General features: G+C 68.3%; 36 protein-coding genes and 1 tRNA gene. 13 read left to right on the forward strand and 24 right to left on the reverse strand.

Annotation, left to right across the window (positions count from 1 at the left end):
- Nucleotides 1-438: 438 nt before the first annotated feature.
- Together NTY77_02620 and NTY77_02625 are read left to right on the forward strand one after the other, a co-directional pair.
- Nucleotides 439-1917 carry a trypsin-like peptidase domain-containing protein gene (locus tag NTY77_02620; GenBank protein ID MCX5794376.1) on the forward strand — a complete coding sequence of 493 codons (1479 nt, stop codon included), beginning with the start codon at nt 439-441 and terminating at the stop codon, nt 1915-1917.
- A 7-nt stretch (nt 1918-1924) separates the two neighbouring features.
- The gene (locus NTY77_02625) at nt 1925-2314 is read left to right on the forward strand and encodes a phosphoribosylaminoimidazole carboxylase (protein MCX5794377.1); all 390 of its coding nucleotides are present in this window, start codon (nt 1925-1927) and stop codon (nt 2312-2314) included.
- Between the two features lie 10 nt (nt 2315-2324).
- Here NTY77_02625 and NTY77_02630 read toward each other — a convergent pair whose 3' ends face one another.
- Nucleotides 2325-4610 carry a hypothetical protein gene (locus NTY77_02630; GenBank protein ID MCX5794378.1) on the reverse strand — a complete coding sequence of 762 codons (2286 nt, stop codon included), beginning with the start codon at nt 4608-4610 and terminating at the stop codon, nt 2325-2327.
- A gap of 196 nt (nt 4611-4806) precedes the next feature.
- Here NTY77_02630 and NTY77_02635 point away from each other — a divergent pair, with 196 nt between their 5' ends.
- Both NTY77_02635 and NTY77_02640 read left to right on the forward strand, forming a co-directional pair.
- Complete coding sequence (locus NTY77_02635; protein MCX5794379.1) at nt 4807-6129, forward strand: hypothetical protein; 1323 nt, start codon at nt 4807-4809, stop codon at nt 6127-6129.
- A gap of 124 nt (nt 6130-6253) precedes the next feature.
- Nucleotides 6254-6943: a hypothetical protein gene (locus NTY77_02640; GenBank protein ID MCX5794380.1), complete on the forward strand. Its 690-nt coding sequence runs from the start codon at nt 6254-6256 to the stop codon at nt 6941-6943.
- A gap of 64 nt (nt 6944-7007) precedes the next feature.
- On the opposite strand, the gene NTY77_02645 is transcribed toward NTY77_02640, so the two are convergent.
- Together NTY77_02645 and NTY77_02650 are read right to left on the reverse strand one after the other, a co-directional pair.
- On the reverse strand, nt 7008-7562 hold the full coding sequence (locus NTY77_02645) for a hypothetical protein (GenBank protein MCX5794381.1): 555 nt from the start codon (nt 7560-7562) through the stop codon (nt 7008-7010).
- A 48-nt stretch (nt 7563-7610) separates the two neighbouring features.
- The gene (locus NTY77_02650) at nt 7611-8660 is read right to left on the reverse strand and encodes a dipeptide epimerase (protein MCX5794382.1); all 1050 of its coding nucleotides are present in this window, start codon (nt 8658-8660) and stop codon (nt 7611-7613) included.
- Nucleotides 8661-8717: 57 nt separating this feature from the next.
- On the opposite strand from NTY77_02650, the gene NTY77_02655 reads away from it, so the two are divergent.
- Nucleotides 8718-9809: a hypothetical protein gene (locus tag NTY77_02655; protein ID MCX5794383.1), complete on the forward strand. Its 1092-nt coding sequence runs from the start codon at nt 8718-8720 to the stop codon at nt 9807-9809.
- A gap of 3 nt (nt 9810-9812) precedes the next feature.
- Here the strand turns inward: NTY77_02655 and NTY77_02660 are convergent, their stop codons facing one another.
- The 3 genes from NTY77_02660 to NTY77_02670 all read right to left on the reverse strand — a co-directional run bounded on the left by NTY77_02660 (nt 9813) and on the right by NTY77_02670 (nt 12373).
- The gene (locus NTY77_02660) at nt 9813-10388 is read right to left on the reverse strand and encodes an HD domain-containing protein (GenBank protein MCX5794384.1); all 576 of its coding nucleotides are present in this window, start codon (nt 10386-10388) and stop codon (nt 9813-9815) included.
- Nucleotides 10389-10463: 75 nt separating this feature from the next.
- Entirely contained in the window at nt 10464-11522 is a 1059-nt protein-coding gene (locus NTY77_02665; protein MCX5794385.1) for a serine protease, read from the reverse strand.
- A 62-nt stretch (nt 11523-11584) separates the two neighbouring features.
- A complete protein-coding gene (locus NTY77_02670; GenBank protein MCX5794386.1) occupies nt 11585-12373 on the reverse strand; it encodes a histidinol-phosphatase HisJ family protein in 789 nt (262 codons plus the stop codon).
- Between the two features lie 146 nt (nt 12374-12519).
- Here NTY77_02670 and NTY77_02675 point away from each other — a divergent pair, with 146 nt between their 5' ends.
- Together NTY77_02675 and NTY77_02680 are read left to right on the forward strand one after the other, a co-directional pair.
- On the forward strand, nt 12520-12729 hold the full coding sequence (locus tag NTY77_02675) for a twin-arginine translocase TatA/TatE family subunit (GenBank protein MCX5794387.1): 210 nt from the start codon (nt 12520-12522) through the stop codon (nt 12727-12729).
- Nucleotides 12730-12838: 109 nt separating this feature from the next.
- Nucleotides 12839-13237 carry a response regulator gene (locus tag NTY77_02680; GenBank protein MCX5794388.1) on the forward strand — a complete coding sequence of 133 codons (399 nt, stop codon included), beginning with the start codon at nt 12839-12841 and terminating at the stop codon, nt 13235-13237.
- Nucleotides 13238-13373: 136 nt separating this feature from the next.
- Here NTY77_02680 and NTY77_02685 read toward each other — a convergent pair.
- The 7 genes from NTY77_02685 to NTY77_02715 all read right to left on the reverse strand — a co-directional run bounded on the left by NTY77_02685 (nt 13374) and on the right by NTY77_02715 (nt 21339).
- Nucleotides 13374-13445: transfer RNA gene (locus NTY77_02685), tRNA-Arg, on the reverse strand.
- A 101-nt stretch (nt 13446-13546) separates the two neighbouring features.
- Nucleotides 13547-14815, reverse strand: a complete 1269-nt coding sequence (locus NTY77_02690; GenBank protein MCX5794389.1) for a glycosyltransferase — start codon at nt 14813-14815, stop codon at nt 13547-13549.
- Nucleotides 14812-18789 (reverse strand): polysaccharide deacetylase family protein, encoded by a 3978-nt coding sequence (locus NTY77_02695; GenBank protein ID MCX5794390.1) that lies wholly within the window; start codon nt 18787-18789, stop codon nt 14812-14814. Before NTY77_02695 ends, NTY77_02690 begins: the two co-directional genes overlap by 4 nt.
- The gene (gene wecB, locus NTY77_02700; GenBank protein MCX5794391.1) at nt 18782-19885 is read right to left on the reverse strand and encodes a UDP-N-acetylglucosamine 2-epimerase (non-hydrolyzing); all 1104 of its coding nucleotides are present in this window, start codon (nt 19883-19885) and stop codon (nt 18782-18784) included. The genes NTY77_02695 and wecB overlap by 8 nt, the downstream gene beginning before the upstream one ends.
- A 155-nt stretch (nt 19886-20040) precedes the next feature.
- Entirely contained in the window at nt 20041-20418 is a 378-nt protein-coding gene (locus NTY77_02705; protein MCX5794392.1) for a hypothetical protein, read from the reverse strand.
- Nucleotides 20400-20609 (reverse strand): hypothetical protein, encoded by a 210-nt coding sequence (locus tag NTY77_02710; protein ID MCX5794393.1) that lies wholly within the window; start codon nt 20607-20609, stop codon nt 20400-20402. The genes NTY77_02705 and NTY77_02710 overlap by 19 nt, the downstream gene beginning before the upstream one ends.
- Nucleotides 20610-20841: 232 nt before the next feature.
- A complete protein-coding gene (locus tag NTY77_02715; GenBank protein ID MCX5794394.1) occupies nt 20842-21339 on the reverse strand; it encodes a hypothetical protein in 498 nt (165 codons plus the stop codon).
- 176 nt (nt 21340-21515) lie between these two features.
- Between NTY77_02715 and NTY77_02720 the strand changes: the two genes are divergently transcribed.
- Together NTY77_02720 and NTY77_02725 are read left to right on the forward strand one after the other, a co-directional pair.
- Nucleotides 21516-23048 carry an aromatic amino acid ammonia-lyase gene (locus NTY77_02720; protein ID MCX5794395.1) on the forward strand — a complete coding sequence of 511 codons (1533 nt, stop codon included), beginning with the start codon at nt 21516-21518 and terminating at the stop codon, nt 23046-23048.
- A 114-nt stretch (nt 23049-23162) separates the two neighbouring features.
- Nucleotides 23163-23903, forward strand: coding sequence for a hypothetical protein (locus NTY77_02725; protein MCX5794396.1), 741 nt, complete (start codon nt 23163-23165; stop codon nt 23901-23903).
- Nucleotides 23904-23906: 3 nt separating this feature from the next.
- On the opposite strand, the gene NTY77_02730 is transcribed toward NTY77_02725, so the two are convergent.
- Nucleotides 23907-25271, reverse strand: a complete 1365-nt coding sequence (locus tag NTY77_02730) for a serine hydrolase (GenBank protein MCX5794397.1) — start codon at nt 25269-25271, stop codon at nt 23907-23909.
- A 19-nt stretch (nt 25272-25290) separates the two neighbouring features.
- Nucleotides 25291-26817, reverse strand: coding sequence for a DUF3014 domain-containing protein (locus NTY77_02735; protein ID MCX5794398.1), 1527 nt, complete (start codon nt 26815-26817; stop codon nt 25291-25293).
- On the opposite strand from NTY77_02735, the gene NTY77_02740 reads away from it, so the two are divergent.
- Nucleotides 26810-26992: a M28 family peptidase gene (locus NTY77_02740; GenBank protein MCX5794399.1), complete on the forward strand. Its 183-nt coding sequence runs from the start codon at nt 26810-26812 to the stop codon at nt 26990-26992. The two genes, NTY77_02735 and NTY77_02740, sit on opposite strands and share 8 nt — an antisense overlap.
- Before the next feature lie 9 nt (nt 26993-27001).
- Here NTY77_02740 and NTY77_02745 read toward each other — a convergent pair whose 3' ends face one another.
- Genes NTY77_02745 through NTY77_02760 form a run of 4 tightly spaced genes read right to left on the reverse strand, consistent with a single transcriptional unit; the run spans nt 27002 to nt 32738 of the window.
- On the reverse strand, nt 27002-29029 hold the full coding sequence (locus NTY77_02745; protein MCX5794400.1) for a hypothetical protein: 2028 nt from the start codon (nt 29027-29029) through the stop codon (nt 27002-27004).
- Nucleotides 29026-30003 (reverse strand): hypothetical protein, encoded by a 978-nt coding sequence (locus NTY77_02750; GenBank protein ID MCX5794401.1) that lies wholly within the window; start codon nt 30001-30003, stop codon nt 29026-29028. The genes NTY77_02745 and NTY77_02750 overlap by 4 nt, the downstream gene beginning before the upstream one ends.
- Nucleotides 30000-31808 (reverse strand): carbamoyltransferase, encoded by a 1809-nt coding sequence (locus NTY77_02755; GenBank protein MCX5794402.1) that lies wholly within the window; start codon nt 31806-31808, stop codon nt 30000-30002. Before NTY77_02755 ends, NTY77_02750 begins: the two co-directional genes overlap by 4 nt.
- A 48-nt stretch (nt 31809-31856) precedes the next feature.
- Nucleotides 31857-32738, reverse strand: a complete 882-nt coding sequence (locus NTY77_02760; protein ID MCX5794403.1) for an NmrA/HSCARG family protein — start codon at nt 32736-32738, stop codon at nt 31857-31859.
- Nucleotides 32739-32898: 160 nt separating this feature from the next.
- Between NTY77_02760 and NTY77_02765 the strand changes: the two genes are divergently transcribed.
- From NTY77_02765 to NTY77_02775, 3 genes are read left to right on the forward strand one after another with little or no spacing between them, the layout of a single operon-like run.
- The gene (locus tag NTY77_02765) at nt 32899-34113 is read left to right on the forward strand and encodes an OprD family outer membrane porin (GenBank protein ID MCX5794404.1); all 1215 of its coding nucleotides are present in this window, start codon (nt 32899-32901) and stop codon (nt 34111-34113) included.
- Between the two features lie 41 nt (nt 34114-34154).
- Nucleotides 34155-35492, forward strand: coding sequence for a hypothetical protein (locus tag NTY77_02770; protein MCX5794405.1), 1338 nt, complete (start codon nt 34155-34157; stop codon nt 35490-35492).
- Between the two features lie 16 nt (nt 35493-35508).
- Nucleotides 35509-37959, forward strand: coding sequence for a hypothetical protein (locus NTY77_02775; protein ID MCX5794406.1), 2451 nt, complete (start codon nt 35509-35511; stop codon nt 37957-37959).
- A gap of 17 nt (nt 37960-37976) precedes the next feature.
- On the opposite strand, the gene NTY77_02780 is transcribed toward NTY77_02775, so the two are convergent.
- The 5 genes from NTY77_02780 to NTY77_02800 are packed head-to-tail and all read right to left on the reverse strand — an operon-like array spanning nt 37977 to nt 42508.
- Complete coding sequence (locus NTY77_02780; protein ID MCX5794407.1) at nt 37977-38324, reverse strand: 4a-hydroxytetrahydrobiopterin dehydratase; 348 nt, start codon at nt 38322-38324, stop codon at nt 37977-37979.
- Nucleotides 38325-38377: 53 nt separating this feature from the next.
- Entirely contained in the window at nt 38378-39394 is a 1017-nt protein-coding gene (gene cydB, locus NTY77_02785; protein MCX5794408.1) for a cytochrome d ubiquinol oxidase subunit II, read from the reverse strand.
- Nucleotides 39394-40812: a cytochrome ubiquinol oxidase subunit I gene (locus tag NTY77_02790; protein MCX5794409.1), complete on the reverse strand. Its 1419-nt coding sequence runs from the start codon at nt 40810-40812 to the stop codon at nt 39394-39396. Before NTY77_02790 ends, cydB begins: the two co-directional genes overlap by 1 nt.
- Before the next feature lie 6 nt (nt 40813-40818).
- Nucleotides 40819-41265, reverse strand: coding sequence for a DUF2721 domain-containing protein (locus tag NTY77_02795; GenBank protein MCX5794410.1), 447 nt, complete (start codon nt 41263-41265; stop codon nt 40819-40821).
- A 16-nt stretch (nt 41266-41281) separates the two neighbouring features.
- Nucleotides 41282-42508, reverse strand: a complete 1227-nt coding sequence (locus NTY77_02800; GenBank protein ID MCX5794411.1) for an outer membrane protein transport protein — start codon at nt 42506-42508, stop codon at nt 41282-41284.
- Nucleotides 42509-42803 lie beyond the last annotated feature (295 nt).

Here is a 42803-nt window from a genome sequence, read left to right on the forward strand (position 1 = left end):
GATGATGATGGAGTCCTTGGAGAAGATCCCGGGCGTGGTCTTCGAGATCGTCAAGTACGACTCCGACCCCAAGGTGCTCAAGCCCTTCGGCCGCAAGCTCACCCCGGACATGAAGGCCGGGGTGCTGGCCGCCATCCGCGACGGCTCGGGCTCGACCCAGGCTTACGAGGCGCTCAAGGAGGCCATCGAGCGCGTGCGCCTGGGCCGGGGCGACAAGATGATCATCATGGTCAACGACGGGGACCCGGACTACAACTTCGACCGCGACGCCTACCGCAAGATGATCGCCGAGTCCAAGGACGTGGAGATCCACGGCATCGGCCTGGGGCCGCAGGCCCAGCCCGCCGGGCCGCGGCTGGTGGCTCAAGGACGCGGCCGATTTCGCCAAGAACCTGCGCAACATCGTGCGCAAGAAGCTGATGGGCGGCCGCGGCTAGGATGGACGCGAGGCCGGACCGCATCCTCCGCTTCGCCGCCAGCGCCCTTCTTCCCCTCGTCTTGTCGGCGAGCCCGGCTCGCGCCAAGGTCGACCAGGAGCTGGTCAAGACGCTCAAGACGGCCGTGGTCAACATCTACACGAACACGCCGACGGCGCTCGCCGGAGACACGCCCGGGAGTTGGGGCGGGACGGGCTTCATCGTCGACGCCCAAAAGGGCTGGATCGTCACGAACCGGCACGTCAGCAGCCGCAGCCCGGCGCACTACAAAGTGACTTTCTACAACGGCGAGACGTCCGACAAGGTCAACCTCCTCTACTACGACGCCTGGCAGGACTTGGCCGTCCTGGAGGTGGACACGACGACCCTGCACTCCCCCCTGAAGGCCGTGCCCTTGAGCACGGCTGAGTCCATCAAGGAGGCCGACGAGGTCTTCCTCATCGGCAACAACGAGGGAGAGAACTACACCGTGCTCTACGGCGAGATCATCAACACCGAGCTCAATCCCGCGTTGTCGGACGACCCGGCGGGCGATTCGCATCGCCACACCAGCTCGTTCGAGGTGGTCTACGGCCAGAGGGGCGGCTCCAGCGGCAGCCCCGTCTTCGACACTCGCGGCCGGGTCGTCGGCGTGCAGTATTGCGGCACCGACGTGACGGGAAAGACGCTGCGCATCGACTACGTCAAGGACGCCCTGGACTGCCTGCGGGCCGGCCGCGGCTCGTGCCGCGGCGAGATCGGCGTCGTGCTCGATCTCATGAAGATCTCCGACGCCAAGAACTACCTGCATATCCCCGAGTCCGAGGCCGCGCGGCTGCTGGGCATCGTGGACCGAGGCCAGAAGATCAAGGACGTCGTATACGTGAGGAAGTCCATCCCGCAGTCGCCGGCGGACGAGAAGCTCGAGCCCGGCGACGTGATCCTGAGGGTCTCCGGCAAGACGATCGGGAACAACCTTTACGCGTTCGACAAGGAGATCGACCGCCTCATCGGAAGGTCCGCGTCCATCGAGATCATGCGCAACGGGCGGCCGCTGACGGTGACGGTGCCCGTCGAAGATGCGGAGAAGCAGAAGGTCTCGCGCTTCGTCACCTTCGCCGGCGGGATCTTCCACGACGCGACCAATGAGATCCGGCGCCGCTTCGCGGTCTACGGGGCCGGCGTCATGCTCAATCAGGTGGACGTCGGATCGAGTCTCGAAGTGGGCGGCCGCTACGACAAATATCCGCAATGGCGCCAGATCTTGATCCAACGGGTCAACGGCGTCGCGACTCCCGACCTCGAGACCTTCGCCAACGAAGCCCGGAGATTCGCCGACGGCGATCGGGTCTACATCACCGCCAAGGACTTCGTGAGCATCGATTCCACGCCCCGCGCGTTGCTCGTCGACCTGAACTTGAAGTATTTCCCGCTCAAGCAATTCCGCTACGATCCGCAGAAGCGGAGCTGGGAAGCGGAAAGCCCCGCCGGACTTCATTAGGTCCAGGATGGCCGCGGACTCGGAGCCGCCGGACAAGCCCGCCGAGATCGTCAGCGGACCTCCCCCCTCGGCCCGTCCGGTCCAGGACCGCAAGCGGACCTTCTTCCATCCCTTGAGCGGGCTGGCGATCCTGGGCGTGGACTGGCTCGCCTTCGGCATAGACCTGCCCACGGAGTTCCTGTTCACCCCGCTCGTGAGCCTGATCGCGTTCGGCGTCACCTTCTGGGCCGTGGCCAGGATACAGTCGCGCGACGGAGACGACCTCAAGCGCGCCTATTTCAAGGCTTTCCTGGGCGCGGTCGCGGCCGGCGTGCCGCTGCCGGTCACCGGCACCATCGTGGGCGCCGCCATCCTTCTCCTGTCGGGGCTGCCCACCGGCTCCATCCGGCGGCGATGATCCCGGCGGCTTAAGGCTGCGGCGGGTCCTTCTTGAGGGCGCTTTCGGGCAGGCCGGGCATGGACTTGGGCGCGCGCCAGAACAAAGCCGCGCCCGCCGCATAGGCGAGGCCGATGGGCAGGAGCAGGGCCGGGAAGGCCGGGTTGAGCAGGCCCGCGGCCAGGGCCAGGGCCCCATAGCCGAAGGAATTGAAGGTGTTGAAGAAGGAGCTGCTGGTGCCGAAGACCTTGCCCAGGTCGCTCTTGCGGCTGTTGGTCTGCAGGTAGTTGCTGAAGGAGACCATGGCCGGGCCGGTGAACATGCCGTAGACCAGCATGGTCAAGAACAGGGCCGTCTGCACGCTTATGAAGGGGATGAGGCCCGGCAAAGACCAGACCAGGTAGGGCAGCCAGATCGCGGCCAGGCCCACGCCCAGGAATTTGATCCAGCCCCGCGAGGAAAGATGCCCGACCGCCCACATGGCGCCCGCGGCGACGGCCGCGGCGGCCAGCGCGGCGAGGATGCTGCCCGGGACCAGGCTCGCGCCCACCCAGGCCGCCCCTAGGCCCAGAACCACGCCCTGCACCAGGCGCTGGCCCGGGACCTTCTTCTGCGTGAACGGGATCTTGATGTCAGGGAGGCTTACCTGGGAGGAGTTGGAGATGAGGTTGCCGAAGAAGATCGCGCCCGTCAACTGGCCCAGGAGCAGGGCCTTGCCCGAGGCGCCCATGAGGACGGTGGCCATGAGCGGCAAAGCGAAGTTCTGCAGAGGATAGGTCAGCACGGCCTGGACCGCCCCGAAGACGATGGTCCTGAACTGGCGACGCTCGTAGAGCTTGGCCTCGGCCTTGAGCGCCGCGACCTCGGCCGGGTCGCCTCCGGCTTTCTCCAGTTCGGCCAGCCGCGCCGCGATGGCGTCCTCGCGGGGCGCCCGCTCGCGCTGGAGCCCGGCGCGCAGGTCGCGCACGGTCTTGGAGCGCAGCACCCAATAGAACAGGGCGCCGGCTATGGGCAGCGGCGAGCGCAGGAAGAAATAGGAGCCGACGCTCGCGGCCACGAGCAGGGCCTCCTTCCAGTACTGCCTGAAGAATCCCTGCGCCGCGTCTCGGAGCTTGACGGCAGGCCCGGGGCTTCTGGCCTCGGGCTTGTCGTTGGGCATGGTGAACCACAGGATGGGCACGATGACGAGCCCGTGCACCAAAGCCGAGATCAGGAATGCGGCGATGGGGTTGCCCTTGTCGATGAATGAGCCCACGCCGATGATGAGTCCCAGCAGGACCTGCAGGCCCACGTATTGGACCTGGGACAGGGCCGTGACCGAGGCCTGGTGCTTGCCCGCCAGCCGCCGGATGTAGGCGTTCTCCGTGGTCATGGTGGAGGACAGGATCCAGCCGTTGGCCACGGAGGAGGCGAGCAAGGTCCAGAAATTGAGGATGCCGAAGTAGGAGAAGGCGGGCAAAGCCAAAGTCAGGACCGCGCGGATGGCCACGTTGATGACCATGGAGTTGCGCGCGGAGAGCTTGTCGGCCAGGCTGCCGTTGAGCGGGCCCGTGGCGATGGCGGCCAGAGGCCCCAAGGCCATGAGCGTGCCGTAGAGGGCCCAGCCCACCGCGGGGGCGGCCACGAAGGGATAGGCGATGGAGGTCAGGATGAAGGCGGATATCGAAAGGGTGCGCGTGAGGAAGAGCGCGATGACGGCCTTCTTGTTGAAGTCCGGGGCCTGCGCGGCCGGGACCGAAGAAGGGGCCTGCTTGTCCGCCCGGCAGGGAGCCAGGCTGCCAGCGGAGGTCCGGGTCTCGGCCGGGGCGTAGAGAGTTGAGCTCTCCGCGCCGCGGAGGAGACTGCCGGTGAAGATCCGGCCGAGCACGGACTGCTTTTGGGCCGGGGCCTCGGCGCGCGCCAGAGACTCGACGCCGGTCTGGAGGCCCTGCAACGGGCTCGCCTGGGTCTCAACGGCCGGAGCCGGAGCGCTCTGCTGGCCCGGAGCCGCGGAAATGGGAAGGCTCCCGGCCGGGACCACGGGCGCTGCCTGGAGCGGAGCCGCGATGGAGACGGCCACGAGGGAGGGCACGGGCGCCTGAGGCAGAGCCGAAATTGAGAGACCGGAGGCCTTGAGGTCGAGGCGCAGGCCGGATGACGAACCGAGGCCCAGGCCGAGGCCGGCCGTCGCGACGGCGCTGACCCCCGAGACAACGGGAGCGTTGCGGACCGCGGCCGAAGCCTCGACGAAAGCGGCCCAAGCTTGCGGCCCAGGGGAAAGCAGGAGTATGGAGGCGCAGAGCGCGCCGGCCAGCAGGCGGGTGAGGGCTTTCCTCATTATCACGATGAGTATACCCGGGACGGAGCGGCAGGTCCTGGGCCTTACGGCGTCGGCGAGGCGGGCAATGGTCCTAGGCTGCTTTGGGACGGACGAGGTCCGAGTCCTAGAAGGGCCTAGGCCATAAGCCGACCTCGAATGGGGCGCTTAGGCCCAACCCTGACGAAGACGCTTGCGCCATAATATCACCGGCATAATGCGTTCGGGAAAGAAGACTCTCTTCCTGCTCCTGCTCGCGCTCCTTTGGGCGCCGTCCCGCGCCCGGGCGCAGCAGGCGCGCCTGCCCGCGGCCGCGCGCAGCGTCGCCATCGGCCTGCCGCCGGCTCTGGGCTTCTCCGCCGTCTCCCCCGGCGCCGCTCCTCTCGGCAGCCTTGCCGGCTATGAGGTCCTGCTGCAGCGCCAGCGGGCCGGCGAGGCTCTGGACCTCTCCAAGGTGACCCGGCCCGGCATCGCTTTCGTCAGCGGAGACCGGCTGAGCGTAGCCCAGGGCTCGGGCCGGTTCGAGGCTTTGCGGGCCGGCGAGCGCATGGACCTCTTCGTGCCTCAGGACCAGAAGCTTCCCGAGGGCGTGGCCGTGGTGGCGCGCGACATCCCGGCCCAGCTGGTGCTCAAGGCCAACCTGCTCTCCTCCCGCGGCGAAGCGGGCAGCAATCCGGAGCTGGTCGGGTTCCTGACCGAGGGGAGGACCTTCATGCGCGTGCTGGCCCCGCGCGAACTCGTCGAGGCCCCCCTCTCCCGGGCCGCCCATGAGGTCGAGGATCTGCGCGCGTTCCTGAAGGCCGGAGAGCGCGCCTGGGGCGCGGGCGCCAAGAGCGGCCTCGACGCTTACCTGGAGAGCCCCGCCTTCCGGGACCTGTCCGTCAATGAGCAGCGGCAAGCCCTGCTCCGTCTCTCCGCTCTGGTGCGGCAGAACGGCGCCAGCGAGGCTTTTACCAGCGGGGTCCGCGCCCAACTGGCCGAAGCGGTCCCCGAGCCCATGCTCACCGACATCGAGAGCCACGGCTACGCCGTCCTGGTCAAGGACCATCTGACCCAGGACCGGCCGGACTTGAAGTCCTTTTACGATTACACTGGAGGCCTGACGGACTGGGGGCCCCTGGGCAACTTCGTCATGGTCGCCGAGCATATGAAGAAGGACGGGAAGGACGGCGCCGCCTGGATCGACAACTTGAATTGGCGCAATTCCGCGGTGCATGAGTGCGGCCATGCCATCGACAACATCAACGGCTTCACCGACACCCCCGAGTTCCGCGACGCCTGGCAGGCGGACTTCCAGGCCATGCCCGAGGCCGTCAAGAAGCCGGTGCGGCAGGACGGCGGCCGCAACGAGTTCTTCTATTTCCTGAACCAAAGAACTCCCGGCTACGCCTACCGGGAGACCTTCGCCGAGGCTTTCGACGTCCTGCTGCGGGGCGAGGCGTCGTCGTTCAACCACGACGACTTCCACCGCTACTTCCCCAGGACTCTGGCGGCCGTGCGCCGGATCCTGGAGGCCCGCTACGGGCGGAGCCTGCACTAGGTCCTGAGCCCTGCGTCCCGGGGGGCCTCTTACCTTCGACCAGCAAGGTCTTTCGACCCCCCCGAGCTCGGCGGGGTGGGCCTATAATAGGGAGCCGGTAACCCCTGGTCCGAGAGGTGACGCCATGAAAAAGAACACCGTCTGGGCCGTCCTGGCCGTACTCCTTCCCGCCGCAGCCCTGGCGCAGGAGCGTGCTCCCGAACTGCCGCGTCTCGACACGCTGCAGAAACAGATCCGCGCCGCGGAGCCGATACCCACGGTGGCCGCGCGTGCCCTGGAGAGCTCCGCGGCCGCAGCGCAGAGCTGCCCGCAGATACCTTCCGGCGCGGTGGTCGGCCGCGGGATATTCGCCAACGACTATGAGGTGACCGGCGCCGGCCGCAAGATCGCCACGATCGCGGCTGAAGGCGACGGCTACGTCATGCGCGGCGCCGACGGCACCGAGTACGCGCGCGCCGCCATCCGGACCCAGGGCGACACGCGCACCGCCGCGGTGACCGGCTGCGGCGGCTCGCCTATGGGCGCCATAGAAGAGCAGATGGGCTCGCAGCGCAGTCAGCTCACGATCCGGGACGCCGCCGGCGCGGTGGTCGCCGCGACCCCGTGGGTCGACGACCGCGACCTCACGGCCGCGGGCTCGGCCACGATCACGGTGGAGCAGCACGGCTTCGCCGACAACATGACGGTCACGGCCCAGGGCGTGGACACGCAGATGGCCGTGTTCACCGCGGTGATGATCAATTCCTCGGCCTATCGCTGGTCCGGCGAGCGCCGGCGCGAGAACATGGGACCGCACGGCCGCGGCGACCGCTGAGCCTTTCCGCGCGAAAAAGAAGGCCCCGGGGGAGGATCCCCGGGGCCTTTTCGCGTCTGGCGCGCTATTGGGTCACCAGGACATCGCCGGTCAGATAGCCCGAGCCGTTGAGGTTGACCCAGTTGCCGTTGACCCAGCCCGAGACCGGGATCTGGCCGCTCATCTGGGCGCTGCCCACGTACTTGCCGGCCTTGTAGAACGAGACGCTGACGTAGGGCCGCAGCCAGTCGTTGACGAAGTTGCCGTTGACGAAAAGGTTGGCCCAGGTCGTGATCGAGGTGTAGCCGCTGCAGACCTGGCCGGAGGAGTCGCAGAGGTTGGCGTAGCCGTTCATGTTGACGCTGGTGTAGCCCGGGGTGTTGGAGACGAACCCGCTGCCGTTGAAGGAGACGTAGCCCGAGATCCGCACATAGCTGCTGGCCTTGGCCTGGGCGGGTTTGTCCACGATCTTGCCCGGCAGCGCGCCCTCGACCTTGGCCCCTTTCTTGAAGGAGAGCTTCGGTGAGGGGAGGGACTGGAAGGACTTCAGGGCCGCGGCTTGCGCCGACTCCAGGGAGGGAGCGGCGACGGCCGGGGCGCAGAGCAGGGCGGCGGCTATGACGGCAATGAGGGTCTTCATGGAGCCGATTATAGCACAAAGGACCTGGATGGGTATAGGTCGAAAGGCCTAGACCAAAGAAAGCCGCGGGCCGCGGCGCCGCCAATCCGGAGAGCGGCCGTGCTGCCGGAGCAGGTGGTCGCTGTCGAGGTCCACGAAAGAGAAGAAGCCCGTGCCCAAGGCCAGGTGCACGCTGGGCATGAGGCCCCGGCTGGTCTCGGACATGCAGCCGATCATGAGCCGCAGCCCCGCGGCGCGCGCCACGGCCGCGATGTCCAGGGCGCGCAGCAGACCGCTCTTGGCCACCTTGATGTTGATGACCGAGGCCGCTCGCTCCAAGGCCACCCGCACGGCGTCTTGGGGGCTGTGCACCATCTCATCGGCCGCCACCGGCACCGCGGAGCGCTTGGTGAGCTCCGCCATGCCCCGGAAATCCGTCTTGGGCAGAGGCTGCTCCAGCAGGAGCACCTTCATCTTGGCCTTGCGGGCGCAGTCCAGCAGGCGCAGGGCCGAGGCGACGCCGAGGCCCTGGTTCCCGTCGAGGATGAAGGCGGGCTTGACGCGCCGGACCGTGCGCAAGATCAGGCGCAGGCGAGCCAGATCGTCCTCTCTCCTTCCCCCCACCTTGACTTTGAAGACTCGGAACCCCTCGTCGGCGGCCTCGGCCGCGGCGGCGCGGGTCAGGCCGCCGTCGGTCCAGGCCGAGAGCGTGATGTCGGAATCGATCTCGCGCCGCCAGCCGCCGAACCAGGCGGCCAGGCTCAGGCCCTGCGAACGGGTCCAGGCGTCGAGCAGGGCGCACTCGAAAGCCGCGACGGCCGGTCCTTCCCCGCCGTGCCGGCGCCAAGCCTCCTCCACGAGAGGCCGCGGGCAGGCCGCGTCCCGGCCGCGCGCGCCGCGGCCGAGTCCGTCGAGGACCCGCGCCAGGCGCCGCGGACTCAGGTGGGCCAGGGCCAAGGAAGCCGAGGCCTCGCCGTAGCCGCGCGTGCCGTCGCGCAGAGTCAAGGTGAAGCCCACGTTGCAGGTCGAGGTCTTGCGTCCCAGGGCCGTGACGAACGGACGCTTCAAGCGAGTCTCGAAGATCCGGACGGCGGCGGAGCGCACGCTGGTCGCGGGCATGCCCTGATTATACGAATAAGGGCGTGCGCGACGCCGGGATTTTCGTATAATCAGAGCATGGGTGCTCTGATCCGGCTGCTGGCCCTATGCGGGGTCCTGGCGGTCCCGGCCCGCGGCGCCATCCCCTCCACCGCCACCCTCCGGGGCATAGACGTCTATCGTTCCGAGACCGTGACCCCGGAGGCCGCCGCGCGCCTGCTGGGCCCGAAGGTCGCTCTGTACGTGACGCGCTTCAACGAGGGCGGCAGGGCGCTCGGATTCGCGGAGCACCTGAAGGCGGAGCTGGAGACCGAGATGGGCCGGCTCGGCGATTTCGCCTACGCGGGCATGAACGTGGGGCGCACCGTCAACGACTCCGCCTACGAGATCACGGTCACCTTCGACGTGGTCGACGCCAAGGCTGCGGCCGAGCGCATGCCTTTCTCGTCTCGCCCCAAAGGCCGTGTGCCGGACCCCGCGGGGCTGCTCGCCGAGTGGCGCCGCTACTGGGGCCTCTGCTCCGTGCTCGGCCAGCAGGGCGAGCCGGTCGTAGAACGGCCCGCCTGCCCCGCTCTCTATTGCCCATGGGTCCGGAACACCGACGAGGTCAAGGAGCTCCAGAGCCTGTTCCAGAGGGAGGTCCCGGCGCATGAAGCGGAGCTGTCCCGGGTGCTGACCGAGCAGGCCCAGCCTCAGGATCGCGCCGCCGCAGCCTACCTGCTGGCTTATTCGACCTCGGCTGCGGCCGTGGTCGAGCGCATGCTCGGTGCGGTCGCGGACCCTGACGCAGAGGTGCGCGCCGCGGCGCTGAGCGTCCTGGCCGACATCTCGGTCTACCGCAAGGATGTGCTCATCGACACGCACCGGCTCCTGCCGGCCTTGGATTTCCCGACCACCATGGACCGCTCCAAGGCTCTGGCGGTCTTCGCCGGCCTGGCCGGCAACCCGGAGTATAAGACCTATCTGGCCAGCCGGGTCTCCCTGCGGCTGGTGCGGCTCCTGCATGCCCTGGACCCGAGTGTGCGCGACTTGGCCTACACGGTGCTGGGCATGGTCTCCGACCGCAGCTACCCGAGCTCGGACTTCGACTCATGGGAGAAGTGGGCCCGGGAGCAGTCCGCCGGCGTTCCCGAGAAGACGGAGACTTCGAAAGGGACGAAACGGCGCTGACCTCTACGGCGTCCGTTTGAAGGCCGAGGCGACCAAGCGCGAGAACTCCCGGCTCCAGGCCCGGTCCGTCCCGGTCAGGCGGCGCCGGAACACGCTCTCCAGAGCGCGGTAGTAGCGGCGCTGCAGGGATCTGGGGCGGTGGAACCTCGGCCAGACCGCTTCACCCAGCCGCTCGTGGTCGCGCGCGATGGCGCGGATGTTGTCGAGCTTGTCGGCGAAGGAGACCGCCAGCAGCTCGCGCGGAGCCCGCCTCAGTTTGGCCACGGTGCGGCGCTTGCGCTCTTCCCAGGACAGCCGTGTATCGTCGGTCAAGGCCGCCACCAAGCGCACGACCGGGGCCGGGAAGACGCGCCGCAGCGCGGCTAGACTGGTGGCCGTGTCTTCAACAACGTCGTGGAGCAAGGCGGCTGCGGCCATCCGGCTGTCTCCCCGCAACTGCAGGACCGTGGCCGCCACTCCCAGGGGATGCAGGATGTAGGGCAGGTCCGTGCCTTTGCGTTTCTGCCCGGCGTGGGCGCGCAGGGCGAAGCGGAAGGCGCGGGTTAGGAGATCCTGATCCAGAACGGCAGGGCCCCCCAACGGAACCGCCGGCCCCCGCGGGGGGCCGGCGGTTGCGAGTCGCCTTCGGCGACTCGCCAGTCTTGAAGCAGGCATCTACTGCCCCATCATCCCCCTGTGCTTCTCGATCTCATCCTGCATCTCCTTGCCCATGTCCTCCATCTCGGAGATCTCCTTCTGGATCAGGTCCTCGGCCTTGAAGGGTTTGACGGGGGTGAGGATCTTGGCCTTTGACGGCTTGGCCGCGGGCGGCTCCGTCGCGGGCTTGGCCGCGGGCGGCTCGATGGACGGCTTGATCGCGGGAGGCTCGGGCGTGGGCTCCGGCGCGGGCTTGGCTTCAGCCGCCTTCTCCGCGACCGGAGGGACTACCGCCGGGGCGGGCTGGGTCTCGGTCTGCGGAGCGGGGACCGTGTAGCGCACGCCCGGGTCGTTCTTGGCGAGCCAATCCTTGACCACGTCGGCCTTGATGGAGAAGTTGACGCTGGTGATGGTCAGGCCGTCCTTGGCCTTGCGCGCCATGGAGGTGTTGACGCCGATCATGGCGCCCTGGTTGTTGAGCAGGGGTCCGCCGGAGTTCCCGCGGTTGATGCTGGCGTCGGTCTGGAACACGTCCTTGCCCTGGACGTCTCCCAGGTTCGCGATGACCGTGCTGACCACTCCCTGCGTCAGGGTCCAGAGCCCGCCCTGCTCCGGGTGGCCGATGGCGACCACCGGGTCGCCGGCTTCCACGGCCGAGGACTCGCCCAGAGGCACGGTCTTCAGCTCCCCGGGCTTGGCTTCGAGTTGGAGCAGCGCGAGGTCCAGAGCGCGGTCCCAGTTCACGACCTTGGCGGAGAGCGCGTTGCTGAGGTCCACCTTCGGGTCGCCCGTGATCTTGGCGGGCTTCAAGTAGACGTGGATGACTTCGTAGGGCTGCCGGGTGGAGGCCTGGAGGATCACGTGGGCGTTGGTGATGATGTGCCCCTGTTCGTCGATGATGCTGCCGGTCCCCATCTCGCCGGAGCCGGACTGGCTCACGGCCATGATGAGGACCACGGCCGGCCCCACGCGCTGGTAGATCTGGCGAGGGGAGATCTCCCCCCCGCCGGGAGCGGCGACCGCGGGAGAACCGGCCTGGACGGCGAGGCTAATGACCAGAATGGAAAGGAATTTCATGTCTGCACCTCCGCTGGATTCAGTCTAGCAAAACCCGGCCCGATCCGTACGCCGCAATCCGGTCACAGCCGGACGAGGCTGCGCCGCCTGGCCGCGTAGCGCGCGGTCTGCGTGTAGCCGGCCTCGCGGGCCAGGAGCAGGGCCGGGCCGAAGGAGCGCGCGACGTCCGCCGGGGCATGCGCGTCGGCGTTGATGAGGATGGGGATGCCGCGCCGGCGAGCTTGGCGCAGGAGCGCCGGCGACGGATAGGCCTCGCCGCAGGGCTGATGCCAGCCCGAGGTGTTGAGCTCCAAGGCCATGCCGGACTCCGCTATGGCGTCGAGCGCGGCCAGGGCGGCTTGCGGGGCCTCGACCTCCATCCGGCAGCCGAACTTCTTGGGGATGTCGAGGTGCGCCACGAAGTCGAAGGCGCGGCTGGCCGCGAGCTCAACGACAAGGCCCCAGTAGAGGTCCCATTTGACCTGGCGCTGCTCGGCCGTGAGCTTCTCCCAGGGTCTGCGGGTCTCATCCACCAGGAAGTCTCCCGCGAAATGCACGGAGCCGATGACGAAGTCGAAGTCGTGCCGGGCCAGGAGCCGGCGCGTCTCCGCCACGGTCTCCGGGAAGAAATCAGCCTCGATGCCGAGCCTGACCGGCAGCTGCGCGGTCCGGGCGGCGCGGCGCACCTCGGCCGCGTACTCTCCGAGGCGCCGCGGCGGCATGGCCCATCGGAAGGTCCGGCCCTCGGGATGGATGACCAGGTGATCCGAGATGCCGACCTCGTCGAGGCCCGCTTGCGCGGCGGACGCCGCCATGTCGGCGACGGACGCCTTGCCGTCGCTGAAGTCGGTGTGGTTGTGGTAGGAATCCATGCGGGGGTCCCCAGTATAACAGATTGAGAGGAAGCGGGCCCAAGGCGGCTGGGCCCTTTCCCGCGCAGGGATTTGGGCCTTTGGGGCCCCTGGTCGGGCCGGGACTCGTTTTTTTGGTATGATGTAGATGCTGCAGGGAGGTTGTGATGGGAGAATTCTCTCCGATGCATTGGCTGGTCGTGCTGGTCGTGGCGCTGCTGATCTTCGGGCCGAAGCGCATCCCCGAGATCGCCAAATCCTTGGGCGAGGGCATCCGCGAGTTCAAGAAGTCGATGCGCGAGGGGATGAGCGAGCCCGCCGTCGCCAAAGCCGAACCGGCGCAGATCGAATCGAAGGGCCAAATCGCCAAGCCCTGACGCGCTTCCTTCCTCCCCACCAATGACGAGGCCCCGGGAAGACCGGGGACCCGGCAACTGGATTCGTGTGCGTGTTGACACGCAGGGATGAGGGTGCTAAGATTTCGACATGGCCAAGATCCTGGTCTGCGAAGACGACGCGGCAGTCCTGAAGTTCGAGACCTCCATTCTGGCCAAGGCCGGTCATAAGGTCGTGGCCTGCGCCTCTGGCCTTGAGACGCTCAAGGAACTGGGCATCCAGCCCGACGATCCTTCCGCTGAGCTGCCCGACCTCATCGTGCTCGACATCATGATGCCCAGGATCGATGGATACGCCGTCGCCACCATCATGCGCAACAGCGCCCGCACCCGCGCCATCCCCATCCTTGTCGTCTCAGCGCTGTCCGATCTACGCACGTCTTTTTCGGACACGGAAAGCGTGGACGGATTCATGACCAAGCCCTTCACCAAGGAGGGCCTCATCGACAACGTGGCCAAGCTCCTCGATCCACGCAAGGCCCGGGCCTAGAAGTCTACCGGCTTCCTCCCGCACCCGCGACCGCGACGACCCCCAGCGCTGATCCCTACGAATGGGAAAAGGTCCCGGCGTTGTCGGATGACCCTGGGGGCTCCGTGCTCAGGACCTTTCCACCGATGCAAATCCGTGTCCCCGAGAGGAATCGAACCTCTATCGCCTGCTTAGAAGGCAGGAGCTCTATCCATTGAGCTACGGGGACGAATTGTATCGGCGACTAAAGATAAAAATACAATTTTTACTGCTTGCGCGTCGAATGCGTATCGAGCTAGGCGCCGATGCCGCGATGAGCATCCCTCGTCTTTAGGACTGCGCGTAGCGCCGCGTCTTGACCCAAGCGCGGCGCTCTTTCTTGACGTACTCGAGGTAGAAGGCGTTGGCCACGACCAGCGGCCAGAGCTGGCAATAGGTGAAGTACATCGCCATGCAGTACAACATGTTCGCGGGCGAGTCCTCGTGGGGCTCGCGCGAGATCATCAGCATGATCTCCGCGGCGAAAAGGCAGTAGGCGGCGAGCCAGACCTCGAGGTACGGACCCGGCACGGGGATCGAGACCAGGTTGGTCGCCGACAGCGCGAACAGCAGCGCCGAGACGACGATCGCGGCGAGGAACACGTAGTAGAGCGCCAGGAAGTAGAACATCTCGAAAGCCAGCGCCTTGTTCTTGGCCTTGCCCACGCTCAAGAAGAATTTGTGCATCAGATAGAAGGTGCCGCGCGCCCAGCGTGTGCGCTGCTTGAACCACGTGCGCAGGTCCTCGGGCTCCTGCTCCCAGGTCGTCGAGTAGGGCACGAACTTGATGCGGTGCCCCGCCTCCAGGATGCGCAGCGACAGCTCGGCATCCTCGGTCAAAGCCTCCTCGTCCCAGCCGCCGACCTCGTCGAGCACGTCCCTGCGCACGATGAAGTTGGTGCCCGGCAGCGTGGCGATCTTGAGCAGCTTCCAGCGGCCGGCCTGCACGATCCATTGGAAGCTCAGGCCTTCGATGTTGATGAAGCGGGTGAGCAGGTTCTTCTTGCGGTTGAGCGTGCGGAACTTGCCCAGCGCGGCGCCCAGGCCCGGCTCGAGCTCGAACTGCGCCGCCAGGTAGCGCAGGGCCGCCGGCTCCGGCTGATTGTCGGCGTCGTAGACGCCGATCAGGGCGTGCCGCGCCAGCTTCAGGCCCCGGTTGAGCACGGCCGCCTTGCCTTTCCCCCCTTCGCTTGCCGGCACGTGGACGACGCGCAGGCGCGAATGACGCTCGGCCAGCCGGTCGAGGATCGCCGCCGTGCCGTCGGTCGAAGCGTCGTCGAGCAGGATGAGCTCGAGCTGGTCCTGCGGATAGTCGGACGCCAGGAGCGTCTCGACCGTGCGCTCGATCACGAGCTCCTCGTTGTGCGCCGGGATCAGCAGGGACACGCCGGGCAGGTCCGGGTGCGAGGCGTCGAGCCGCCGTCTCTCGCGCGCGGCGTCGCGGCTGTAAAGGTAGCCGGCCATGGTCAGCACGAACTGGTAGACGAGCATGGTCCAGATCAGCGCCACGGTCGCCAGGAAGACCAGCTCGGCGATGATGCCCGCCCCGTTCTCGATCATGCGGCGGCCCCCTTGCGCAGCCAGCGGCGCAGGGCCTGCAGGCGCCGTTTGAGCGTCGTCAGCGCGAACAAGAGGGCCAGCAGGCCGCTCGAGACCAGGCCGAACAGGACGATCAGCGAGGCCAGGATCAGGCTCGTGTAGCGCACGGCATAGCCCAAGGTCGCCTCGCTGACGCCGGTCAGGCGGTGCTGGCCGGGCGGCGCCACCACGGTGTAGCCGCTGTCCCCGCGCAGGATGGGGAGGGCGGCCGGCTTCCCGTCGATCAGCACCCGGGAGAAGGGGTTGTTGAACAGCATCGCGCAGCGGCCCGGAGACGAATATTCCACCTCGAGTCCGCGGCCGCGCGGCCGCGCGTCCAGGAGCTCTCCCGAGATCGACAGAAGCCGCGTCTCGAGTTCGCTGGTGTCGAACCAGGAGCGCCTGGAGCCGGCCAGCGTCAGCCGATGCTCGCCGGACGGGATCAAAATCTCGCCTTTGTCCGAGGCGGGCCAGGGCTTTCCGTCGAGCCAGAGTTTGGAGGTGCGGTCGTCGAGCTCGAGGGTCACCGTGTACGGCGCCTGGATGACCCAGGCCGAGCCGTCCTTGCGCACGCCGGCCTTCTCGGCCATCGCGTACGGCAGGATGTCCCAGTCCTGCTCGGACACGCTCGATTCGGAGTAGAGGCAGACCCTCGGCGTCTGCCCGGCCGCCACCTGCCACAGGCGCAGCAGCTCGGAGCCGGTCTGCTGCGCCGTCGCGAATCCGACCTGTCCCGGGGGATGGACGGGCAGGACGTTGATGTCGATCAAGAACTGCCGCTTCAAGCCCAAGCCGCGGTAGCGCGCGCCGAGCGCCGCGTAGCGTTCGGGCGGCTTGGACCAATCCCGGGCTGGGTCCTCGACCTGCAGAGCGGCCTGGTGGAGGTTGACCGCCGCGATCGTGCCGGAGCCGTCGATGCCGAGCTCGTCCGACAGCTCCGGATGGCCGAAGACGTCGATGAGGGTGACGATCGTCTCCCAGGAGCGGCCCCGACCGCGGCTCACCTCGTCGACGGCTCCCAGGACCGCGCGCAGCTGCCGCCGGTTCTCGAAGCGGCGGTAGTCGTAGAAAGCCTTGAGCCCGGCGCCGTCCTTGGCCCAATGGTGCGGCGAGGCGGCGTCGAACAGCTCGATCGGGTCGAACCCGCTCTGCTTCTGGAAGCCGGCGCGCGCCGGCGCGGAGAACGGCGTGAACGACTCCGGGTGCGCGGGCCCCTGCGACTCGAAAGCGAGCTCAGCCACGTCGACGCCGTCCCAGTCGTTGGCGAGCAGGAAGCGCTTGAGGTCGTCCAGGGCCGCTTTCAGGCACTGCGGGTTCTGGAGGTCCATGAGGAAGCGCCAGCCCAGATGGGCGTCGGTCAGCCGCGCGGTCTTCTCCCGCCACTCCGGATGGCGGTTCCAGAAGTAGTCGCTGATGTGGGGCCACTCCAGCCAGGCGTACACGAGGATGCCGTTCTGGTGCGCGACGCGGATGAGCCGCGCGTAATCGTAGCTGTACTTATCGTAGAAGTGCCAGGCCGCGGCGTGCACCGCGCGGATGCCCGAGCGCCGCCAGAGCGGGACCAGGCGCTCGATGCTGATGCTGTTGCGATAGCCCGGGTCGAAATACGCATCGGCGCCTCGGCGCTTGACCATGGGCCGGACATGGAACTCGCTGATCAGCAGGTACGGCAGCCCCGGGAAGCGGCCGTAGCCGCCGCCGGTCAGCGGGTCGTAGAGCGGCGCGAAATACAGGAAGCGGCCCTGGCCGAGCTCTCCGCCGACGACCAGCGGATGGCCGAGGTCGCGGTCGGCGTAATAGACGCTGTCGTCCTCCACCTCCGGCTGCGCTACCCAGGGCACGGCCGGGTGGTCGGCCCAGCGGTTCTCCTCGTTGGCGAAAACGCGGCTGGTGACGGAGTTCACCACGGAGGCCTCGCCCAAGCGCACGCCGAGCGCCCGCGACAGCGGACTCTCGCCGTCGGTCACGAGCGTGATGCCGCCCTTGACGGTCCGCGCGATGCGCTCGGCCTGCTCCGCCGACAGCGCCCGGGCGGAAGCCGACGGCACGACCAGCAGCGTGAACTGGTCGAAGCCCTCCGTCTCCTGCGTCAGCCGCGAGAGCTCGAGCTTTTCGACGGTGAAGCCCGCGCTGTCGAGCGTGGAGCGGAAGCTCTCCTGGTCCTTGGCCTGCTCGCCGCGCGCTTTGGGGTTCCAGAGCAGCACGGTCTGGACCGGCTCCTGCGCGACGCGGCCGGCCACCACCGACTCCCAGCGGCGCTGCAGGCCGGTGAAGTCTCCCTTGGCCAGCCGCACCAGCCGCCCCAGCAGGCTGGGCGGCGTCGTCTCCTGGCGCAGCGCGACGTAGGTCTGCCCCGGCAAGAGCTCGACTTCACGGCGGAGCGTGCCGGACTCGGCCACTCTCGAGACCTTCTGCCGGACCAGCTCCCCGTCGCCGCCGAAGACGCGCTCGACGAGGTAGCCGCCGCTGCCGGAGACCTCGGCCGTGCCCCCGCGCGTGGCGACGACCTCTCCGGCCCCGTGCGTCATGTTGGGCAGGCGGCGCAAGTCGAAGAAGCGGAAGCCGCGCTGCTCGATGCCTCCGATCAAGGCGTCCAGCAGCGCGGGCTTGAGGAACGGATGGTAGAAGAAGCTGGCATAGCCGTCGCGCACGACCCAGGCCGCGTCGGCCGCCTTGAGGATGGCGTCGGGCGTCGGGTTGTCCCGCGGGACGTAGGAGAGGTCCTCGGGGATCACGTACTGCCCGTAGAGGTCGACCACCGGGTACGGGAACAGCTGGTCGGTGCCCAGCGCGTTGACGACGAGACGTCGCTCGAACACCGTGTCGAAATAGCGCCGCATCACGCGGTAGTCGACCTGGGAGGCCGCGTAATGCGGCGTCTCCCAGGCGATCGGATAGAGGCCGGCCAGCGCGGACTCGCGCAGCGCGTGCTCGAGGCGGTGGGCCACGAACGCGTCAGAGTCGTCGCGCACGGGGCGGTCGGCGAAGTCGTCCCAGAACTCGTAGTCGTCGGTCGTAACGCCGCGGCGCTGGTGCGTGTAGCCGTGCAGGATCGGCGCGCCGCCCTGCCGCACGTATCTCTGGAGCTGGGCGAGGACTTCCGGCATGTCGGCCAGGCGCAGATACAGCCGCTCCGTGGGATTGACGTAGGTCGGCACGAAGCCGAAAGCGAACGGGATCTTGTGGCGCCGGATCACCTCCAAGGTCGCGGCGAGCTGCGCGGGACGGGAGAGCGCGTTGATGTCCTCGATGCGCAGGATCGCGCGGTGGTCCTCGGCGTGGTCGATGCCCAGGATGTCGTGCAGGACGTCGGCGAAAGCCAGATACCGGTCGCCCTCGCTGGCGTAGGAGAACGGCGAGTCGGCCACGAGCCAGAAGCGCCCGCTCTGCACGATGTAGGGGACCCGCAGCGACGTGCGGCCGGTGGCCCAGGCCACGACACGGGCCTGGCGCGGGTCGACGACGCGCACGATGTTGGTGTCGGGATCGCCCTTGTCGAGCATGCGGCCTTTGTAGACGACCTGGCTCAACGGCGCGTTCTCGAAGAAGCGCACGTAGGCCAGCCCGTGCCGGCGCAGCGCGCCGTAGCGGTCGAGCTGCCCGTGCTGGTTGCCGAGCCAGCAGAACGGGCGGTCGCTGCGCGGCGCGTCGCGCAGCAGCGCGTCGGGGACCTGGTAGTGCTTGCGGTAGACGATGCTGAAGACGGCGGCGTAGGCCTTCCAGTCGCCCTCGCGGTACTGCTCGAGCGTGCGCAGGGTGCGCCGCGTCGTGAAATGGCCGAGCAGGTTGGCCACGTATCGTGCGTCGATGCGCGCGGGGTTGGAATCCCGCTCCGGCCCCTCGTAGAGGATGAGCACGGAGGGCCCGGCGGCCAGCTGCGGCGCGGGCGCCGGGCCGGCACCGCGGGCTGCCAGCGCCGCGGTCAGCAGGACAGCGCTGATCAAAGTGCTAATCAAGGAAATCCAGGATGTGCTTGACGATGCGCAGCCCGGCGCGGCCGTCGCCGAACGGGTTGCGGACCGCACGGCGCCGGCCTTGCGCGAGGAAGCGGCGCGCGGTCCGCACGATCCTGGCCTGATCCGTGCCGGCCAAGGCCGCCAAGCCCGTGCGCAGCACCTCGGGACGCTCAGTGACCTCGCGCAGGATCACGACGGGCACGCCCAAGCTCGGCGCCTCCTCCTGCACGCCGCCCGAGTCGCTCAAGATCAGATCGCAGGCTTTGGCCGTGTGGATGAAGACCGGATAGCTCATCGGCGGCGTCAGTAGGATGCGCGGGTGGGCTAGGTGCTTCTCGGCCGGGCTGCGCACGTTCGGGTTCGGGTGGACCGGATAGATCAAGCGCAGCCGCGGCTGCTCGCTCAGCAGCTGCCTGACGGCGGCGAACACCTCGCGCACGGGCGCGCCGAAGCTCTCGCGCCGGTGCATCGTCATGAGGACCTTCGGGCCGTCGCAGGCCAGGAACCGCTCGAGAGGCGCCGGAAAGTCGGCCGGCTTGCGCTTGAGCAGCCACTGTACGGCGTCGACCACGGTGTTTCCCGTGACGTGGATCTTGCGCGCGGGCAAGCCTTCCGCTAGCAGGTTGGCGCGGCTCCCGCGCGTCGGCGCGAACATGAGATCGGCCACGCGGTCGATCAAGACGCGGTTGCCTTCCTCGGGGAACGGCCGCGTCAGGTCGAAGGAGCGCAGCCCGGCCTCGACGTGTCCGACCGGCACGCGCTGATAGAACGAACAGAGCGCGGCGCCGAGCGCGGTCGTGGTGTCGCCCTGGACGAGAACGAGCGCCGGTTTCTCCCGGCGCAGCACCGGCGCCAGACGTTCGATGCTCCGAGAGAGGACCTGGGCGGGCGTCTGGTCGCGGCGCATGAGGTCGAGGTCGTAATCGAGCTTGAGCCCGAAGGTCTCGATCATCTGGTCCATGAGCCCGCGGTGCTGCGCCGTGCCGACGACCGTCGCGCGCAGGCGCGGGGAGGACCGCAGCGCGGCCACGACCGGAACCATCTTGACGACTTCGGGGCGGGTTCCTACGACGACCAGGATGTTTGGGCGAGCCATTGAGGACGTGGTCAGTTTAGCAAATCGGCTTTTCCAGCGGACCATATAGTATGACTACCTGACCGAAACGGCCTACCCCAAGAGCAGCCAGCGGGGGCTGACTCTCCGCGTCAATAATCCGGAGCGGGCTTTTTGAGGAGGAAGAGGGCGGCGCTCTATTTCGGAGCCAGGAACACGTGAATGGCGCGGACCTTCCTGCCTTCCATGATGATGCTTATGGGGTCTCCCGATTTGAAATCGGCGAGCGTGATTCCCTTGTGATTGCTCCCCTTGTCCAGTTGGGTCCCGGCGGACAGAGCGAATCTCCTGGTCTTCCCCGTTTCGGTTCTGACTACGAGCTTCCGGTTCTCCGCGTCGACCGAGCGCACCGTCCCGAACAGCTTGGTCCTGGTGGCGGCTTTCTGCGCCTGCCTGACCCCGGCGGACTGCTGGATCGCGGCGGGTTGGGCTTGCGAGCCTTGTCTCTCCCCTGCGCCCGCGGTTTGAAACAGCAGGCAAAAAAAGACGGCGGCGGCTATTTCCAGAGTTGCCACCAATCCTTCCCCGGCTGGGGAACCGTGGCGGCCTCGTGCGTCCGCGGCGCTTGGGGATTGCTCGCCGTCGCCGCCTGCGGCGCGCCGGGCTTAAGCATCATGGGCTTGCCGCAACAGACCGGCGCGGAGCTCTGCGCCTGCCCGTACAACCTCTTGTGGACCTTGGCCACGGCACATTCGTACTCCGGCATATGAGGTTCCTCCTGGTCGGGGATCAACTCTTCGGCGTCACGGCCTTCGGCTGATGGGATGTCGACGGTTGGACCGCAGCAGGTTTCACGGAACATCGCGCCAGCACCATGGGCTTGCCGCAGCATTGCGGCGGCGGCGTCTGCGGCGCACCGCAGGATTCCCTGTGGCCATTATTCACGGCGCACACATATTCCACTGGCATGTCGATCCCTCCTGTTCCGTGTCTTCGGATCATGGTGCGCCCAGCACCTTAAGGACTGTGTCTGCGTCCGGGGCTGTCCTCAGTTGGTAGATCGTCTTGTCGTTGCACATGGTCCTTCTGGCCCACAGCGGGATGTCGTAACCCGGCTCACGGATGGGCCTCAAGAACAGCGCGACGACGAAGATGCGGTTCTCGATGTCCCCCTCCGGTTGCAGTCCGACCGGGGAGATCCCCAGCGCCACGCGTTGCCCTACGGATTCTCTGAGCCGGTGGTGGAGGAAGGCCAATCCTGGATGGTACTCGACGGAGCGAAGATCGAGCCCTTTCTTGAGGCTCTCGGCGATCTTCGCGCTTCTGAGGATGATGTCGCCGGCGCCGTGCAGAGCTTTGGGCACGAGTTCATCGAGGGCGTCCCGCAGCGTCGCAGACTTGAGCGGCAGGATGATCGAGTTCGGGCTGAATCTCGGGGCCTGCTTTTCGCTATCGCCGCGAGCGTGCCCGGGAGTCGCTTCCTGATTTTTGGTCATATGCAAATATGAAATATTGCTTATATGAACATTATAGCATATGATGGTTTGCCGCCGGCTGACGGCAGCCTCCAGCGCGGCCTCTCGCTCCCCGCGTTGGCGCGGCCGCGGTCGAAAATGGTAATAATCTTCAGGGCGCCCGGCGCCCTTGCCGATTTTCATAGAAGGAGCCAGCCATGGCCATCAAGATAGGCAGCCGTTCCCTCACCATCGAGGACGTCGTGCGCGTCGCGCGCCACGGCGAGCCGGTCGAGCTCTCGGCCGAAGCCGTGGAGCGGATCAAGAAGTGCCGCGGCATGCTGGAGAAGAAGATCCAGGCGCGCGAGATCATGTACGGGGTCAACACCGGCATCGGCGAGTTCTCCGAGGTGGTCCTCAACGACGATCAGGTCCAGCAGTTCCAGCGCTACCTCATCTACAACCACGCGGCCGGCATCGGCAAGCCCGCGCCCATCGAGCACGTCCGGGCGGCTCTGCTCTCCCGCATCGCCGTCCACTGCCACGGCCACTCCGGCTGCCGGCCCGAGATCACGCAGACCTACGTCGCGATGCTCAACCAGGGCGTGACCCCCGTGGTGTGCGAGAAAGGCAGCGTGGGCGCCTGCGGCGACCTCTCCCCCATGAGCCAGGCCGCGCTCAGCCTCATGGGCGAGGGCGAGAGCTTCTACCAGGGCCAGCGCATGCCCTCCAAGGACGCCTTCGCCAAGGCCGGCATCCCGGTCCCGGGCCTGCAAGCCCGCGACGGCCTGGCCTCCATCAACGGCTCCAACCTCATCACCGGCATCGGCTGCCTGGCCCTCTACGACGCGGAGCGCTGGGTGAAGCAGGCCGAGATCGCCTGCGCCATGAGCCTGGAAGCCCTCATGGCCAACATGCGGCCCTACGACACCCGCCTGCACGAGCTGCGCGGCTTCCCGGGGGCCGTGACCTGCGCCGCCAACATCCGCTCCGTCATCACGGGCTCCGACCTGGTCACGGGCAAGCTCAAGGTCAAGGTCCAGGACGCCTACTCCATGCGCTCCTCGCCCCAGGTCATCGGCGCCTGCCGCGACCACATCGCCCACACCCGCAGGCAGCTTGAGATCGAACTCAACGGCGTGGCCGACAACCCCATCTTCCTGCCCGAGAGCGACACGGTCCTCACCGGAGCCAACTTCCAAGGCACCCCCGTCAGCATGCCGTTGGACATGCTCGGAGCCGGCGTCACCATGGTCAGCGTCCTCTCCGAGAGGCGCCTCAACCGCCTCCTGAACCCCGCCCTGAGCGTGAAGCTTCCCGCCTTCCTCACCAAGGGCGCGGGGATGTTCTCCGGGCTCATGCTCAGCCAGTACACGGCCGACACCTTGATCGTGGAGCAGCGCATCCTGAGCACGCCCTCCTGCATCCAGTCCATCCCGGCCGCGGCCGACCAGGAGGACTTCGTGAGCATGGGCATGAACGGGGCCCTCAAGACCCGGCAGATCCTGGACAATGCCAACGGCGTGCTGGGCATCGAGCTCATCGCCGCGGCCCAAGCCCTCGACTTCCGCGAGTTCTCGCCCGGCAAGGGCACGCAGGCGGCCAAGGCCGCGGTGCGCAAGGTCGTCGCGCACCTCGACGTGGACCGGCCGCTGTTCACCGACCACAACAACATGATGGCCGCGGTCGGGCGCTGCGAGGTCCTCGATGCGGTCGAAGCCGCCGTCGGGCCGCTCAAGAGCTCCTGGTAGGGTATGCCCACTCATCGCTTGGCAGTCGTTCTGGCCTTATGCCTCAGCGGGACCGCCGCGTCGGCCGGGTCGGTCCAGCCCCCTGTGATTCCCGGTGCGGATCAAGAGGCCGTGATGAGCGCGGTCTGCGGCGCCAAGCCGGCGCAGGACGATAAAGGGAAGTCCATCTGCAAAGCCTGCCCGGCCTACACGACGTTCGGGAAAGACCAGGGCAGCAAAGACAGCTTCGTCCTGAGACGGATCGACCGCGGAGCCTTCACCGCGCCCAAGCCGCAGGCCCTGGCGGTCATGGACGGCTGCGAGCCTCATGCGGCGGATCTCGGCGGGACCGTCCTTTTGGAACGGACCGACCGGGGCTGGCAGCGGCTGGGATACTTCGTCTCCTTCATGCCTTCCAAGTGCGTGCAGCTCGCAGGCAAGGACGGGGCGGGCCCTCTGGTCTGCTCCCAGACCGATGTATACAATGGCGGCCGTTCGGGCACTGGGGTGGAACTCGTGCGATTCAAGGGTCAGACCTTGAGCCGGGAGAACCTGCTCAAAGGGCTGGGCGGGAAGATCACCGGCCTGACCAGCGGCATGAGCGATGACCTCTGCTGGGATTGGACGCTGGGTCTCGGGAAAGACGTCGCTCAGCCCGAGCGCGCCGTCCTGCTGGAGATCCAAGGCTCCAAGCGCCAGCCCAATGACGATGAGTCGGGCTCGGAGATTTGCGAGGGAGATAACGGGTCCGGCGAGAAACGCAGCTTCAGCCTGCGCTACCTCTTCGACGGCGCCGGCATGACCCTCGATCCGAAGAGCCAGGGCCAGATGTCAGGACTCCGGAAGTTCCTCGCTGCGCCGAAGAATAGGGAATAAAGGCTAGAGCGCGTCGAGGAGTTCCGCCAGGAAGGCGGCGCGGTCCCAGGCATCCACGTAGACCGACAGCCCCAGGCGCACCGCCACCAGCTTCAGAGACGGTATCACGGTGACGACCTGGCCCTCGTGGCCCAGCGCGTGGAAGGCGTCCGCCGGGAGGCGCTTGGCGGCATCGGTCTCCCCCCCGAAATCCCGGGAGAGCTTGAGCCACCAGTGCGCGCCGTAGCGTCCGTCCGGCGACTGCGGCGTGGGAGTCCGGCTGTAGGCGACCCAGCCTTCGGGCAGGACCCGGCGGCCGTTCCAGAGCCCGTCCTGGGCGTAGAGCAGGCCGAAGCGCGCCCAGTCCCGGGCCGTCGCGTACATGAACGACGAACCCACCAGGTCGCCCGCCGCGTCCGGCTCGATGAGCGCGCTGCTCATGCCCAGGGGCTCGAAGAGCGCTTGCCGCGGGAAGGCCAGGTAGTCCTCCTGGCGCGCGAACGCGTTGCGCACGACCCGCGAGAGGACGTTGGTGGTCCCGCTCGCGTAGGCCCAGACCGCGCCGGGCGCCGCGCGCAGGCGCTTGGCCGCGGCGAACTCCGCCGCCGCCCCTCCGGAGAAGAGCATCCGCGTCACGTCCGAGAGCGGGTCGCTGTAGACCTCGGCGAAGGCCAGCCCGCTGCGCATGCGCAGAAGATCGTCGAGCGTGATCCTCGAGCGGGGGTCGCCGGGGCCGCTCCACTGAGGCAGGAGGCTCCCGCCTTCCAGGGCCAGGCGCTTCTCGCCCACGAGGATGCCGGCCAAAGCGCTCAGCACGGCCTTGGTCATGGACCAGCCGCACAGCGGCATGTCCGGGCCGAAGCCGGGGGCGTAGCGCTCGGCCAGGAGACGTCCGCCTTGGACCACGAGCGCGGCCCGGGTGCGGCGCAGACGCCGGGGCGAAGGCTCGCTGAACTGCCGCTCCAGGACCCGCGCCAGGGGCCCCGGCCCGGTCACCGGCTGCGCGGGCTCTCCCCCCGGCCAGTCGCCCCTCGGCAGAGGCCCGGCCTCTGGAAGAGAGGCCGGCTCGAGCCTGAGCGCCTGCGCGGCCTTGGTCAGAGTGACTCCCAGGCCGGGCCGGAACACGGCGCGGCGGCCGCAGAGGCCGAAGAGCGACGTCGTGACCTCGCGCCGCTGCCGGTCCACCTCGGCGCGGAAGACCCGCATGATGCGGTACTTGTCGACGGACACGTCCTCGCGTAGCACCGCCTCGGGTCTGCGGCCCGACACGAACACGGCCGAGCCCAGGACCTTGGCCTTGTAGCCGGCCCCGACCGCGGCGATGCGCAGCAGGCGCCGCAGGCCCCAGACGGCCGCCAGAAGCAGGGCGGCCGCTGACCAGAAGACCATGCCCTGTCTCCGCAGGGTCCTACTTCGCCGTGTAGATCTTCTGCCGCGGGAGCTGATCCGGCGGCACGCCCAAAGCCAGGGCGATGTCGCGCAGCTTGGCTTGGATCTTGACCGTGTTCTTGGGGCCCATGCGCAGCAGGTGCTTTTGGGCCGCGTTCAGGTCCTCGAGCTGGACGTCGGGGAGCGGCGCGATGGAGAAGGATATCACCTTCTCCCGCAGAGGGATGTCCCGTTCCACCACCGGCGTCTTGAGCAGCGACTCGATGGCCTTGACCACAGTGGCCTGGAAATCGCGCGGGGGAGCGCTGAGCTCCTTGGAGGCGGCCTGGAAGTAAGGGGTCATCTCCTTGATCAGGGCGGCCGCGGCCTGGGCGTCGACGGAAGCGACCACGCCGGCCACCAGGTCGTAGCGGGCGTAGCTCTTGGGATCGATGAAGAGCGCGCCCTTGACTTTCTTGACCTTGAACTTCTTCCCCGGCGACCAGAATCCCAGGCTGTCCCGCGGGCTGGTCCCGTCCGCGACGCAGAACACCGCGGCGGCCAGGCGGCGCACCAGGTCCTCGGTCTTCAGCCAAGCCGCGAACTTGGGCAGGGAGGAGAGCATCTTCGCCTTCTCGCGGAACACGTCGTCGCTGTGCGCCAGGTCGATGACCGGCGGCGCGGGGATGACCAGCGGCGCCTGGGGCGCGGCGGCCGGTGCCGCCGGGGCCGGAGCGGCCGGCGCCGCGGCCTGCGGAGCCGGCGCGCTGCGGGAGCGCTGCCAGAACAGCGCGCCGCCCACGACCACGCAGGCCGCCACGGCCAATCCGATGAAAAGCCCCTTCTTGTCTCCCACGTTCCCTCCAGAAAAAAGCGCTGCGCCTATCTTATCATAACGCGGCGCGGCCGGACTGACCCCGGACTGCCTGCGCCGCCGCCCGGGATGATACCATGCGGCCATAAACTTGCCTCCGGGCGCGGCCGTAAGGAAATCCGTCCGGCCGGCACCTGCGGAACTTCCGATGCCGCAGGCGCGGGAATCATCTGCGGCGTGGTGGTCTTGAACGGCGCCTTCGCCGCCCTCTTGGACCAGTTGGCGCGCCATGAGCTCCTCCACCGCCACTACGACTCGGCTCCGGGCACGCCGGGCGCGGACGACAACGCCAGCGGCGTCGCCGTGCTGCTGGAGACCGCCCGGCTGCTGCGCGAGCGGCCCTACTCCGGCCGCGCGGTCCGGTTCGTCGCCTTCGACGCGGAGGAGCCGCCGGCCTTCGGGACGCGGGACATGGGCAGCCTGCGCTACGCGGACGACCTCAAGGACAGCGGCGTGCGGACACGGGGGATGATCAACCTGGAGATGGTGGGCTATTTCAACCCCAAGCCTGGGGCGCAGCTCTTCCCGCCCTTCCTCCAGCTCTTCTACCCGGACCGGGGGGATTTCGTGGGCTTGGCCGGGAACCTGCGCAGCCTGGGCCTGGGCCGGGCCTTTGCCCGAGCCTGGAAAGAGGATGGCCGCGTGCTCCTGCTTGCCCGCGACCTTGCCGTTCATCTTCTCCACTATGGTCATCTCCGACCAGCTCAATTTTTGGTACGCGGGCTGTCCGGCTCTCATGCTCTCGGACACGGCCTTCTTCCGCAACTCGAACTACCACGAGTACAGCGACACGCCCGAGAAGCTCGACTACGAGAGGATGGCGGCGCAGACCGAGGCCCTGGCGCGCATCCTGAGCTCCGGGCTCTGAAAAGGCGGCTTAGCTGCTCAACGCCGGCCGCCGTCTCCCGCTCCACCAAGCGGCCGCATAAAAGAAGACGGCGAGCCCGTACATCGCCTTGAATCCCACGATCAAAGTCCCGTACTCGAGCAGGCCGCCGATGACGGAGCCGAGCACGTTGAAGCCCAAGGATTCTCCCGGGGCTCCCGTCCGCTCGAAGAAACGGGCGAAGGCGATGTTGGTGAAGAAGAACGTCGACGAGATGACCAGGGCCGTCAGGGCCCCGTCCCAGAGCGGGCGGGCCAGGAGGCCGGACGGCCAGCAGGCGGCGAGGACGATCGATCCGAACAGCCCAGCCCAGGTCCAGGACTCCCTCGGGGCGAGCCGGTTCTGAAGGCACCAGACCGAGAGCAGGACCATGGTCAGGACCCCGGACACCGCGATGCTGGTGACCAGCCAGGTGGACCCGAACGCCAGCGCGAGACGATTGAGATTCTTGACTTCGAGGAGCAGGAACCCGGCCCCCAGGAGAAAGAAGGTCGCGTTCGAGCGCGTCGCGGCCAGCCGGCTCGGCATGGCGAGGCTCACCCCCGCGATTGAAATCCCCAATATCAAAAGAAGCGCGATCGCGTAGTCGCGCGAGATCGTCCGGTCCTGATAGTACAGAAACGGCCAATCGTCAGTCGGCACCGGCGTGGGCTTGAGCGTCTCGTAGACCCGGTCGATATCGTTGAACCCGGGCATGGTTCGGGATGGGGCCGCGTGCGGCCCGATGACCATGAGATGCCCGCCGTCCCCGTAGCCTCCCGCCGGGTAGTTGTAGATCGCAGGGGGGTGCCCGAAGCCGCCGGCCAGCATGCCCTGCAGCTTCTTGGCCACCCAGGGGCGGCCGACATAGAAGCTCAGGCACAAGACACCGTCCTCTTTCAGCGCCGAGCGGATCTGGCGCATGCTCTCGACGGTGTACATGAAGTTGTCCTGCCGGACGTTCGACAGGCTCGAGAACAGCCGGTGGGAGTCGAGCCAGCCGATGACGACCATGTCGTAGCGGCGTCCGGGGTTCTTCAGGAAGAACCGGGCGTCGTTGAGGAAGACATGGACTCGCGCGTCCGCGTACGGGCGCTCGGGATGTCGACGCAGCCCGATGTCGTAGATGAGAGGATCGAGTTCGACGGCGTCGACGCGCGCGGCGTCGTGGCGCAGGGCGGCGGCCACGTCGTTGCCCGTTCCGGCTCCGAGGACGAGCACCTCGGGGGCAGTCTTGCCCGAGATCTCGTAGGGGAAGTCGTAGATCCGGCCCCAGTCGCGCAACCACGGGTCCCGGCTCGTCCACTGGCGGGAGAGGTTCAGCCCGTATTGATGGTAGTCGTTGTTGACCTCGACACCGAACGACCCGGATCCTGCAGGCGGGATCGCAGAGAGCCTGATCTTGTAGTAGGGCGACCACAGAGAAGTCTTCTGCTGGGCGTGGACGACGACCACCGAGAGGACGGCCAGCAGGCCCGTCGCGGCCAGCGCGCGCCGATGGCGGCGGGCGAGCAGCGCCAGCGCCAGGAAGACGACGATGAACCAAGCGGTGGGCGTCGTCTGCCAGAAGCTGAACAGGCCGAAGAGCGCGGTCCCGAACAGGCTTCCCGCGATGTTGACCGTGTAGCCGCGCAGGGGAGCCAGGCCGTTCATCTCGGCTCCGAGCCGCTGCCCGATGCAGGTGAACAGGCACGCGACGCCGGCATAGACCGCCGGAACGATGAAGAAGCCGTGCGTTGGTCCCTTGGAGGAGAATATGTAGTCGGCGCCGAAGGGACTGGCGATCGTCGCCCCGTCGTAGAGCCGGCACACGAGGATCAGCAGGACGAGGACCGCAGCCGCCCAGCGGGAAAAATCGCGGCGCGAAGACAGCATGCAGCCGAGGCCGAAACCCAGGAAGCAACTGATCAGGATGATGTTCGAGTAGTACGCGGTGATGGAGATGCTGGCTGTGATCCACCGGATCAGGACGAACTCGAGGAACAGCAGGAGGGCGCTGACAATGAACAGGTCGAGGCTCGCGGCGGACTTGTCCCTCATGCGGCTGCGCCGCGGGCCCGGCAGGGGCAATCCAGCCCACGCAGCAGCCCGTAGTCCTGGCTGCTGGAAAAGGCCCGCAGCGCGGCTCTGACGCGTCCGTCGCAGCGGCCGCAGTTCCGGAAGGTCCCCCCCCGCACCGCCAGCCCCTCGGTGTGCAGACCCACGTGGATGGGCAGCCCGGAGCCTTCCAGGCGCGAGACGATGTCCACGATGGACCACAGCCTCGGCGGCTGGTACTTCCTGGAGCGGAACTCCTTCTCCAGAGCCGAGCCGCGCGCCACATAGGTGGGATTGAGATGGGCTTCCATCCCCAGCTTCAGGCGGCGGCCCGTGGCGCGCAGATGCCTCAAAGTCCGGACCGCTTCCGCCACCGCCTGCTCCTCGCTCAGCGCCGCGTCAGGCTTGATGAGCACGTAGGCCTTCAGGCGCACCCCCTTGACCGAGCAGAGCCGGGCCAGCTTCTGGAAGGTCTCCTCGCTCAAGCCTTTGCGCAGCACCTTGTTGCGGATGCGCTCGTTGGCGGTCTCGTAGCCTACGGCCACGGTCAAGCGGCGGCCGCCGAGCCGGGCCTTGAGCCCATCGAGCTCCCAGCCTTCCACGAACTCGGCGCGCGTGTCCAAGGAGACTTCGGCCAGCTCCGGGAAGTCGGACAATCTCTCGAAGAGATGCCAGAGGGCCGCGGTGGGCAAGGTGCGCTGGTCCAGGACCGAGCCCGAATTGTAGACCGTGACGCGGCGGATGCTGCGGCGCTGCCTCGCCGGGATCGCGTCTAGGACATGGTCCACTTGAGCCTTGATGTCGGCCGCGCCGATTGCGGCGTCGCCCGCTGAGAGGGCGGGCAAGGAGCAGAAAGAGCACTGATGGTACCGGCAGCCCTTGGTGTAGAGCGCGAGCACCAGCTCGCGCCCTTGGGGGGTGTTCTGGATGTGATGGTCGATGGGGCGGCGGGGATCGTGGGGCCGCTCAGGTTTCACGACGACGGCCCCCCAACGGAACCGCCGGTCCCCGCGGGGGACCGGCGGTTGCGCAGCACCGAAGGTGCTGCGCTCGTTTGTTTGACTAGCAGTCTGTCCTCAAGGACCAAAGCATCTATCTCGGCGCGCAGGAATGTGGCCAAGGCGTGCGCCGGCGTTCCCACGATGGGCTCGCGGTCGTTGAACGAGGTGTTGATGAGCAAAGGCACCCCGGTCCTGCGGCCGAACTCGCCCAGAAGGGCGTGGAGGCGCGGATGGGCTTGCTGAGAGATGATCTGCGGCCGCGTCGTGCCGTCCTCATGGAGCACTGCCGCGATCCGCTGGCGCGCCCCGGCCTTGACCGGCACGGCGGCCAGCATGAACCGGCAGGGCCCCCGGAGGGCGGGAGGGATGTCGAAGTACTCCGCGGCGTCCTGCTCGCGGACCACCGGGCCATAGGGTCGGAAGGCCTGGCGGTGCTTGACCCGGAGGTTGAGGTGGCCGCGCATGGAGGCCTGGCGCGGGTCGGCGAGCAGGCTGCGGTGGCAGAGGGCCCGCGGCCCCACTTCGCAGGCGCCCTCGTACCAGGCCACGACCTTGCCGGAGGCCAAGAGTCCGGCGGATTCGGCCACCAGCTCGGAGTCGGGCCGGGCCGGGGCTTGCAGCCGGGCCTCGGACAGGGCCTGGGAGACGCTGGCCGCCGGCTCGGCCGGGCCCCGGAAGGCGTGGGTCCACTCCTCCCGTACGGGCTCGGTCCCGGCCAGGCGCGAGCCGACGCAGGCCGCGCCGAAGGCGGTGCCGCAGTCCGTGGCCGCGGGGAAGGCCCAGATCTCGTCGAAGGCTCCGCAGCGGGCGACCGCGGTGTTGGCCAGGCAGTTGAGCGCGACTCCGCCGGCCAGGGCCAGCCGGGGGACCCCGGCCTCCCGGCGCACCCGGCGGGCCAGGCCGCAGAGCGCCTCTTCGGTGAGCTCCTGCAGGGCCGCGGCCGCATCCGCGTGCCGGCGGTCCTCGCCTTGCCAGAGCAGGGGCTCCTGGGGCAGGCGCCGGGGGCCGAGGAGCTCCTCGAAGCCGCGCACGTCGGGAGCGCGGAACCGGGCCAGGGCGGCTTCGACGCGGAAAGTCCCGTCGGCCAGCGGTCTTAGGACCCGGCGCAGAGCCGCGCGGAAGCGTTCCGGGTCGCCGTAGGCGGCCAAGGCCATGGTGGTGCCTTCGTCGAGGTTCGGGGTGAGGCCGGCCCACTGGGTCACCCGTTCCCACAGGAAGCCCAAGGAATGCGGATACTCCAGCCGCCCCAGCCTCTCCAGGCCTCCGCGGCCGCAGCGCCCCCAGGTGACGGTGTCGTCCTCTCCGATGCCGTCGACGGTCAGCAAGGCGGCCTCGTCCCAGGGGCAGGAATAATAGGATGCGGCCATGTGGCAGTCGTGATGAGGGATGAAGCGCACCGGGACCTGGCGGCCGTAGCGCGCCTTGAGCAGGCCGGCCGTGAGGAGGATGAGGTCATGGAAGCGTCTTTCGCCCTCCGGGCTGCCGTAGTCTCCGGCCGGGATGCCGGGGTCCTCGGGCAGGCGGCCCAGGGCCGCGAAGCGCGCCGCCGGGTCGAAGCTGTAGGCGACCTCGTCGACCCGTGAGAAGTCCAGCCCGGCCGCGCGCAGGGCCTCGTCGATGGCCAGATAGGGCAGGATGGGAGTGTTGTCCACGCTGGCGCGCTTGGCGTGGCGCACGCGCGAGCAGCGCTCCTCCTCGGCCACGGCGCGCAAGCGGCCCTCCACCAGGAGAGCCGCCGAGGAATCGTGGAACACGGCGTTGATGCCGAGGATGGTCTTCAACGTCTTTATGGTATGAAATTCCCCCGGCTTGAGTCAGGTGCTTCCACGCTACGGGTTGCGGCCGCCCACCAGCGGCGGCTTGGCCCACGCCTCGTTGGCCAGGACCTCGGCGAACTTGGTCAGGCGGATGCCGTAAGTCTGCTCCAGGGCGTGGATGTCCACATCGCAACCCTCCTGGTTGAACCAGCGGAACATCTTGGCCATGTCCGGGCCCACCGCCTTCTCGGCTTGGGCATCGGGGATGCTCTTGAAGACGACCCTGTGCCCCAGGGCCTTGGCGAGCATCTCGGCCACCTCCGGGAAGCTCAGCGCGTCGCCGGCCAGCGTGATCTCGCGGCCGAGGTAGCGCTCCGGGTGCAGGAAGGCCGCGGCCGCGAACTCGCCGATGTCGCGCAGCGAGATCATGTGCAGCCGGGTCTGCGGCCAGAGCGGCGCCGTTAGAGTGCCTTTCTGTATCCCGGGCAGCAGCCAGGTCCCGAAGTTCTCCATGAACCAGACCGGCCGCAGGATGGTGTAGGGCAGGACCAGACCTTTGATGTGCTGCTCGACGCGGTATTTGGTCTCGAAGTGCGGGATGCCCGTGCCGCGGTCGGCGCCGACCACCGAGGAGTAGACGAAGTGCCCGATGCCCGCGGCTTTGGCGGCGTCCGCCAACAGCATCCCCTGCCGCACCTCGGACTCCATGCCGGCCTCGAACGGGGTGGACATGGCGAAGATGCCGTCGCAGCCGCGCAGGGCGGACTCGATGCTGGAGCGGTCGTCGAAGTCTCCGCGCACGACCGCTGCCCCGGCCTTGGCCAGCGCGCATGCCGTCTCGGGCTTGCGCGTCAAAGCGCGGACCTTCTGCCCCCGCCTGAGGAGCGCCTGGGCCACGGCCGAGCCCTGCTTGCCGGTCGCTCCGGTCACCAGTATGTTCTTTGAGAGAGCCATAGATCCTCCATCGCGTCAGGGCCCCCCTCCGAGCCATAGCTTAGCCGGTTGCGGTCAAATATTAGTCATGGTTGCGGATTTGATTCGTCCCCTTGCAGGTCCGGTCATTAAGGATGTAGCATTGGCGGGAATTCTGGCCTGCCACCCTGGGGAGATGAAGATGCCGACATGCGTGCGGCTGATGGCTGCCGCTCTCGCTCTTGGCCTGGCCGCACCGCTGTCCGCCGCCGAGCCCGGCTCGACGCTGGCGGGCTTCCTGCGCGTCGGCAAGATCGACGGCGACATCCGGGTCATGTACATGCGCCGGGCCTTCGACCTGCCCCAGACCCAGGAGAGCCTGGCCGGCGGGGGCTGGCTGCATTATGAGACCCCGCCCTGGCAGGGCGTGAGCGCGGGCCTGGCCGGCTACCTTTCCCAGCGCCTGGGCATAGTGCCGGGCAGTCGCGACGGGGCCAATCTCCTCGCCCCAGGGCAGACCAGCTATTCGGTCCTGGGCCAGGCCTATCTGCAGGCCGGCCGGGGGCGTTCGCGCCTCAAGCTCTACCGGCAGATGTTGGAGACCCCTTTCCTCAACAGTTGGGATATCAAGATGGTGCCCGTGACCTACGAGGCCTACACGTTGGTGTCCAGCGCCGTGCCCCATGTGGAGTTCACGGTCTCCCATGTGTCCCGCATCAAGCCCTGGACCTCCTCTCGGTTCCTCGCCATGTCGGCGGCCGCGGGCTTTCCCGGGACGGACTATCCGGTCACCTTGGCTGGAGCGGTCTATCGGCCGTCACCCAGCCTGACCCTGCAGGGCTGGGACTATTACTGCTACGAATTCATGAACGTCGCCTATCTGCAGGCCGACTCCCGCTGGGGAATCTGGCGCGACCTGGACCTCGGACTCTCGGCGCAGGGTTTCCTGCAGCGGGACGCGGGCAAGGCCGTGGGCGGGAGGTTCCAGACCGGCATGTTCGGACTGCTGAGCCAGGCCTTCTGGAAGGGCCTGACCGTCAGGGGCGGCTACACGGCCACGGACAGGGAGCACGACATCGTCAATCCCTGGGCGAGTTATCCCGGCTATACCTCCATCATGGAGGAAGACTGCGACCTGGCCGGCGAACAGGCCTGGCTTCTGGGCGCGGCCTATGACTTCCAGGGCACCAGGCTCGACGGGCTGAAAGCCTTCGCGGACTACACCAGGTCGGCCATGATCCGCCAAGGGTGGGATTATCCTTTCCAGCGCGAGGCCGACCTGACCGTGGACTACCGCTTCAAGGGCTGGGCCACGGGGCTTTGGCTCAGGCTGCGGGGGGCCTGGGTGAACAATTCACACTCTCGGCTCCTGGCCTCTTATTCGGATTATCGCGCCATCCTGAACTTCGGTTTTTGAGCGGCTCCGTTATTGATATCATAGCGTTCAAGAGATCGGCCATGAGATCCCAACGACCCGACGCCCCGTGGTGCGTGCTGCTGCTGCTATCGGCCTTTGCCGGCTGCGCCGGTCCGTCCATCAAGGTCATGCAGACGGCCAACAAGATGCTGGCCGCCGGGGACTTCGCCGGGGCCGCGTCCTACCTCGAGCAGGCCAAGGAGAGGCAGTACGGAAAGCACAATGCCGTGCTCTACCATCTCGACGTCGCAACGGTGCTCCACCACGCGGGCCGATACAAGGAAAGCGACGAGCATTTCGACATGGCCGAGAGGCGCATGGATGAGCTCTACACCAAAAGCGTCTCGCAGGCCGCCGGGACTCTGCTCCTCAACGACAGCACCCAGGAGTACGCCGGCGAAGTCTTCGAAAGGGCCCTCACCAACGTGTTCCGGGCCCTCAACCGCATCTTCATGGGCCAGCCCGGCGAGGCCTTGGTGGAGGCCCGCAAGGTCGAGCGGCTCCTCGACGAGATCAACGCCGCGCGGGGGCGCAAGGGCGTCTACAAGGACGACGCCTTCGCCCGCTACCTCGACAGCCTGCTCTATGCGGACGCCGGGCAGAGCGACGACGCGCGCATCTCCTACGAAGCCGCCAACGGCGCCTATGGATGGTACGCCGCGAAGTATCAGACTCCGGTCCCGGATTTCGGGCTGCCGCCGCTCGGCCGGGACGGGTCCGGGGAAGTCGTGTTCATCCATTTCAACGGCGTGGCTCCGCGGAAGATATCGAAGACCTTCCAGGTGGCCTGGGGCCGGGGCCTGGCGGCGGTGGGTGCGTCCAAGGCCGACAGCGAGGACGCGGCCACGCAGCAGAAGGTCCAGAACGCCCTCCGGGCCGGGGTCACTGGGAACAGCATCGTGGTCTCCTATCCGGCATACGTGCAGGATCCCTTCACGGTCGTCGCCTCCGAGCTGCGCTGCGGCGCCGCCGCCGCGAAGACGCTGCTCATGGAGGACATCTCCGCCATCGCGGCCGGCGATCTCAAGGACCGGCTGGCATTGATCGAGACCCGCGCCATCGCCCGGGCCACGGTCAAATTCATCCTGGCGAGGCAGGCCGAGATGGAAGCTAAAAAGCAGGGCGGCGATCTGGCCGGCCTGGTCGTCGGGGCGGTCGGCAGCGCCTTGGCCGCCGGCACCGAGGCGGCGGACACCCGCGGCTGGGGCACCCTCCCCGCCCAGATCCGGATGGCCCGCCTGCGCCTGCCCCCCGGCAGGCACGACCTGGCCGCGAGCTTCATCGACGCCGCCGGCGCGGTGGCCGGCAGCCATGTGTTCCAGGGCGTCGAGGTCCGCAAGGGGAAGAGGACCTATATCGCCTACCGGACAGCCCGCTGAGCGCCGCAGAGGCGTCATGATGACGGATCGGGCGCGCCGGGCCTGGCTGCGGAGGCTGGCCGCCGCAGCCGCGGCCGCCCTGGCCGCCACGGTCTATCTGGACCGCGTCTTCGTGCCGGCCAGGTTGAAGGGCTGCGTCGAGGACGGGGTGGCCGCCGCGCTCCACCGCCGGGCGAGGATCGGCCAGATCCACTACACCCCCTTCCGCGGCGTCTGGATGCGGGACGCCGTGGTCTTCGATGCCGACGGCGCCACCGTCCTGCTCTCGGTGCCCAAAGTCAGCCTGACCATCAGCTGGCCGGCCTTGCTCCGCCGCGGGCAGGTCGTCATATCAGCCTTGCGGCTGCACGGCCCGGAACTGCGCCTGCGCTACCGCCCCGCCGACGGCCTCAACCTCCCCGGCCTGTCTTTGGACTCCGCCCCCTCCGCGGGGTCCGGGCCGAGCCTGCTGCGCCTGGAGGTGGACGACGGGACGGTGCGATTCGCGGAAGAGCGGGCGGGAGAGTTCGTGGCCACGGGCCTGCGCGCGCGCGCGCGCGGCGAAGCCGGGGGCGGCTATGTCGTCGAGGCCTCAGGCCGCCTGGGCAGCAGCGGGGCCCAGGGCCGCTTCACGCTGGCGGGGCGGCTCGACGCCCGGGGCCGGCTGCGCGCGGACCTGCGCATGGAGGAGCTGCCGGCCGCGGCCGCCGCCGGGCTGGTCCGGCTGCAGCCCCTGGCGCTCTCGGCGCGGCGGATCGGGCCCGTCTCCGCGGAGGTCAGCCTGGCCGACGGGAAGTTCCGGACCGCTCTGAAGGCCGAGGTCGCCGGCCTCCGCGCCCGGGACGCCCGGTTCGAGTTCCTCGGCGACGCCGGGGTCAGCTCCGTCATCGTCACGCCCCTATCGGACGGGGAGACCACGCACGCGACGCGCCTGAGCCTGCGCCAGGCGAAGCTGGAGCTCAGCGTGCCGCCCTTGGCCGCGGAGTCCATCGCGGGCGATGTCGTGCTGACGCAGGACGGAGTCTCGGCCGAAGACCTGCGCCTGGCCCTCGTCGGGATCCCCCTGCGCCTGCGCGCCCGGATGGACGGCTGGACCGACCCGGTCTTCGATATCGAGGCCGCCGGCGAGCGCGTGGAACTCCAGCGCCTGCTGCGGGCCGGCTCCCAGGAGTCGGCGGACCTGCGCGTGAGCGGCGCCGCGTCGTTCCGGGCGCACCTGCGCGGCCGGGCGGCCGGCCTGCTGGCCAGCCTGCACGGCGGGATGGCATTCGACGGCGCCACTTTGGAGAGCCGGTTCCTGGCCGCGCCGCTGCGCAGGCTGCGCGGAGGGGTGGAGTTCTCGGCGGAGGCCGCGCGCTGGAAAGGTGTCGCCTTCAACTACCAGGGCCTTGCCTGCCGGACCAGCGGCCTGGCGCGGGGCTTCCGGGAGCCCAAGATCGAGGCTTCCGTGGCCTCGGCCTCGCCGCGCGCGCGCTTCGACCTGGCCGCGCGGCTGCAGAGCGGCCGCTGGCGCATCAGCCGGCTGAGCGGTGCCGGGCCCTCGACCCGGCTCGATCTTTCGGGGTGGGTGGACGCCCCGGCCTTCGACCTGAGCGGCAAGATCCGGACCTCCTGGTCCGACGTGAGCTTCCTGCTGCCGGAGCGGCTGCTGCGGCCCGTGGCGCGCATCGGGCTGGCAGGGGCAGTCACTCTCGAGGGCTCGGCCGCGGGGCCCCTGGATTCGCCTTCGGACTGGCAGGTCTCCCTGCGGGCGGCGGCCGAGGACTTCGCGGCCTGGGGTCTGCGCTTGGACAGCCTCTCCTTCGACCTGGAACAGAAGGAGCGGCGCCTGAGGCTCTCGTCCTTCACCGCCTCGGGCTACGGAGGGACGCTCGCCGGCAAGACGAGTCTGGACTTCGCGGCCGGACCGGCCGCGCACGAAACGACTTTGGTCGTCAAAGACCTCGACCTCGAACGCCTGCGAGACATTCCCCGCCTCAAGTCCAAACAGCTCAACGGGCGGCTGAGCCTCGACGGACAAGTGCGCGGCCCCCTGCGGGACCTCTGGGAGCTCAGCGGCAAGGTGGCGCTCAAGCTCAGGCAAGGGCGGCTGCTCCGGTTCCCCCTCCTGGGCCAGCTCGGCGACATCCTTTTTGGAAAGGAGCACAACAACACCGTCTTCTCCGAGGCCGAAGGCGCCTTGCTTCTGACCCGCGGCGTGATCCAAGCCGATTCCGTTTATCTGTTCAGCGACCAGATGGCGCTGAGTCTCTCGGGCCGGGCGGACCCGCGCGGGCCGCTCGACATCACCGTGCACACCCGCCTCAACCGCAGGATACTCCTGCCGTCGCTCGACATCAAGAAATACGCCGCGCGGGTCGTGGGCAATCTGGGGATACTCGTCGTGGTCCGGATCACGGGCACGGCCGCCCAGCCGCAGTTCGCGGTTATGCCGACGCCCTTGAGCTGGCTTGAGTCGGTGACGGGGTTCCTGACCGGAGACGAGTGAACCCGCGCGCGGCCGGACTACAATCCGTCGGCTTTGGCCGCGAAGACGAAGTCCGCCTCGGAGAGCCCGCCGATCTTGTGCGTCCAGATGACCACGGTGGCCTGGCCCCAGGCTATGGCGAGGTCCGGGTGGTGGTTGACGCGCTCGGCCAACTCCCCCACCTTGTTGGCGAAGGCCAGCGCTTGGCGGAAGTCCGGGAACTTGAACTCCTTCTCCAGCCGCTTGCCGTCTACGACCCGCCAGCCTCCGCCCAGCTCGGTCTGGAGCTTGCGCAGCTCCTCCCCCTGCAGAGGGGCGACTCCGCCCCGGCAAGGGATGCATTCCCGCTGCGCCAGAGCGCAGCTCTTGTTGGTGGACTCAGCCATAGGGCACCTCCGATCGCTGATTAGATTCTAGCACGCGGCAGGCTCGCGCGGCGCTAATAGCTGAGCTTGCCCAGCTCCACCTTGCCGCGGAACACCCAGTAGATGACCGCGGTGTAGCTGAGCACGAAAGGCAGGCCCAAAGCCGCGATGAGGGCCATGATGCCCAAGGTCTTCTGCGAGGAGGCGGCGTTGGCCACGGTCAGGCTCCAGGCGGGGTCGAGGCTGGACACGATGAGGTTCGGGTAGAGGGCCGCGCCGAAGAGGGCGACCAAGGACGCGATGGCCGCGGCCGAGGACAGGAAGGCCCAGCCGGGGCGGCGCAGGTGGAGCGAGCGCGGGATGTTGGCCAGAGCTAGGACGCTGGCCGCCACCACGGCCCACAGCCAGGGCATGCGCTCGAAATTGACCAAGGCCCTGGGCACGCGCGCCAAGGTCACCAAGGTCGTGGCCAAGTACAAGGTCAGGAAGACGCCGAAGGCCTGCCAGCTCCAGCGGCGCAAGCGTTCCTGCAGTTCCCCCTCCGTTTTGAGCTGCAGGTAGAGCGAACCGTGCAGGGCCAAGAGCGATACGTTGAGCGCGCCGACCAGGAGGGCGTAAGGCCGCAGCAGCCCGAAAAAAGTCCCCGCGAACTCGTGGTCCGCGCCGATGGGGATGCCCAGCATGGAGTCGCCCACCGCCACGCCGAAGAGCAGAGCGGCCGCGAGGCTCGCGCCGAAGAACGACGCGTCCCAAAAGCCCCGCCAAGCGGCGGAATCGCGCTTGCCGCGGAACTCCAGGGACACCGCGCGAAAGATGAGAGCGAAGAGGAGCAGCATGAAGGCCAGGTAGAAAGCGGAGAAGGCGGTGGCGTAGGCCTCGGGGAAGGCGGCGAAGAGCGCGCCGCCGAAGGTCACCAGCCAGACCTCGTTGCCGTCCCAGAGCGGGCCGATCGAGTTGAGGAAGATGCGCCGCTCGCGGTCGTCGCGCGCTCCCAGGTGCAGGATGCCGACTCCGAGGTCGAAGCCGTCGAGCACCGCGTAGCCGGCCAGCAGCACGCCCAGCAGCATGAACCACAGCGCGCGCAGGTCCATCAGGCCTCCTGGCGCGGCTCGGTGAAGGACCGGCCCGCCGGGTCGGCGCGCTCGGCAGCCGCGTCCATCCAGCCGCCGGCCTTCGCCTCATCCTCGGCGTCCGGCCCGCGGCGGATCTTCTCGTCGAGCACGCTCACCCAGACCGCGCCCAGCAGGGCGTAGACCGCGGCGAAGAGCGCCATGGAGGCCAGGATGTGCGCGGGCGGCACCGCGCGCGAGGCCGCCTGCGAGGTGCGCAGGAGGCCGTAGACGATCCAGGGCTGGCGGCCGACCTCGGCCGCGCACCAGCCGAGCTCGCCGGCCGCCAGCGCCGGCCCCACGGCCCAGACCAGGCTCCAGAGCAGGAGCCGGTCCTCATGGAGCCGGCCTCGGCGCAGGCGCCAGGCGGCCAGCACGAAGAGCGCGGCCAAGGCCATGCCGGCGCCGATCATCGCGTGATAGAGGAGGTAGCAGGGCAGGACCGGGGGGCGGTCCTCGGCCTTGAAGGCGTCGAGGCCGGTCACCGATGCGTTCCAGCGGTGGTGCACGAGCAGGCTCAAGAGCCCCGGCACGGCCACGCCGAAGCGGACCTCCTGGCGCGCGTCATCCGGCAGGCCCGCCAAGGAGAGCGGCGCGCGCGCGGTGGTGCGGTAGAGGCCCTCGAAGGCCGCGAGTTTGGCCGGCTGGGTGCGCGCCACGACCCGAGCCTGCAGGTCTCCGGAAAGGGGCAAGGCGAGCGCGGCGGCGGCGGCGAAGAGCACGGAGAGCCCGAGGGACTTGCGCATGAGCCCCGCGTGGCGGCCCTTGAGCACGTGATAGGCGGAGACGCTGGCCACGAAGGCGCCTCCGACCAAGTAGGCTCCGAGCAGCGTGTGGACCAGGCGCTGGACGCTGGAGGGGTTGAAGACCACGGCCCAGAAGTCCGTGATCTCGGCGCGCAGCACGCCTCCGTGGCTGACCAAGGCGTAGCCGGCGGGGGTCTGCTGCCAGGAGTTGGCGATCACGATCCAGACCGCGGAGAAGACCGAGCCCAGGGACACCAGCACGGTGGCGAGCAGGTGCATGCGGGGCGAGACGCGGTCCCAGCCGAAGACCAGCACGGCCAAGAAGCCCGACTCCAAGAAGAAGGCGAAGATGCCCTCGGCGGCGAGCGCGGAGCCGAACACGTCGCCTACGAAGCGCGCGTAGCTCGACCAGTTGGTGCCGAACTGGAACTCCATGACGATGCCGCTGGCCACGCCCAAAGCGAAGTTGACCGCGAAGATCTTGGTCCAGAACCGGGCCAGACGCTCCCAGTCCTGGTCGCCGGTGACGTGGAAGGCCCCCTCCATGAACACGAGCAGAGCGCCCAGGCCGATGGCCAGCGGCGGGAAGAGGTAGTGGAACGTGATGGTGAGGGCGAACTGCAGGCGCGAAAGGGTGACGACGTCGAGGCCCATGACGCTTTAGAGCTTCCCCATGCCGGCGTCGGAGAGCTCGTGCCGCAGCGCGGTCAGGCCTTCGTTGATGTCGTGGATGAACACGGCCAGCGAGGATACCAGGCTGGCCATGCAGAGGATGAAGAGGCCGCCGATGAGCCAGGGGCTCTCGAAGGTCCCCAGCGCGGTGAAGAAGAGCACGATGATGAGCAGGGCCGCCGACAGGGCGCTGGCGGAGGCCAGCATGATGGCCAGGCGGATGAGGCGGGCGCGCTGCCAGAGGATGAGCAGCTGCAGCACCAGGCGCCGGCGCTGGTCGCTTTCCGGCCCCTGCGAGAGCTGGGCATCGAGGGCCCGGGCGCGGTCTATGACCCGGCCCAGGCGGTTGGTCATGGTCAGGAGCAGCAGGCCCACGCCGGAGATGAGGATGGCCGGGCCGATGGCGGTCTGGAGTATGGGAATGAGGTTTATCATAATCGGTGTCGAGGAGCTAGAAGCGGAAAGTCCCCCCCAGGAACAACGCCGCTTCCTGCGTGGTGTCGTTGATGACGTGGCCCTCGATGCTGTTGGCCTGGCCCCAGCCTGCGGCGAGCTTGACCCCGCATGCGGTCGAGACCGCGCCCTTGACCAGCCCCACGCTCGCGGTCACGCCGTACTGGTCCACATGCGGGGGCTGGGCCTGCGTGCCGTCCGCGGGGCCGGGAGCGGCCGAGCGATTGGTGAAGAAACCGAAGCGCAAGGGCACCGACGGGGTGGCGGTATATTCCGCGCCCAGGTTCAGGTTGCAGATCGTCTTGTTCGTGTACTCCATCCCGTACTGGGACGTCCGGGCCGCGGCATAGACCGACAGGTCGGCGGCGAGCGTCCAGGCGGGGTCGGGAAGGTAGGCCACGCCCAGGGTGGTGCTCCAGGGGATGCGCGAATAATAGGTCAGGCCCCTGTCGTCGGCCCCCGTGCGGCCCGGGTTGTATTCCACGCTGAGCCGGTCCTCCACGTGGTGCGGCTGCGCGCCGGTGCGCAGGACCAGGCCCAGGCGCACGCGGTCGCTGAGCCGGTACTTCAGCCCCGCCAGCCCCAGCACCCCGACTTGATACCCATTGATCTGCTGGAAGATCTCGTCCGTGATCAGGCCGGTCGCCGGGTCGGAGACCGTGCCGTGGAAACTGTTGCTGTAGCGGCCGTAAAGAAGGTAGGCGGCCGCGCCCACGCTGAGCCGGGGCGTCAGCGACAGGCCGACGGCCGGGCCGATGAGGTAGGTCTGGAAGCTCTGGTTGGCATTGAACTGCAGACGGATCCCGGGGGCGCTGAAATTGCCGGAAGCGGTGGCCGATAGGTTCTCGGGCACGATGACCGAGATCGCGTAGGTGGCCCGGGTGGTATGGATGACGGTGTACCAGTCCGAGGGGAAGAAGCTGACCGAGCTGGAGCGCAGGTCCTGGCCGCGGAAATAATCGCGCAGGTACTGCACCCTATAGTCGAACACATTGGCCGACAAGGACAGGTTCTGGGAGCCGATCGTGGCCAGGCCCGCGGGATTGTAGTAGGAGGCGCTGGCGTCGTCGGCCAGGGCCGTGAAGGCGCCCCCCATGCCCGCCGCGCGCTCGCCCACGAGCACATCCTGGTAGTTCGAGTTGCCGGCCCGAGCCGCGACCGGCAGCAGCAGCGCCGCGCATGCGGCGCGGGCCAGACGCAGGCAGAGGGGATCGCCGCGGCTCATTCGCCGTATATAATACCCTTTGCAGGCCGCGGCTGGGACTAGCAGGCTGCTGATAAAGTCCGTTCTGCGAGCGCCCGGCGGCCGTCTGCCGGGCGCAACCGACCCGCGAAGCGGGGCGGCAGAATCCATCCGATAGGTTGCACGAAGGATGGCGCCTTCGGCGCGCCTGGCGAGCCTTCGGCTCGCCAGTTCGGGGACGGGCTGTTGCCCGCTACCGAAAGGACTGTGTCCGGACCAGAGCTGTCCGGGGAAAGTCAAAGAAGCATGCCCGGACGTTCTCTGAGTCTCTCGGAGC

Source organism: Elusimicrobiota bacterium (assembly GCA_026388095.1).
GTDB lineage: Bacteria > Elusimicrobiota > Elusimicrobia > UBA1565 > UBA9628 > UBA9628.

Excerpts from the sequence above, each read along its gene's own strand:
- NTY77_02725 (MCX5794396.1), top strand. The coding sequence starts at position 23,163 with ATGAGCGCGGTCTGCGGCGCCAAGCCGGCGCAGGACGATAAAGGGAAG.
- NTY77_02690 (MCX5794389.1), bottom strand. The coding sequence starts at position 14,815 with ATGATCGAGAACGGGGCGGGCATCATCGCCGAGCTGGTCTTCCTGGCG.
- NTY77_02720 (MCX5794395.1), top strand. The coding sequence starts at position 21,516 with ATGGCCATCAAGATAGGCAGCCGTTCCCTCACCATCGAGGACGTCGTG.
- NTY77_02735 (MCX5794398.1), bottom strand. The coding sequence starts at position 26,817 with ATGACCATAGTGGAGAAGATGAACGGCAAGGTCGCGGGCAAGCAGGAG.
- NTY77_02650 (MCX5794382.1), bottom strand. The coding sequence starts at position 8,660 with ATGCCCGCGACCAGCGTGCGCTCCGCCGCCGTCCGGATCTTCGAGACT.
- NTY77_02625 (MCX5794377.1), top strand. The coding sequence starts at position 1,925 with ATGGCCGCGGACTCGGAGCCGCCGGACAAGCCCGCCGAGATCGTCAGC.
- cydB (MCX5794408.1), bottom strand. The coding sequence starts at position 39,394 with ATGGACCTGCGCGCGCTGTGGTTCATGCTGCTGGGCGTGCTGCTGGCC.
- NTY77_02745 (MCX5794400.1), bottom strand. The coding sequence starts at position 29,029 with ATGAGGGACAAGTCCGCCGCGAGCCTCGACCTGTTCATTGTCAGCGCC.
- NTY77_02640 (MCX5794380.1), top strand. The coding sequence starts at position 6,254 with ATGAAAAAGAACACCGTCTGGGCCGTCCTGGCCGTACTCCTTCCCGCC.
- NTY77_02635 (MCX5794379.1), top strand. The coding sequence starts at position 4,807 with ATGCGTTCGGGAAAGAAGACTCTCTTCCTGCTCCTGCTCGCGCTCCTT.
- NTY77_02765 (MCX5794404.1), top strand. The coding sequence starts at position 32,899 with ATGCCGACATGCGTGCGGCTGATGGCTGCCGCTCTCGCTCTTGGCCTG.
- NTY77_02630 (MCX5794378.1), bottom strand. The coding sequence starts at position 4,610 with ATGAGGAAAGCCCTCACCCGCCTGCTGGCCGGCGCGCTCTGCGCCTCC.
- NTY77_02710 (MCX5794393.1), bottom strand. The coding sequence starts at position 20,609 with ATGCCGGAGTACGAATGTGCCGTGGCCAAGGTCCACAAGAGGTTGTAC.
- NTY77_02645 (MCX5794381.1), bottom strand. The coding sequence starts at position 7,562 with ATGAAGACCCTCATTGCCGTCATAGCCGCCGCCCTGCTCTGCGCCCCG.
- NTY77_02670 (MCX5794386.1), bottom strand. The coding sequence starts at position 12,373 with ATGGATTCCTACCACAACCACACCGACTTCAGCGACGGCAAGGCGTCC.
- NTY77_02790 (MCX5794409.1), bottom strand. The coding sequence starts at position 40,812 with ATGGGCCTCGACGTCGTCACCCTTTCGCGCCTGCAGTTCGCCCTCACC.
- NTY77_02655 (MCX5794383.1), top strand. The coding sequence starts at position 8,718 with ATGGGTGCTCTGATCCGGCTGCTGGCCCTATGCGGGGTCCTGGCGGTC.
- NTY77_02770 (MCX5794405.1), top strand. The coding sequence starts at position 34,155 with ATGAGATCCCAACGACCCGACGCCCCGTGGTGCGTGCTGCTGCTGCTA.
- NTY77_02680 (MCX5794388.1), top strand. The coding sequence starts at position 12,839 with ATGGCCAAGATCCTGGTCTGCGAAGACGACGCGGCAGTCCTGAAGTTC.
- NTY77_02740 (MCX5794399.1), top strand. The coding sequence starts at position 26,810 with ATGGTCATCTCCGACCAGCTCAATTTTTGGTACGCGGGCTGTCCGGCT.
- NTY77_02795 (MCX5794410.1), bottom strand. The coding sequence starts at position 41,265 with ATGATAAACCTCATTCCCATACTCCAGACCGCCATCGGCCCGGCCATC.
- NTY77_02780 (MCX5794407.1), bottom strand. The coding sequence starts at position 38,324 with ATGGCTGAGTCCACCAACAAGAGCTGCGCTCTGGCGCAGCGGGAATGC.
- wecB (MCX5794391.1), bottom strand. The coding sequence starts at position 19,885 with ATGGCTCGCCCAAACATCCTGGTCGTCGTAGGAACCCGCCCCGAAGTC.
- NTY77_02665 (MCX5794385.1), bottom strand. The coding sequence starts at position 11,522 with ATGAAATTCCTTTCCATTCTGGTCATTAGCCTCGCCGTCCAGGCCGGT.
- NTY77_02730 (MCX5794397.1), bottom strand. The coding sequence starts at position 25,271 with ATGGTCTTCTGGTCAGCGGCCGCCCTGCTTCTGGCGGCCGTCTGGGGC.
- NTY77_02715 (MCX5794394.1), bottom strand. The coding sequence starts at position 21,339 with ATGACCAAAAATCAGGAAGCGACTCCCGGGCACGCTCGCGGCGATAGC.
- NTY77_02775 (MCX5794406.1), top strand. The coding sequence starts at position 35,509 with ATGATGACGGATCGGGCGCGCCGGGCCTGGCTGCGGAGGCTGGCCGCC.
- NTY77_02620 (MCX5794376.1), top strand. The coding sequence starts at position 439 with ATGGACGCGAGGCCGGACCGCATCCTCCGCTTCGCCGCCAGCGCCCTT.
- NTY77_02800 (MCX5794411.1), bottom strand. The coding sequence starts at position 42,508 with ATGAGCCGCGGCGATCCCCTCTGCCTGCGTCTGGCCCGCGCCGCATGC.
- NTY77_02760 (MCX5794403.1), bottom strand. The coding sequence starts at position 32,738 with ATGGCTCTCTCAAAGAACATACTGGTGACCGGAGCGACCGGCAAGCAG.
- NTY77_02675 (MCX5794387.1), top strand. The coding sequence starts at position 12,520 with ATGGGAGAATTCTCTCCGATGCATTGGCTGGTCGTGCTGGTCGTGGCG.